This window comes from Stenotrophomonas sp. GD04145, from assembly GCF_029835135.1.
Taxonomy (GTDB): Bacteria; Pseudomonadota; Gammaproteobacteria; order Xanthomonadales; family Xanthomonadaceae; genus Stenotrophomonas; species Stenotrophomonas maltophilia_P.
The window spans coordinates 1-57,671 of record NZ_JAODZG010000021.1; the positions used below are offsets into that span (position 1 = coordinate 1).

43 protein-coding genes are annotated in these 57,671 nt (G+C 67.8%); 35 read left to right on the forward strand and 8 right to left on the reverse strand.

The window, feature by feature from the left end; genetic code table 11:
- Nucleotides 1-25: 25 nt before the first annotated feature.
- From N7367_RS11940 to N7367_RS11985, 10 genes are all read left to right on the forward strand, one after another.
- A complete protein-coding gene (locus tag N7367_RS11940) occupies nt 26-412 on the forward strand; it encodes a RidA family protein (RefSeq protein ID WP_053519454.1) in 387 nt (128 codons plus the stop codon).
- Nucleotides 413-419: 7 nt separating this feature from the next.
- Nucleotides 420-2,531, forward strand: coding sequence for an ATP-dependent DNA helicase RecG (recG, locus tag N7367_RS11945; RefSeq protein ID WP_279942455.1), 2,112 nt, complete (start codon nt 420-422; stop codon nt 2,529-2,531).
- A 415-nt stretch (nt 2,532-2,946) separates the two neighbouring features.
- Complete coding sequence (locus tag N7367_RS11950) at nt 2,947-3,885, forward strand: nucleoside hydrolase (RefSeq protein ID WP_053520044.1); 939 nt, start codon at nt 2,947-2,949, stop codon at nt 3,883-3,885.
- Between the two features lie 88 nt (nt 3,886-3,973).
- Complete coding sequence (locus N7367_RS11955) at nt 3,974-4,216, forward strand: type B 50S ribosomal protein L31 (RefSeq protein WP_005410871.1); 243 nt, start codon at nt 3,974-3,976, stop codon at nt 4,214-4,216.
- A gap of 296 nt (nt 4,217-4,512) precedes the next feature.
- Nucleotides 4,513-5,790, forward strand: coding sequence for a citrate synthase (locus N7367_RS11960; protein ID WP_053520043.1), 1,278 nt, complete (start codon nt 4,513-4,515; stop codon nt 5,788-5,790).
- 289 nt (nt 5,791-6,079) lie between these two features.
- A complete protein-coding gene (locus N7367_RS11965) occupies nt 6,080-6,598 on the forward strand; it encodes a CS1 type fimbrial major subunit (RefSeq protein WP_053520042.1) in 519 nt (172 codons plus the stop codon).
- A 52-nt stretch (nt 6,599-6,650) separates the two neighbouring features.
- Nucleotides 6,651-9,410 carry a TcfC E-set like domain-containing protein gene (locus tag N7367_RS11970; protein ID WP_279942456.1) on the forward strand — a complete coding sequence of 920 codons (2,760 nt, stop codon included), beginning with the start codon at nt 6,651-6,653 and terminating at the stop codon, nt 9,408-9,410.
- 254 nt (nt 9,411-9,664) lie between these two features.
- Nucleotides 9,665-10,537: a CfaE/CblD family pilus tip adhesin gene (locus N7367_RS11975; RefSeq protein ID WP_345781895.1), complete on the forward strand. Its 873-nt coding sequence runs from the start codon at nt 9,665-9,667 to the stop codon at nt 10,535-10,537.
- Between the two features lie 22 nt (nt 10,538-10,559).
- Nucleotides 10,560-11,267, forward strand: a complete 708-nt coding sequence (locus tag N7367_RS11980; protein WP_065175738.1) for a pilus assembly protein — start codon at nt 10,560-10,562, stop codon at nt 11,265-11,267.
- Between the two features lie 53 nt (nt 11,268-11,320).
- Nucleotides 11,321-17,524 carry an ESPR-type extended signal peptide-containing protein gene (locus N7367_RS11985; protein ID WP_279942457.1) on the forward strand — a complete coding sequence of 2,068 codons (6,204 nt, stop codon included), beginning with the start codon at nt 11,321-11,323 and terminating at the stop codon, nt 17,522-17,524.
- Nucleotides 17,525-17,608: 84 nt separating this feature from the next.
- Here the strand turns inward: N7367_RS11985 and N7367_RS11990 are convergent, their stop codons facing one another.
- Together N7367_RS11990 and N7367_RS11995 are read right to left on the reverse strand one after the other, a co-directional pair.
- On the reverse strand, nt 17,609-18,256 hold the full coding sequence (locus N7367_RS11990) for a hypothetical protein (protein WP_279942458.1): 648 nt from the start codon (nt 18,254-18,256) through the stop codon (nt 17,609-17,611).
- A gap of 155 nt (nt 18,257-18,411) precedes the next feature.
- Complete coding sequence (locus N7367_RS11995) at nt 18,412-20,832, reverse strand: penicillin-binding protein 1A (RefSeq protein WP_065181675.1); 2,421 nt, start codon at nt 20,830-20,832, stop codon at nt 18,412-18,414.
- 219 nt (nt 20,833-21,051) lie between these two features.
- Here N7367_RS11995 and N7367_RS12000 point away from each other — a divergent pair, with 219 nt between their 5' ends.
- From N7367_RS12000 to tkt, 13 genes are all read left to right on the forward strand, one after another.
- On the forward strand, nt 21,052-22,110 hold the full coding sequence (locus N7367_RS12000; protein ID WP_053518451.1) for a pilus assembly protein PilM: 1,059 nt from the start codon (nt 21,052-21,054) through the stop codon (nt 22,108-22,110).
- Nucleotides 22,110-22,940 carry a PilN domain-containing protein gene (locus N7367_RS12005; RefSeq protein WP_279942459.1) on the forward strand — a complete coding sequence of 277 codons (831 nt, stop codon included), beginning with the start codon at nt 22,110-22,112 and terminating at the stop codon, nt 22,938-22,940. Before N7367_RS12000 ends, N7367_RS12005 begins: the two co-directional genes overlap by 1 nt.
- Nucleotides 22,937-23,593, forward strand: a complete 657-nt coding sequence (pilO, locus tag N7367_RS12010; RefSeq protein WP_053518455.1) for a type 4a pilus biogenesis protein PilO — start codon at nt 22,937-22,939, stop codon at nt 23,591-23,593. The genes N7367_RS12005 and pilO overlap by 4 nt, the downstream gene beginning before the upstream one ends.
- Complete coding sequence (locus N7367_RS12015) at nt 23,593-24,126, forward strand: pilus assembly protein PilP (protein ID WP_053518457.1); 534 nt, start codon at nt 23,593-23,595, stop codon at nt 24,124-24,126. Before pilO ends, N7367_RS12015 begins: the two co-directional genes overlap by 1 nt.
- Nucleotides 24,127-24,147: 21 nt before the next feature.
- Entirely contained in the window at nt 24,148-26,118 is a 1,971-nt protein-coding gene (locus N7367_RS12020) for a type IV pilus secretin PilQ family protein (protein ID WP_053518459.1), read from the forward strand.
- Between the two features lie 172 nt (nt 26,119-26,290).
- Nucleotides 26,291-27,316 (forward strand): MoxR family ATPase, encoded by a 1,026-nt coding sequence (locus tag N7367_RS12025; RefSeq protein ID WP_180875905.1) that lies wholly within the window; start codon nt 26,291-26,293, stop codon nt 27,314-27,316.
- Nucleotides 27,317-27,324: 8 nt separating this feature from the next.
- Nucleotides 27,325-28,254, forward strand: coding sequence for a DUF58 domain-containing protein (locus tag N7367_RS12030; protein WP_279942460.1), 930 nt, complete (start codon nt 27,325-27,327; stop codon nt 28,252-28,254).
- Nucleotides 28,251-28,700, forward strand: coding sequence for a DUF4381 family protein (locus N7367_RS12035; protein ID WP_279942461.1), 450 nt, complete (start codon nt 28,251-28,253; stop codon nt 28,698-28,700). The genes N7367_RS12030 and N7367_RS12035 overlap by 4 nt, the downstream gene beginning before the upstream one ends.
- A complete protein-coding gene (locus N7367_RS12040; protein ID WP_053518465.1) occupies nt 28,697-29,701 on the forward strand; it encodes a VWA domain-containing protein in 1,005 nt (334 codons plus the stop codon). Before N7367_RS12035 ends, N7367_RS12040 begins: the two co-directional genes overlap by 4 nt.
- A complete protein-coding gene (locus N7367_RS12045; protein WP_279942462.1) occupies nt 29,698-31,506 on the forward strand; it encodes a VWA domain-containing protein in 1,809 nt (602 codons plus the stop codon). The genes N7367_RS12040 and N7367_RS12045 overlap by 4 nt, the downstream gene beginning before the upstream one ends.
- The gene (locus tag N7367_RS12050; protein WP_279942463.1) at nt 31,503-33,197 is read left to right on the forward strand and encodes a BatD family protein; all 1,695 of its coding nucleotides are present in this window, start codon (nt 31,503-31,505) and stop codon (nt 33,195-33,197) included. Before N7367_RS12045 ends, N7367_RS12050 begins: the two co-directional genes overlap by 4 nt.
- 57 nt (nt 33,198-33,254) lie before the next feature.
- Entirely contained in the window at nt 33,255-34,574 is a 1,320-nt protein-coding gene (locus N7367_RS12055) for a dicarboxylate/amino acid:cation symporter (RefSeq protein WP_128988489.1), read from the forward strand.
- Nucleotides 34,575-34,776: 202 nt separating this feature from the next.
- The gene (gene tkt, locus N7367_RS12060; RefSeq protein ID WP_279942464.1) at nt 34,777-36,774 is read left to right on the forward strand and encodes a transketolase; all 1,998 of its coding nucleotides are present in this window, start codon (nt 34,777-34,779) and stop codon (nt 36,772-36,774) included.
- Between the two features lie 118 nt (nt 36,775-36,892).
- Here tkt and N7367_RS12065 read toward each other — a convergent pair whose 3' ends face one another.
- Nucleotides 36,893-38,845: an acetyl-CoA hydrolase/transferase C-terminal domain-containing protein gene (locus tag N7367_RS12065; protein ID WP_279942467.1), complete on the reverse strand. Its 1,953-nt coding sequence runs from the start codon at nt 38,843-38,845 to the stop codon at nt 36,893-36,895.
- Nucleotides 38,846-38,878: 33 nt separating this feature from the next.
- Complete coding sequence (locus N7367_RS12070) at nt 38,879-39,436, reverse strand: flavin reductase family protein (protein ID WP_053518474.1); 558 nt, start codon at nt 39,434-39,436, stop codon at nt 38,879-38,881.
- A 121-nt stretch (nt 39,437-39,557) separates the two neighbouring features.
- On the opposite strand from N7367_RS12070, the gene N7367_RS12075 reads away from it, so the two are divergent.
- Genes N7367_RS12075 through N7367_RS12085 form a run of 3 tightly spaced genes read left to right on the forward strand, consistent with a single transcriptional unit; the run spans nt 39,558 to nt 41,726 of the window.
- Nucleotides 39,558-39,923 carry a BlaI/MecI/CopY family transcriptional regulator gene (locus N7367_RS12075; RefSeq protein WP_065175749.1) on the forward strand — a complete coding sequence of 122 codons (366 nt, stop codon included), beginning with the start codon at nt 39,558-39,560 and terminating at the stop codon, nt 39,921-39,923.
- A complete protein-coding gene (locus N7367_RS12080) occupies nt 39,916-41,169 on the forward strand; it encodes a TonB family protein (RefSeq protein WP_279942468.1) in 1,254 nt (417 codons plus the stop codon). The genes N7367_RS12075 and N7367_RS12080 overlap by 8 nt, the downstream gene beginning before the upstream one ends.
- Entirely contained in the window at nt 41,166-41,726 is a 561-nt protein-coding gene (locus N7367_RS12085; protein WP_065175751.1) for a hypothetical protein, read from the forward strand. Before N7367_RS12080 ends, N7367_RS12085 begins: the two co-directional genes overlap by 4 nt.
- Nucleotides 41,727-41,781: 55 nt before the next feature.
- Here N7367_RS12085 and N7367_RS12090 read toward each other — a convergent pair whose 3' ends face one another.
- Both N7367_RS12090 and N7367_RS12095 read right to left on the reverse strand, forming a co-directional pair.
- Nucleotides 41,782-42,582 carry an MBL fold metallo-hydrolase gene (locus N7367_RS12090; protein ID WP_279942469.1) on the reverse strand — a complete coding sequence of 267 codons (801 nt, stop codon included), beginning with the start codon at nt 42,580-42,582 and terminating at the stop codon, nt 41,782-41,784.
- Nucleotides 42,583-42,593: 11 nt separating this feature from the next.
- A complete protein-coding gene (locus N7367_RS12095) occupies nt 42,594-43,412 on the reverse strand; it encodes a S1/P1 nuclease (RefSeq protein ID WP_065175752.1) in 819 nt (272 codons plus the stop codon).
- A gap of 114 nt (nt 43,413-43,526) precedes the next feature.
- Here N7367_RS12095 and N7367_RS12100 point away from each other — a divergent pair, with 114 nt between their 5' ends.
- A complete protein-coding gene (locus N7367_RS12100; RefSeq protein WP_262219116.1) occupies nt 43,527-44,651 on the forward strand; it encodes a GGDEF domain-containing protein in 1,125 nt (374 codons plus the stop codon).
- Nucleotides 44,652-44,748: 97 nt separating this feature from the next.
- On the opposite strand, the gene N7367_RS12105 is transcribed toward N7367_RS12100, so the two are convergent.
- Nucleotides 44,749-45,378 carry an OmpW family outer membrane protein gene (locus N7367_RS12105; RefSeq protein ID WP_053518487.1) on the reverse strand — a complete coding sequence of 210 codons (630 nt, stop codon included), beginning with the start codon at nt 45,376-45,378 and terminating at the stop codon, nt 44,749-44,751.
- Nucleotides 45,379-45,570: 192 nt separating this feature from the next.
- Between N7367_RS12105 and gap the strand changes: the two genes are divergently transcribed.
- The 8 genes from gap (at nt 45,571) to N7367_RS12145 (ending at nt 56,792) form a co-directional block, all read left to right on the forward strand.
- The gene (gap, locus tag N7367_RS12110; protein WP_053518489.1) at nt 45,571-46,575 is read left to right on the forward strand and encodes a type I glyceraldehyde-3-phosphate dehydrogenase; all 1,005 of its coding nucleotides are present in this window, start codon (nt 45,571-45,573) and stop codon (nt 46,573-46,575) included.
- 127 nt (nt 46,576-46,702) lie between these two features.
- Nucleotides 46,703-49,360: a DUF2339 domain-containing protein gene (locus N7367_RS12115; RefSeq protein ID WP_279942470.1), complete on the forward strand. Its 2,658-nt coding sequence runs from the start codon at nt 46,703-46,705 to the stop codon at nt 49,358-49,360.
- Entirely contained in the window at nt 49,357-50,730 is a 1,374-nt protein-coding gene (locus N7367_RS12120) for a DUF3999 domain-containing protein (RefSeq protein ID WP_279942471.1), read from the forward strand. The genes N7367_RS12115 and N7367_RS12120 overlap by 4 nt, the downstream gene beginning before the upstream one ends.
- Before the next feature lie 123 nt (nt 50,731-50,853).
- Entirely contained in the window at nt 50,854-52,029 is a 1,176-nt protein-coding gene (locus N7367_RS12125) for a phosphoglycerate kinase (RefSeq protein ID WP_053518495.1), read from the forward strand.
- Complete coding sequence (locus N7367_RS12130; RefSeq protein WP_053518497.1) at nt 52,026-52,712, forward strand: HAD hydrolase-like protein; 687 nt, start codon at nt 52,026-52,028, stop codon at nt 52,710-52,712. The genes N7367_RS12125 and N7367_RS12130 overlap by 4 nt, the downstream gene beginning before the upstream one ends.
- A gap of 172 nt (nt 52,713-52,884) precedes the next feature.
- Nucleotides 52,885-54,351, forward strand: a complete 1,467-nt coding sequence (pyk, locus tag N7367_RS12135; protein ID WP_065175757.1) for a pyruvate kinase — start codon at nt 52,885-52,887, stop codon at nt 54,349-54,351.
- A gap of 166 nt (nt 54,352-54,517) precedes the next feature.
- Nucleotides 54,518-55,522 carry a class I fructose-bisphosphate aldolase gene (locus N7367_RS12140; RefSeq protein WP_053518502.1) on the forward strand — a complete coding sequence of 335 codons (1,005 nt, stop codon included), beginning with the start codon at nt 54,518-54,520 and terminating at the stop codon, nt 55,520-55,522.
- Nucleotides 55,523-55,652: 130 nt separating this feature from the next.
- Nucleotides 55,653-56,792: an ABC transporter substrate-binding protein gene (locus N7367_RS12145; protein WP_065175758.1), complete on the forward strand. Its 1,140-nt coding sequence runs from the start codon at nt 55,653-55,655 to the stop codon at nt 56,790-56,792.
- Nucleotides 56,793-56,866: 74 nt separating this feature from the next.
- On the opposite strand, the gene N7367_RS12150 is transcribed toward N7367_RS12145, so the two are convergent.
- Nucleotides 56,867-57,466: an O-acetyl-ADP-ribose deacetylase gene (locus N7367_RS12150; RefSeq protein ID WP_279942472.1), complete on the reverse strand. Its 600-nt coding sequence runs from the start codon at nt 57,464-57,466 to the stop codon at nt 56,867-56,869.
- Between the last annotated feature and the right edge of the window lie 205 nt (nt 57,467-57,671).

The following is a 57,671-nucleotide window of genomic DNA, read 5'->3' on the forward strand; positions in this document are numbered from 1 at the left end:
GTTTTCCAAATGCACCGGAGCGACCATGTCCCGCCAGATCATCAACACCGAAAAGGCGCCTGCCGCCATCGGCCCTTACTCGCAGGCCGTGCGCGCCGGCAACACCGTGTACTTCTCCGGCCAGATCCCGCTTGATCCGGCGACCGGCGACATCGTCGGTGCCGGTGATGTCGAAGCCCAGGCCCGCCGCGCGTTCGACAACCTCAAAGCCGTGGCCGAAGCTGCCGGCGGTTCGCTGGACCAGGTCGTGCGCCTTGGCCTGTACCTGACCGACCTGGGCGAGTTCGCCAAGGTCAACGCTGTCATGCAGGACTACTTCCAGGCTCCGTTCCCGGCCCGTTCCACCATCGAAGTCTCCGGCCTGCCGAAGGGCGCCAACTTCGAGGTCGACGCGGTGATGGTCATCGACTGACGCCCCCGTGGCACGCAAGGCGGCGGTCACTCCGGTCCTGTCACCGTCCGGCGAAGCATCCCTGGCGATGCTCGCCGGCGTGGGTCCGGCCGTGGCCGCCAAGCTGCAGGCGCGTGGCCTGGCCACCCTGCAGGATCTCTGGCTTCACCTGCCGCTGCGCTACGAGGACCGGACCCGGCTGACCCGCATCGAAGACCTGCGATCCGGCGTGCCGGCACAGGTGGAAGTGCGCGTCGTCGCGGTCGAGCGCGGCATGCGCTACCGGCCGATGCTGAAGGTGGCGGTCGAGGACGAGGGGCAGGGCACCCTGGTGCTGCGCTTCTTCCATTTCCGCCAGCAGCAGGTCGGCCAGTTCGCGGTCGGCAACCGCCTGCGCTGTTTCGGTACGCCCAAGCCGGGCCACCTTGGCCTGGAAATCGTTCATCCCAGCTACCAGGTGCTGGGGCGCAACGATGATCCTGAACTTGGCGACCGCCTCGATCCGGTGTATCCCACGGTGGAAGGTGTGGGCCCGATGACGATGCGCAGGCTGATCGGCCAGGCGCTGGATCGCCTGCCTGAAGAAGCCGCGCTGGAACTGCTGCCCGTCGGCTGGCTCGATGGCCTCGGCCTGCCGTCGCTGCGCAGTGCGCTGCTGACGGTGCACCGGCCGCCACCGGATGCCGACCTGGCCGCGCTGGCCGCCGGCACCCATCCGGCGCAGCGCCGGCTGGCGATGGAAGAACTGCTGGCACACCACCTCAGCCTGCGTCGCCAGCGCATCGCGCTGCAGGCGCATCATGCGCCGCCGCTGGCCGGCCCCGGTGCGCTGGCCAAGGCGCTGCTGAAGCAGCTGCCGTTCGCCCTCACCGGCGCGCAGGCGCGCGTATTCAAGCAGATCCGCGAAGACCTCGCGCGACCTCGTCCCATGCTGCGGCTGGTGCAGGGCGACGTGGGTTCCGGCAAGACCGTGGTGGCCGCGCTGGCGGCCATGCTGGCGGTAGAGCAGGGCAAGCAGGTCGCGCTGGCTGCGCCCACCGAACTGCTGGCCGAACAGCATCTCAACAATCTGCGCGGTTGGCTGGAGCCGCTGGGCGTACGTATTGCCTGGCTGGCCGGCAAGGTCACCGGCAAGGCGCGCGCGAAGGTGATGGAACAGGTCGCCAATGGCGAAGCGCAGGTGGTGGTCGGTACCCACGCGCTGATGCAGGAGGCGGTGGTGTTCCAGGACCTCGCCCTGGCTATCGTCGACGAACAGCACCGCTTCGGCGTGCACCAGCGCCTGGCGCTGCGCGACAAGGGCGCCGGTGGCAACAGCGTGCCACACCAGCTGGTGATGACCGCCACGCCGATTCCGCGCACGCTGGCGATGTCCGAGTACGCGGACCTGGACGTATCGGCCATCGACGAACTGCCGCCGGGCCGTACGCCGGTGCAGACCGTGGCCCTGAACAACGACCGCCGGCCGGAGCTGATCGAACGTATCGCCCTGGCCTGCGCGGAAGGACGGCAGGTGTACTGGGTGTGCACGCTGATCGAGGAAAGCGAAGAGCTGGACGCCACGCCCGCACAGGCCACCTTCGAATCGCTGCAGGCGCTGTTGCCGGGCGTGCGCGTGGGGCTGGTGCACGGGCGGATGAAGGCCGCCGAGAAACAGGCGACCATGGTCGCGTTCAAGGCCGGTGACATCGACCTGCTGGTGGCGACCACGGTGATCGAAGTGGGTGTGGACGTGCCCAATGCCTCGCTGATGGTGATCGAGAACGCCGAGCGTCTGGGCCTGGCCCAGCTGCACCAGCTGCGCGGTCGCGTCGGCCGCGGTTCGGCGGTGTCGCGCTGCGTGCTGCTGTACCAGGCGCCGCTTTCGCAGATGGCGCGCGAGCGTCTGCAGACCATGCGCGAAACCAACGATGGCTTCGTCATCGCCGAGAAGGACCTGGAACTGCGCGGGCCGGGCGAACTGCTTGGCACGCGGCAGACAGGCCTGGCCGGCTTCCGCATTGCCGATCTGGCACGCGACGCCGGCCTGCTGCCCGGCGTGCATGACCTGGCCGAGCGCCTGCTGGCCCAGCAGCCCGCACTGGCCGACCGCGTGGTCAACCGCTGGATCGGCACGGCCGTGCGCTACGCCTCGGCGTAAGCGGCCTCTGTGCGCTGCGCGCGGGAGTCGAGCATGGCTCGACTCTACAGACAGCGCTTTCGATCATTTCCATGTTCATCCACGCATTGCGTGGATGTGTCGACCAAGGTCGACACCTGGCAGAGCAAAATGCCGTTCCGACAGACCGCTGAAAACTGTCGAAGGCGGGGTGGGTCCGGTTGCGGGGGCGTGAGCGCCATGGATGGCGCGACCGAGCCTCCAGGGATGGATTCACGGCGTCCCCCGCAACCGGACCCACCCCGCCAACTCACGGAATGCCGGCTTTGATGTTGACGTGGCCGTTGCCGTTGCCGTTGATCCGGCGGGTGCAGGGCGCAGCCCTGCCGAGCTCACCCGGTCTTGCAACGGTCATCATCCCGGTCCACACTTCGTTGCCGATCTGAAGACGGCAACGATGACCCACAAGATCCCCCTGTTGATCGACACCGATCCCGGTGTGGACGACGCCCTGGCCCTGCTGATGGCCTTTGCCGATGAACGGCATGACGTGGTCGCCCTGACCATCGCCGCCGGCAATGTCGGCCTGCAGTACACCGTCCGTAACGCCCTCAAGCTCTGCGACATCGTCGGCCGTCCCGACGTGCCGGTGTTTGCCGGCAGCCCCGATCCGCTGCTGCATCCCTCCGTCGATGCCGCGCATGTGCACGGCCGTGATGGCTACGGCGATGTCGATCTGCCACCGCCGGGCCGACAGGCCGAAGCCGAGCATGCCGCGCTGGCGATCCTGCGCCTGTCGCACAAACATGCCGGCGAACTGATGCTGGTGATGCTCGGCCCGCTGACCAACCTGGCGCTGGCGCTGAAGCTGGACCCGACCCTGCCTCAGCGCATCAAGCGCATCGTGGTGATGGGCGGCGCGGTCACCTGCCACGGCAACATCACGCCGGCGGCGGAGTTCAACATCGCCTTCGATCCGGAAGCGGCGCACGTGGTGTTCACCGCATTCAAGCACCTGCTGGTGTCGGACTGGGAAGCCACCGTCGCCCACGGCCTGCCGCTGCAGGAGGCCGAGACGTGGCTGCAGGCCGATTCGGAGCGCGCCCGCTTCTATGAGCTGATCTCGCGCAAGACCCGTGGCTTGTCCGAAGACAGCAAGGGCGGACGCTGGTACACCGCCGATGCCCTGGCCATGGCCTGGGCGCTGAACCCGGAAGGGCAGCTGCGGGTGGAATCGCGGCCGCTGAACGTGGAACTGAACGGCACGTTCAGTCGCGGCGCGACCCTCGTCGACTGGAACCGCCAGACCGGCCAGCCGGACAACTGCGACCTGCTGATGGCCTACGACCAGGCCCGCTTCGAAAGCCTTGTGCGGCAGGCACTTGGCGCGGACTGAGCGCGGATCCACGCCACCGGTTGCTCCAAGGGGCGGCCGGTGCTTATAATGCCGCTCTTGACCACCAGCCCATTTACGGTGTGAGCCCATGAAGGCCGATATCCATCCGAACTACCGCGACGTCGTCTTCCATGACGTCACCTCCGATTTCAAGATCCTGACCCGCTCCACCATGGCGACGAAGGAAACCATCCAGTGGGAAGACGGCAACGAATACCCGCTGGTCAAGGTTGAAATTTCCTCGGCTTCGCATCCGTTCTACACGGGCAAGCACAAGGTCATCGACACCTCGGGCCGCATCGACAAGTTCCAGAAGCGCTACGCGCGCTGATCTGTCGATCCCGCTCCGAACCGACGGCCGCGCTCTGCGCGGCCGTTTGTTTTTCCCCGGCGCCTGCCCAACAGGCGTTTGGATGGACAGAACACTGCGTTCGCGTGACAACGCTTTTGCCGATCCGGGCCGCTTGCTGGCCGGGTTCCGGCCGCCTGCCGTCTACGACTTCCGTCTAGCACCGGGCAAATGCTGCTGTGCGATAATGGCGTGATCCACGACACAGGTCGTGGACGTCATTCACGTGCCTGACCAATGCGCTTGGGCAGGCGCCTTCCCATGAAGGAGCGCACACAGTGTCCGATCTTGATCAGGTCACGCTCAACGCCGGCGACACGTCGGTCGTTCTGCCCGTCATCAAACCCACCCTTGGCAACGACTGCGTCGACATCGCGAAGCTGACCAAGGAAACGGGGTACTTCACCTACGATTCCGGCTTCACCGCGACGGCCAGCTGCAAGTCCGCCATCACCTACATCGACGGCGACAAGGGCGTGCTGCTGTACCGCGGCTACCCGATCGAACAGCTGTCGGAAAAGTCGAGCTACGTCGAAGTGGCCTACCTGCTGATCAACGGCGAGCGTCCGAGCGCCGAGCAGCTGAAGGCCTTCACCGATGAGCTGGCTGCCGAGGCCAACGTCCCCGATTCGATCAACACCCTGATCGGCAGCTTCGCCAAGGATGCCCATCCGATGGCCATCCTGGCTGCCGCGATCGCGCAGCTGTCGGCCGTCTACCACGACGCGCTGGACCTGTCCGACGCCGAACAGCGCCGCCAGGCCGCCGTGCGCCTGATCGCCAAGGTGCCGACCCTCTCGGCGCTGATCTACCGTCACGGCAAGGGCCTGCCGGCCAACACGCCCGACACCTCGCTGGATTACGTCAGCCGCTTCCTGAAGCAGACCTTCGAGTCGGCCGACGGCCAGTACGAACTGAATCCGGACGTGGTCAAGGCGCTGGACCTGCTGTTCATCCTGCACGCCGACCACGAGCAGAACGCGTCCACCTCGACGGTGCGCCTGGTCGGCTCGACCGGTGCCAATCCGTATGCGTCCGTTGCCGCAGGCGTCACCGCGCTGTGGGGTCCGGCCCATGGCGGTGCCAACGAAGCCGTGCTGAAGATGCTGGAAGAAATCGGTTCGGCCGACAACGTGGAATCGGCCGTGCTCAAGGCCAAGGACAAGACTTCCGGCTTCCGCCTGATGGGCTTCGGCCACCGCGTCTACAAGAACTTCGATCCGCGCGCCAAGGTCATCGGCGAGATGACCAGCAAGGTGCTCAAGCAGCTGGGCGTGCAGGACCCGCTGCTGGACGTGGCCGTGAAGCTGGAGCAGGCCGCGCTGCAGGACGACTACTTCGTCGCCCGCAAGCTGTACCCGAACGTCGATTTCTACAGCGGCATCATCTACAAGGCGCTGCAGATTCCGACCGAGATGTTCACCGTCATGTTCGCCCTGGGCCGTACCTCCGGCTGGGTGTCGCATTGGCTGGAACAGCAGGTCGATCCGGAAATGAAGATCGGCCGTCCGCGCCAGGTCTACACCGGCAGCGACGTGCGCGACTACCAGGGCTGATCGCCCCGCAATCGCAACGTGGAAGAACGCCCCCGCAAGGGGGCGTTTTTTTTTGCCCCTGCCGTGGTCGTGCCCTGGCCGGAGCAATGCCGAAAGCGTCGCATTCTGCTGGTCACGGCACGCGCGATGCGTGTGTGATGTCGCAGAAGTACGCGTAATCGGCAATCAAGAAACGTTGCATGTACACCGCAGGAGCCGATCAATACCTTGACCGCGCTGCTGGCAGGGCAGGTCCGTGCCGGCAGTGCTTCCATCCAGGAGGCAACCCAATCCATCAGAGAGAGAAACCATGTCGCACATGTTCAAGAAGGCCGCCCTGGCCGTGGCGCTCGCCGGCGCTTCGCTGACCGCGCAGGCCGCCGTGGAAACCAACATCACCGTGTGGGCGAACGTCGATCCGACCCTGTCCCTGCTCAAGGCCGACGGCACCGCGCTGCCGGACGCGGTGCAGCTGGTCTACCGCGCCGGCGGTGCCGGCCTGTCGTCGTGGACCGAAGATGTGCGCATCTTCACCAATGACACCGAGAAGGACGTCAGCGTGCGCCTGGCGGCCGACGCCGTGCTGCGTCCCGACCTGGCCGCACCGGGTGCCATCAACGTGCCGCTGACGGTCAGCCTCAACGGCCGCGCCCTGGAGACCACCCCGATCGACTTCGCTGCAGACGACCTGTTCGACAGCGCGATTCCGGGTGCGTCGATCGCCATGCCGCTGCGCGTGCAGCAGACCGTGTCCGGCGAGATCAACTTCGCGGGCCTGTACAGCGGCACCGTTGCGCTGGTCGTGTCGCAGAACACCGCCGCGCCGTAATCCCCACCGCGCCGGCCCGTGCGCGGGCCGGCCGGCCATCGGTTGTCTCCCCATGTTGATACCTGCACCTGCCCACAGCCGGCTGGCGGTCGCGCTCGCCCTGACGTTGGTCATTCCGGCCCTCCCGGCTGTCCACGCACGGCCGGTACCGGCCGGTTTCGAAGACCTCGCCAGCGGCCAGACCGAGCGTGTCGAGGTACGCCTGTTCGGGCAGTCGGCCGGCCTGTGGTCCGCCTGGGTCACGCTGGATACGGTGCAGCTGGACCAGCCGGCGCAGGTTCTGGAAGCCCTGGGTCTCAGCGCCGATGCGCGCGACGCGCTGCAGGCGGCACTGGCTGCACCGCTGCCGCGCAACAGTCATCTGGCCTGTCCCTACGGCCAACCGGATCCCGGCTGCGGCTGGATCGACAGTCCGGACGATCCCGCGCAGGTGCACGCCATCTTCGATGAAAGCGACGGCGTATTGATGTTGTTTCCGGCACGCCGGTGGCTGCCACAGCAGAGCGCGCAGCGCTCGCCGTTCCACCAGGTGTCCGAGCAGGCACAGAACGCGCTGCTGCAGCAGCAGACCGTGAATTTCAGCGGGGGCGATGGCTATCAGGCGTTGAGCGTGCAGGGCAGCACGGTGCTTGGCGTGCTGCGCGATGGCCATGTCGCCAGCAGCTGGAACTACAGCCGCCAGGCGCGGCAGGGTTATCGCGCGCATGACCGCTTCCAGCTGGACGATCTCTACTATCGCCACGATCTTGCCCAGCGCCACTACGTGCAGCTGGGCCGCATGGACCGGCGCAATCTGTCCAGCCAGCAGGGCGGCACCTTCGGGTTCGGCATGCTGCCGCTGGATCGCTTCGAGGGGCTGCGCGTGGGTACCACGCAGGCCTACGTCGATACCGACGCGAACGTCACCTCCACCCCGTTGACCGTGCTGCTCGGCCGCGATGCACGCGTGGACGCCTTCGACGGTGATCGCCTGCTGCAGACCTTTTACCTGCAGGCCGGTGTCAACGATCTCGATACGCGCCGGTTTCCGCTCGGCAGCTACACCGTCACCCTGCGCATCTATGAGGATGGCCGCTTCGTGCGCAGCGAGGAGGCGCCCTTCAGCCGGGGCGGCGACTGGTCCGAGCGCAGCCTGCAGTGGTTCGTGCAGGGCGGGCGGCGTCGTGCGCATGCGACACGTGCAAGTGACATCGGCGATGCGTCCGACACGGCGGTACAGGCGGGGTTGCGCATCCCCCTTGCGCGCAACTACGGCATGACAGCGGGTATCGCCCGCGTCGCCGATACCGGTTACGGCGAACTGCGCCTGGAGGGACGCCAGCAGTTCGGGCGGCATGACCTGCAGGCGATGGTCGGCGTGCTGAACGGAGGCGACGGCAGCCACGGCCTGCAGCAGCAGCTGAGCTATCGCCACTACGCGTCCTGGAATGTCTATCGGCAACGCCTGCGTGGCGGTGCGTGCCAGAGCAGCACGCCGGTGCTGCATGACCGTTTCGGTTGTGTCGATGCGCTCAGTGCCTCGGTATCGGCGCCCCTGTTCGGCGGCAGCCTGTACCTGGGATACACGCGCCGGCGCAGCTTCACCCCGGAGTGGAGCCTGCCCGGCGAAGGCGACGATGCCTGGACAGGCCTGCCGCCGGGCCTGTTGCCGCCTCATGTGCCGGCGCTGCGTCCTGCGCAGACCTCGCGCAGCCTGCAGGCCAGTTACAGCCGTACCCGGCAGTGGCGTGGACTGAGCATCGGCAGCCGGCTGGGGGTGTGGCAGCAGGACACCGACACCGGCAGCGGGCGCGGGCCTGCCCGTGATCGCGGCCTCTACCTGAACATTGCAGTCTCGCGGCTGCAGCGGATCGACGACGGCAGCGTGCAGCAGCGCGTGGCGCTGGACATGCGCCAGCCCCAGCACAGCCGCCCGGATGCCCGCCTGGGCCTGTCGCATTCGTTGCGGCAGGAGCGCGACGGCGACGCGCGCGATCTCGGCGCCGAGCTGAGCGCGTACAACGACGACCGCTACAGCGCGCTGGCCAGCGCCCGTATCGACAACCGCTTCGGGCAGAGCGGTGCATCGGTGTCGTACTACCAGCACCACGGTGGGGGTGAACTGGCCTACAGCGGCAACCACACGTCGGGGCTGTCGCTGTCCGCACGCGGGCTGCACTGGGGCGGCGCCCATGGCGCCGATGCCGGGGTAGTGGTCAGCGTGGACGATGCGCGCGATCTGGAGCTGAGTGGCGCGGCTGCCGACATCCGCGCCGGCAGCAACCGGCGCCGCATCCTCGGCTTCGGCGAGCGCCGGCTGCTGCCGCTGGGCGGCTACCAGCGCCACCGCGTGGACGTGCAGGACGCCAGTGCGCACGACAGCGACGCCGCAGTGCGTGTCGCCCGCCTGGGCGCGGCGCAGCACGCCTTCCTGCTGCCGGGAAAGGTGATCGCGCTTCCGGTCACGCTGGACGTGACCTACACCTTCATCGGCAACGCACGCGACATCGCCGGTACCCCGCTGGAAGGCGCCCGCATCCTCAATGCACCGGTGCCCTCGCTGGGCCGCGACGGCGGCTTCATCGCCGAATTCCCGCAGCGCGAGCCGGTGCTCTACCTGCTGCGTGCAGGCGACCTGCTGCAGTGCCCGCTCACCGTGCGTGAGCGCCGCAGCGTGGTGCTGCTGGTCGGCCAGGTGCAGTGCGAACCGCTGGCGCTGGAGCAGTTGCCGGCACCGATCCGCCACCAGGCGCGGGTACAGCGCCTGTTGAACGAACTGGCCCCGGTGGCGGGGCGCAACGAACGCAACGTGATGAGTGGAGGTGCGCGATGAGGACCGCATGGAGGCTGCTGCTGGCCGCGGCCTGCCTGCTTGGCAGTGCACAGGCGCTGGCACAGCGCCCACCGGCAACGACGCCGGCCACCGGCGTGATCACCACCGACATCGTCCGCACCTTCGACCGCTCCGCGCCCGAAGCGCTGGAGCTGTGGGCGCCGCGGACGGTGCTCGGGTATGGGGAGGTGGAGCTGGGGTACGGGAAGATCCATCTGACGTGTGATCGAGACGTTGGACAAGGACGGTGTCCAATGCATGACACTCAGGAGGGGCCGCTCGCTGGCAAGGATTTCACTCTCAGCTTTCGAGAGCAACGAAGTGGACAAAGAATTGACCTTCGGACTGTCGGCTGGTTGGAGCGTGTGGAGTGGGAGCGAGATTGCAGTATCGATTATTGGGATCAAGCCAAATTTCCGCTTTGGACATCCGCCAGTAATGATTGCCAGGTTCCTCCTGGAGGCACAGCAGCAAGATTGGTAATAGAGGATCAGGACGTCGCAGATCTCGTCGCCGGCCGCTGGACTGCAGAACTCCGCCTCAACCTGCGCATCGATCCTGACGGCCCGATCATCGCCACCCACGTGTTCCGGTTCGATCTGACCATCACCGATCGCGACCGCACCATGATCTACCTGCCCGAGTTCGGCATGGCCGAGCCGCTGGTGGGCCTGCAGCTGGACTACCGGCCGATTCCCTCACCCGGCACGATCGGTGGCACCGCCGTGCTGGACATGTGCCTGTACGACGGCATGGGCTCGCAGAGCGAGTATCTGGCCATCACCGCGCGTGACATGGGCCCCGCCGCGCCGGGCCGTCCGCCATCGCAGTACTCGGTCTGGCACCGCGACGGTGGGCGCGAGGCGCAGGACCGCCTCGACTACCAGCTCACCCTGGACCACAGCGGCCAGAAGATCGCCCTGCGCAACAACGAGGAAGTGCTGCTGCGCGGCATCGATACCGCCGAGCTGCGGCTGGTGATGCTGCCCGACATGAACCAGTGGGTGTACTGCGTGCCCACGCCGCTGACCCTGGAAACCCCCCGTGTGCCGGCGTCCGAGAAACGCGAGGGCTACTACGACGGCCGCCTCAAGCTCGAAATGCGCCTGCCGACCGACCGCCTCTGACCTTCCCCTGGAACCCGATCCCATGAGCAAGATTCCCCTGGCCGGCGCGCTGCTGCTGGCCCTTCTGCCAGCGGCACCGGTGCTGGCCAATCTCAACGTCCACCCCATGCGCGTGCATGCCGAGGCCGGCAAGACCACGACCGTGCGCGTGCATTCGCAATCACCGCAGCCGCAGTACGTGCAGGCCACGGTGAAACGCATCCTGCATCCGGCCAGTGACCACGAGGAAGAAGTCGATGAGGCCGTCGGCACCGCCGCCGTCATGGCGGTCACGCCCGGACGCTTCGGTCTGGCAGGGGGCGGTACGCGCCTGATACGGATCATTCCGCTGCAACCGGTCGAGCAGGAAACCGCGTTCCGCATCTACTTCGAAGGCGTACGCGGTCCTGATGACAGCACGCCGGAGGTGCCGGTGCAGGGCGCCAGCGCCACGTTGGGCGTCAGCCTGGTCTGGGGCGTGCTGGTCAATGTGCTGCCCGCCGAGGGGCGCGTCGAGATGGCCCTGGACGGTGATCGCCTGTTGAACCGCGGCACGCTGCGGCTCGGCGTCAACCAGGTGCAGGACTGCGACGCGGACGGCCGCTGCACCACGCACGAGATCAAACGCAGCCTTTACCCCGGCGCGGCGATGACGCTGCCGTTCGCGCCGCGCGTCGGCGGGCGCGTGGAGATCGACTACCGGCTCAGCCACGCCGGCTTCCGTGAACACCGGCAGACGCTGCAGCCCTGACTGCCCCGCCTTGCGCGCCCTCAAGTTCCCGTTTCCCAACCACCGAGACATCGATGAATCGCATCTACCGTTTGATCTGGAATACCCGCCTGCGCTGCTGGGCCGTGGCCAGCGAGCACACCCGTTCGCGCGGCAAGCCGGCTTCGGCGGCACGCCCGCTTGCCGCCGCCCTGTGCGCGATGTTGGCCGCTCCCGCATTCGCGACCGAGCCTGCACCGGATCCGTTGAGCGCGCCCGACGCCATGGCCGCAGAGGCTGACGCAGCACCGGCAGAGTGGGACGCGTTGATGAGCGCGTTCATCGGCTCGCCTGCCACGTCGCGCAGTGTCGGCACTACCAGCTACCAGAACGTGCTGATCGGTGGGGGTTCCACGGTCAACAGCACCAAGGGCGTGGCCATCGGCGTGGGTTCGGTCACGGCGTTCGACGGCATCGGTATCGGCAACAATGCCAAGGGACTTGCCGGCGGCGTGGCCATCGGCATCAATGCGAACACGGGGTCCGGCGAAGGGGGGACTGCGATCGGCAAAAGCGCCACAGCGCTGGGAGTCGGGGCCGTCGCGATCGGCCTCAATAGCTACGTTGGTGCGCCTGGCAACAGTGCGGTTGCGGTCGGGCGCAATGCCCGGGCCGAGGGCAGCGATGCCACGGCGATGGGGCGGGGTGCCCAGGCGTCGGGGGCCAGATCGGTTGCGCTGGGCAACGACGCACAGGCACAGGCGCTGGGTTCCATCGTCATCGGCGACGGCAGCAAGCTTGCCAACGGCAACGCACACCACGCCATCGTGATCGGCAGCGGTGCGCGCTCCGGCGGCTACGATGCGGGCATCGCCATCGGCCAGAACGCCGTGACCGACGGCCACGGCAAGGCCGTGGCGCTGGGTGCCAGCGCCAATGCCGGGCAGAGCAATGCAGTGGCCCTGGGCGCCGGCTCGGTCACCAGTGCCAGCAACCAGGTCTCGGTGGGCAATGACACCCTGAAGCGCCGCATCGTCAATGTGGCCGATGGCACCCTGAGCACCACCAGCAGCGAAGCAGTGACCGGCAAGCAGCTGCACGCCACCAACCAGAGCATCGCCAGCGCAACGGGCACGGCGAACGCGGCGAAGACGGCCGCAGACCAGGCTGCGACGAAAGCCGGGCAGGCCTTGGCCAGGCTGGATGGCAGCCGCATCGCGATCGGGACCGGCGCCACTGCAACGGGCACCAACAGCACCGCCATCGGCAATGCTGCCGACGCGGCCGGTGGCTACAGCAACGCCCTGGGTTTCCAGGCGTCCAGTGCCGGCAGCAACGCCGTGGCGATGGGCACCCTGGCATCTGCGGACGGCAGCAGTGCAGTGGCACTGGGTAACCGCGCGCGGACCGAGGGGGGCGACAACGGCGTGGCCATCGGCAATGCGGCGTTGGCCTACAACAATGACGGTCTTGCACTGGGCAACAATGCCCGCAGCGGCGTCAATGCGGCCGGTGAGCGCGTTGCCGCGTCCAACGGCGGCGTGGCGCTTGGCACCGGCTCGCGCAGCGGCAATGGCGGCGTGGCATCGGGCCTGCGTGCATCGGCCACCGGCGACCGTGCCGTGGCCATCGGCAACGACGCCAAGGCCGACGTGATCCATGCCACCGCACTGGGCTATCAGGCGGCGGCCACCGCCAACCAGGCCACGGCGCTGGGCCGCGGCAGTGTGGCCAGCGCCCGCTTCGCTACATCCGTCGGCAATCTGTCCGAAGCGACGGCCGAGAGCAGTGCCGCCCTTGGCGACCGCGCGCTGGCCAACCACACCGGTTCGGTGGCGCTGGGCAGTTCCTCCACCACCTCCGGCAGCAACGAGGTCTCAGTCGGTAATGCCACGCTCAAGCGCCGCATCGTCAATGTGGCCGATGGCACGCTGAGCAGCAGCAGTACCGAAGCCGTGACAGGCAAGCAGCTGCATGCCACCAACCAGAATGTTGCCAGCGCCGCCCAGGTAGCTGCTGCAGCCAAGCAGCAGGCCGATGCTCTGGCAACGCGGCTGACCTCCACGTCCATCAGTGTCGGCGAAGAAGCCAGCGCGGGCGGCCAGACCGCCATTGCACTGGGACGCAAGGCCAATGCACCTGCAGCCGGAGCCATTGTCATCGGCGACGGGGCCGGACTGTCCAACGCAAATGCGCAGCATGCCGTCGTGTTGGGTACCGGCGCGCGGTCCGGAGGCTATGCGGAAGGAGTCGCCATCGGGCACGGTGCGTACACCGGCGGGCGCGGCGGCTCCGTGGCGCTTGGGGCGCAGGCCGAAGCCAGCCATGCCGGCTCGGTGGCACTGGGGCAGCACTCGAAGTCCGGCAGCGACAATGAAATCTCCGTGGGTAATGACGATCTCAAGCGCCGTATCGTCAATGTGGCCGATGGCACGCTGAGCAGCACCAGCACCGAGGCGGTCACCGGCAAGCAGCTGCATGCGACAAACCAGAATGTCACCGCAGTCACCCAGGCAGCTACTGCGGCCCAGGCCGATGCCACCCGCGCGCTGACGGCCCTGGCCAGCACCACCACCGCCGTCGGCCAAGGGGCGTCGGCCGGCAGCAATGCCGTGGCGGTGGGCCATTCGGCGAAAGCGGAGGGCTCCCACAGCAACGCCTTCGGTTACCAGGCCAGCGCGGCCGGCGCCAACGCGGTGGGCGCGGGCACCCTGGCGGGCGCCGCGGCCGACTCCTCGGTGGCGCTGGGCAATCGTGCCGCCGTGGATGCCACCTCCAGCGGCGCCATCGCACTGGGCACCAACGCCAAGGTCAATGCGCAGGCGGGCAACAGCGTTGCCCTGGGCGCGGGCTCGGTGGCGACCGGCGCCAACCAGGTCTCGGTGGGCAGTGCCACGGTGAAGCGGAACATCGTCAATGTGGCTGACGGAACGCTGAGCGCAACCAGCGCCGAGGCGGTGACCGGCAAGCAGCTGCATGCGACCAACCAGAACCTCGCCACGGTGAATGCACTGGCCAACACCGCACACAGCATCGCCAACGACGCGCAGACCAAGGCCAACGCACTGGGGGGGCTGCTCAGCCAGAGTGCCGGCAACAGCGACGTCCGCGTCGGTGCCAGCAATACAGGTGGCGCGGTGGACATGCGCAACCAGTCCAGCGCCAACCGTCGCGTCACCGGGGTGGCCGACGCGGCACTCAGCAGCACCAGTGCCGATGCGGTCAGTGGCCGGCAGCTGCATGCCACCAACCAGAACGTCACCCAGGTCACCGCCACCGCCGCCACGCTCAGTGGCCTGGTCGGGCAGGTAGCAGCCGGCGGCGATCTGCGGTTGGGCGCGCAGAACAGCGGCACCCTCCTCGACGTCCGCAACCTGGGCAATGCCAACCGTCGCATCACTGGCGTCGCCGATGCTGTGCTGAGTGCAGCCAGTACCGACGCGGTGAGTGGTCGCCAGCTCAACACCACCAACCAGAACGTGACCACGGCCACCACCCTGGCCAATACGGCGCACACCGTGGCCAACGCCGCCCAGTCCACCGCCAACGATGCACAGGGCAAGGCCAACGTGCTCGGTGGCCTGCTCAGCCAGACCTCGTCCACTGGCGACGTACGCCTGGGTGCCGCCAACAGCGGTGGCGTGCTGGATGTGCGCAACCAGGGCTACCAGGCGCGTCGCGTGCACGGCGTTGCCGCCGGTCAACTGTCGGCCACCAGCGACGATGCAGTCAGCGGCCGCCAGCTGTTCGACAGCAACGCGCAGATCGCCCGCAACCGTACGGACATCGACCGCCTGCGCGAGGACTTCGAGGGCTTCGATCCGGACCTGTCCGATGTGGTGCGTTTCGACGCAGGCGGCAATGTCGACCTTGAGGGGGGGCGCCTGCTCGCCGTGGGCGACGGACAACTCAGTGCCGACAGCCTCGAGGCGGTCAATGGCGCGCAGCTGTTCGCCACCAATACGAAGGTAACCGAGCAGGGCGCACAGATCGCATCCGCCCGGGAAGACCTGGACGCGTTGCGCGTGGACTTCGACAACTACACGCCTGACCTGGGCAGCGTCGTGCAGTTCGGCGAGGACGGCACCGTGGACCTGAAGGCTGCGCGTCTGGTCGCTCTGGCTGATGGCGAGATCGCGGCAGGCAGCCGTGAAGCGGTCACGGGCGGACAGCTGTTCGTGACCAATGAGCGGGTATCGGTGCTGGAGGACGCGCAGAAGTATGTGGTTGTCGGATATGACGATCTGAGCATGCCGGCGCAAGCTGCGATTCTGGCGACGGCATTGGGCAGTGATACCAAGGCTATGGCCGAGGGTGCCACGGCGATCGGCAGTTTTGCTCACGCGCGAGGTAAGAATTCCGTTGCGCTGGGGCGTGCTGCGTATGTGCTTGACGGGGCTGAGGACGGATTCGCTTTGGGCGCTCGCTCCCAGGTGCAGAGCAATAACGGTATTGCGTTGGGTGGTGCGGCCAAGGTTCTGGCAGAGGCACGTAACAGCGTTGCTTTGGGCTACGGATCGATAGCTACGGAGGAAAATGAGGTTTCCTTGGGTGGAGCTGGTGCCCGACGAAAGGTCACCAATGCGATGAACGGTATCCACGCTTATGACCTCACCACCGTCGACCAGCTTTCCGGCGTGGTGAACGCTCTCGGCGGCGGCGCGGGCTTTGCTGCGGACGGCAGCGTGATTGCTCCTTCCTACGGTGTGCAGGGCGCTGTACACGGCACGGTAGCCGATGCACTGGCCGCGCTGGATGCGGGCGTGGACAGCAATCGCGGCGGATTGGATGCGATGGGCGCGCGCCTCGATACGCTGGATCAGGCGCGGGCGATGGCGGATGCCAGTGCCGTGCGCTTCGGCGCCGACCGTTCCGCCGTCGATTTCGGTGGCGCGCGCCTCATCAACGTTGGCGAAGGCGATATCAGCCATGCGGGCAGCCGGGAGGTTGTCACGGGCGGGCAGCTTCATGCCAGCAACCAGCGGATCGCGGGCCTGGAGGAGAAGCACCTTTATGCGGTCGTGGGCTATGACGAGCTGAGCAAGCCTGCACAAGCAGGGCTGCTGGCCACGGCAATGGGAAGTGATACATTGGCTATGGCTGAGGGGGCCACTGCAATCGGCAGTTTTGCTCAAGCTCGGGGCAAAAATTCAGTTTCTCTGGGTCGTGCGGCATTGGTTCATGAGGGGGCGGAGAATGGCTTTGCGCTGGGTGCGCGCTCGCAAGTGCAAGTGCTCAATGGTGTCGCACTTGGTTCTTCCGCTGTAGTTCACTCTGGCGCCACTCAGAGTGTTGCACTTGGTTCATGGTCTGAAGCGCGAGGAGCCAATGAAGTTTCATTGGGGCATGCGACTCTCAAGCGCCGCGTAACCAACGCTGCCAACGGCCGCGATGCCAGCGACCTCACCACCGTCTCCCAGCTCCGCAGCGCATTTGCGGCCTTCGGCGGCGACATGCGCATGGATGCCGACGGCAACATCATCGCGCCGGAGTTCCACGTGCAGGGCCAGCGGCAGGCCACCGTCGGCGATGCGCTGAAGTCGCTCGACGGTGCGGTGGTCGACACGCGCCGGGATCTGGCCAGCATCGATGCGCGCTTCGAACGCCTGTTCGACGATGGCGGCGTCCGCAATGACGGTACCGGCCAGCTGCGCCTGGCCGGGGAACACGGCAGGGTGCTGGGCAACGTGGCCAACGGCATGATCGCGCCGGGCAGCCGCGATGCGGTCAATGGCGGTCAGCTGCATGCCGTGCAGCAGCAGCTCAACGGCCGCATCGACGGACTGCAGTCGCAGATCGACGGGTCGGCGACGGCCAGCCGCCAGGCAGCGGTGGACGAGGCGGCTGGCGAGTCGCCGGCGGACAGCCAGACCCCGGCCCCGCCGATCAAGGATGCGCCGTCGGTGGCCTCCACCGACACGCCGAAGTCGAAGCCGGAGGCCGACGATCCGTTGCCGCAGGTGGACTCGCGTGCCGTGGATCAGGCGGTGAACCAGGCGCAGGCCTATACCGACCAGGCGATGGCCAGCGTGGACCGCCGGCTGGACCGGATGGACAAGCGCCTGAACCGGATGGCGGCGATGGGCAGTGCGCAGGCGGCGATGGCGATGAACACCGCCGGCCTGCAGACCTACAACCGCCTCGGCGCGGGTGTGGGCCATGCCGAAGGCGAGTCGGCGCTGGCGGTGGGTTACCAGCGCGTGCTCAACGCGCGCGGCTCGGCCACCTTCAGCCTCAATGGTGCCTTCACCAACAGCGGTGAGCGCACCGTGGGTGTGGGCTTCGGCGTGGGCTGGTAACCGGCAGGGCGACGCGGTCCGGTCGCCCTGATGCATGACGACGCCCCACGCGGTCCGCCGCGTGGGGCGTCTGCGTTGTGGGGCTCAGATGCCGCCGAGATAGCTTTCGATCCGCTCCTGGCTGAGCAGTTCGCGCAGCTGGGCCTGCGAGGCGCGCCGCATCGGCTTTTCGTCGACCGGTGACAGCGGTGCCTGGCGCAGGGCGTCATACGGCAGCACGGCCAGGTCGAACGTCAGTTCCTCCGCACTGAACACCCAGACCGGCACGTCCAGGCTGCGCTCGCGGTCCAGGCGCAGCCGGCGCACGCGCGACTCGGCCGGAATGCCCTGTTCGTCCAGGAAGCGATGCACGGCTTCGGGGTCGTCGCTGTGCAGATGGACCTGCACGGGGCTGTTGGCGTCGGCGGTGCCGTCCAGCACCGGGCCGACCAGGCGCGGGGCGAAGGCATGCAGGAATTCCAGTGCGCGCAGCGCACCTTCGCGACGGCGCTGCAGCTCGTTGCCGTGCTGGGGACCAGCGAACAGGCGCTGGTATTCGCGCAGCGCGTCCTCGATCTCGACATTGCGGGGCAACGAGGCATCGTCATGGATGCCGAGCCGGCTGGCCGCCTTCAGTTTGGCCTGGTGGAAGTCGCGGATGCCGCCTTCGGCCATCAGGCGGGCGGCTTCGTGGGCGAGGCGGTGACGACGCTCACGGGTCTGGGTGGTGGCATGCTGGCGGGCGCGATGCATGCGGGAACTCCTGTTGCGACCTGGCTACAGACTAGCGCAACGGTGTGACATCTGCGTGGGCAATGGAGAAGGGATGCGGGGCCGGGCCCACGCTCGGCTGGGCGGGCCGTCGAGCCGGGCATGCGCTGGCTCGACGGTGACGCCCGCGGCGCGCGTCAGAAGATATCGAACGCAGCCGCGTCGGCCTGCGGGGTATTGAGGTTGAGGTCGTAGTCCGTCAGGCGATCCATGTCCTCCACCTTGACCCACTCGGTCGCGCCGTTGAGCGTGGTCTGCACCATGCCGCTGGGCGGGTCGTTCTGCGCGATCGGCGTGTCCTTCAGCGCGGTGCGCATGTACTCGATCCAGATCGGCAGCGCGGCCTTGCCACCGTATTCGCGGTAACCCAGCGAACGGAAGTCATCGCGGCCCACCCACACGGTGGTCACATACGGGCCGCCGAAGCCGGAGAACCAGGCATCGCGGTGGTCGTTGGTGGAGCCGGTCTTGCCGCCCACGTCCTCGCGGCCGAGCACCTTGGCCTGGGTGCCGGTACCGCGCTGGACCACATCGCGCATCATCGACACCAGCTGGTAGGCGGTGCGTGCATCGATCGCGCGCGGCGCGGTGCGCGCATCCGGGTTGACCGGTGCGGCAGCGGTTTCCGTGGTGGCCTGCGCCTTGGCGGCGGCCGGGTCCGGCGTGGGGGCCGGGGCACCGAAGTTGAAGCCGTCCACGACCTGGCTGACCGGCTGGTCGCTGCTGCCGGCACAGTCGCGGCAGGCCAGCGCCGGGTTCTCCTTGAACACCAGGTTGCCGTCGCGATCGTTCACCTGGTCGATCAGCCAGGTGTCCACGCGCGAGCCGCCGTTGGCGAACACGGCATAGCCACGGGCCACCGACAGCGGGGTCAGCGAGGCGGTGCCGAGCGACATCGACAGGTTCGGCGGCAGCTCCGATTCGGCGAAGCCGAACTCGCTGATGTACTTGCGGGCGTAGTCCACGCCCATGCCGTCGAGCAGGCGTACCGAGACCAGGTTGCGCGACTGCACCAGGGCTTCGCGCAGGCGCATCGGGCCGCGGAAGCCACCGCCATCGTTCTGCGGTGCCCAGGTTTTGCCGCGGCGGTCGCGGAACACGACCGGGGCATCAAGCACGATCGAAGCCGGGTTGTAACCCTTGTCGAACGCTGCGGCATAGACGAACGGCTTGAAGCTCGAACCGGGCTGGCGACGGGCCTGGGTGGCGCGGTTGAACTTGTTGCCGGAGAAGCTGAAACCGCCGACCAGCGCCTTCAGCGCACCGCTGTGGGCATCCAGCGAGACCAGCGCGGACTGGCCGCGCGGGATCTGGTCCAACAGCCACTCGCCCTCCTTGTCGCCGGCGCGCACACGCACGATGTCGCCGCGCTGCACCAGCTTGCCGGGGGTCTTGTTGGTCCACCGGGCGGCACCGGCCGGCAGCACGATCTCGCTGCGGTTGGCCAGCACCACCGTGGCGCTGCCATCGGCACCGGCGCTGGCAACGATCGCCGGCAGCAGGCCGGCCTGCGCCGGGATGCCGCGCAGATGTTCGGCCAGAGCTGCGGCATCGTCGCCGGCCCCCAGCTGCACCTGCTTCTCCACGCCGTGCCAGCCGTGGCGGTGGTCATACAGCAGCAGGCCGTCACGCACCGACAGGTTGGCCGCGGTCTGCAGGGTCGAATCGATGGTGGTGGTGACGTGGTATCCCTTGTTGACCACATCGCCGCCGAAGCGCGCGATCATCTCCTGGCGCACCAGTTCGGCCACGTAGGGCGCCTCGACCTGCACCGGCGGCTCATGCGCGGTGGCATGCATCGGCACGGCCTTGGCCGCATCGGCCTCGGCCTGGCTGACGAACTTCAGATCGGCCATGCGCTGCAGCACATAGTTGTCGCGGCGCTGGCGGGCGCGTTCCGGGTTGGAGATCGGGTTGCCGGAGGAGGGGAACTTCGGGATGCCGGCCAGCGAGGCCATCTCATCCAGGTCCAGCTCGGCCAGCTTCTTGCCGTAGTAGAACTCCGCTGCCGCGGCCACACCGTAGGCACGGTTGCCGAAGAAGCTCTTGTTCAGGTACAGCTCGAAGATCTCGTCCTTGCTCAGCTCGGACTCGATCTTGCGGGCCAGCAGGATCTCGGCCAGCTTGCGGGTGTAGCTGTACTCGGAACTGAGGAAGAACTGGCGGGCCACCTGCTGGGTGATGGTGGACCCGCCGGGCACGCGCTTGTCGTTGGTGGTGGCCAGCAGCCACACCGCGCGGGCGATGCCCTTGTAGTCCACGCCGCCATGCTCATAGAAGCGGGCGTCCTCGGTGGCCAGGAAAGCCTGCTTCAGCTTCTCCGGCACGTCCTTCATGGTGACCGGGGTGCGCCGGGTCTCGCCGAACACCGCCATCAGCTTGCCGTCGGCGGCATAGACGTACATCGGCTCCTGCATCTCCACGTCGCGCAGGGTCTGCACGTCGGGGAGCTTGGAGGACACAGCGTAGTAGAGACCGCCCACAGCGGCCGCACCGATCAGCGCCAGGACCAGGACAATCAGGAAGATCCAGCGCAGCCAGCGGCGGAGTCGAGTCATCGGGTTCAGATTCCGATTGCGAATTTCGTGGTCGCAGAGTATAGATTACGCAAGGTGGCGGCTGGGGTCGGCACCGGGGAGCGCAAGGGGAAACGCCAGGGGCTGCATCGTGAACCTGTGAGGGAATTCACAGCAGGGCGGTTGCCATTTGCTAAGAATACGTTATTAATGCGCGGTCGCAGTTCTTGCGTCCAAGTGCCCGTCGGCAGGGGAGAAACCGTGGGGCTCATCCCAAAAAGTCAGTCGCCGCTTATTGGCGTCGACATCAGTTCGACTGCGGTAAAGCTGTTGCAGCTTTCCCGCAGTGGCAATCGTTTCCGTGTGGAACATTACGCCGTGGAACCACTGCCGCCGAATGCGGTCGTGGAGAAGAACATCGTCGAGGTGGAGGCCGTGGGTGAGGCCATCCGCCGGGCGTTGAACCGTTCCGGCAGCAAGGCGAAGCAGGCCGCCGCCGCCGTGGCCGGCTCGGCCGTGATCACCAAGGTGATCCCGATGCCGGCCGAGCTCGACGAGAACGACATGGAAGCGCAGATCGAGCTGGAAGCGGTCAACTACATTCCCTATCCGATCGAGGAAGTGAACCTGGACTTCGAGGTGATCGGGGTGATCCCGAACAACCCGGAGATGGTCCAGGTGCTGCTGGCCGCGTCGCGGTCCGAGAATGTGGAACTGCGCCAGTCGGCGCTGGAACTCGGCGGCCTGCAGGCCAAGGTGATGGACGTGGAGGCCTTCGCGGTCGAGAACGCCTTCGCCCTGGTTGCCAGTGAGCTACCGGTGTCCACCGACGGCGTGGTCGCGCTGGTCGACATCGGCGCCACGATGACCACCCTGAACGTCCTGCGCGGCGGGCGCAGCCTGTACAGCCGCGAACAGGTGTTCGGCGGCAAGCAGCTGACCGACGAGATCATGCGCCGCTACGGCCTGAGCTACGAGGAAGCCGGCCTGGCCAAGCGCCAGGGCGGGCTGCCGGAAAGCTACGAGATGGAAGTGCTGGAGCCGTTCAAGGAAGCCACGGTCCAGCAGATCAGCCGCCTGTTGCAGTTCTTCTACGCCGGCAGCGAATTCAATCGTGTCGATCACATCGTGCTGGCCGGAGGCTGCGCGGTTCTTGGGGGCCTGCCGGAAATGGTCGAGGAGCAGCTGGGTGTGCCGACCGTGGTCGCCAATCCGCTGGCGCAGATGACGCTGGGACCGAAGGTGAACGCGCATGCGCTGGCCCAGGATGCTCCCGCGCTGATGATCGCGACCGGTCTGGCGCTGAGGAGCTTCGACTGATGGCACGCATCAACCTGTTGCCCTGGCGCGCCGAACGGCGCAAGCAACGCCAGCGCGAGTTCTACGCAATGCTGGGCATGGCCGCCGTGGGTGGCCTGCTGCTGTCGCTGATGATCTGGTTCTACTACGACCGCCAGGTCAGCGGCCAGATGGACCGCAATGCCTACCTGCAGGCCGAGATCGACAAGGTCAAGGAGCAGAACAAGGAGATCGACCGCCTCGACGCGCAGAAGGAGCGGCTGCTGGCGCGCAAGAAGGTGATCGAGGAACTGCAGGCCAAGCGCTCGCAGATGGTCCACCTGTTCGACGCGCTGGTGCGCACCATTCCCGATGGCGTCGTACTGACCGCCCTGAAGCAGGAAGGCGACACCCTCACCCTGGAAGGCCGCACCCAGTCCAACGCCCGCGTTTCGGCGTACATGCGCAACCTGGAGACGTCCGGCTGGATGGCCAGCCCGGAGCTGTCGATCATCGAGGCGCGTGAGCCGGACAAGGACAAGGACGGTCGCCCGGGCCCGGTATCGGACATCAAGGCGCTGCCGTATGTGTTCGTGGTCAAGGTGAAGCTGCCGGCGCAGAGCGAGGAGGCCACCGCGCCGCCGGGCCTGAATGCCGATGGCACCGTGGCACCGACCGCAGCCGCCGAACCGGTCGCACCGCTGTCGGCCGCGCCCGAAGCCGCCGCGCCCGCCGCACCCGCCACGGCACCCGCCACCACGCCGCCCCCGGCAACGGCCCCGCCGGCCGCCGCGCCGGCCAAGCCGGAGGGCAGCCGCCTGGCGCAGCCGCCGCAGGCCTTCCACGCCCCGTTGCAGGGGGACCGCGCATGAGCCAGAAGATCGACCTCAAGAACCTGGATTTCAACGACATCGGCAACTGGCCGCAGAAGGCCAAGATCGTCTTCTGCGCGCTGCTGGCGCTGGTCATCATGTTCGTGGCGTGGATGCTGCTGATCAGTGGCAAGCGCGAGGAACTGGAGGGCCTGGAGCGGCAGGAGACCGAGCTGCGCACCGAGTTCACCAAGCAGCAGGAACGTGCGGTGAACCTGGCGCCGCTGAAGCAGCAGCTGGCACAGATGGAGCAGGTGCTGCAGCAGATGCTGCGGCAGCTGCCGAGCAAGACCGAAATGCCGGACCTGATCATCGACATCTCGCAGACCGCGTTGTCCAGCGGCCTGTCCAACGAGCTGTTCGAACCCGAGTCCGAGCAGATCAAGGAGTTCTACGCCGAGAAGCCGATCAAGCTGCGGATGGTGGGCAGCTACCACCAGTTCGGTGCGTTCGTCAGCGGCGTGGCTTCGTTGCCGCGGGTGGTCATCCTGACCATGCACGACATCAACCTCAAGCCCAAGGACAAGACCAGCGGCAACGTCCGCGCAGGTGCGCTGGAGCTGTCCGGCACGGTCAAGACCTACCGGTATCTGGACGAAGCCGAAGTGCAGGCGCAGCAGAGCGCTGACGCCGGCAAGGAGGGCGGGAAGTGATGCGCGCACAGATCGTACGCGGGTCGATGGTGCTGGCGGTCCTGCTGCTGGCCGGCTGTGGCCGCGGCGTGACCAGCACGCCGGGCGATGCACCGAACCTGGAGAAGTGGGTGGAGGGCGAGCGTGCGCGACCGGCGCAGCCGCTGGAGCCGCTGCCGGTGATGCAGCAGTTCGAGACCTTCGAATACTCCGCGCAGGGCATGCGCGATCCGTTCACCGATGCCTGGACCAATCCGCAGCAGGGGAACGGCGGATTGCGACCGGACCCGAACCGGCGCAAGGAGCCCCTGGAGGGCTTCCCGCTGGACGCACTGGACATGGTCGGCACCATCGGCACCGGCGGCAGCACCGTCGCGCTGGTGATGGGGCCGGACAAGGTCACCTACCGGGTCCGCCCGGGCGGCTACCTGGGGCAGAGCGACGGGCGGGTCACCGCGGTCTTCGAGGACCGCGTTGAACTGATCGAACTGGTGCCGGATGGCGCGGGTGGTTGGCTGGAACGGCCAGCGACGCTCGCGCTGGAAGATCAATGATCGTTTACTGGGGATAGCACGATGACCTTTCACCAAGCCAAGGGGCTGCGTCCCATCCGGCGCTCTACCTTGAACCGTGTCAGCGCGCTGGGAGTCGCGCTGATGCTGGCCTGCGCTCCGGCGCTGGCCGCCGCACCGGCGGAGAAACCGGCCAGCACCGCGGTGGCCCCTTCGGCCCCGGCGACAACTGGCCTGTCGGTGTCCAAGATCGATTTCAAGCGCGGCGACGACGGCGTCGGTCGCCTGATCCTGCAGTTCGACGGCCAGGGCGCGATTCCCGACCTGCGCACGCAGGGCAGCAACGTCGTGGTCGATGTGGGCAACGCGCGCCTGCCGGCCAACCTGCAGAAGCCGATGAACGTGGTCGACTTCGCCACGCCCGTGCAGCGCATCGATGCCAAGCCATCGGGCGCCGGGACCCAGCTGGTGCTGAGCACGGCGGGCACGGTGGAATCTCTGGCCTACCAGAGCGGCAACGAATACGTGGTCGAGATCAGTCCGCGACAGGCGCCCGCCGCCGTCGGTGCGGTCAACGCCGGTACGGTCACCCAGGCGGCGAAGGCCGTCGGCCAGCGTGGCTACTCGGGCAAGCCGGTCACCTTCAACTTCCAGGACGTGCCGGTGCGCACGGTGCTGCAGTTGATCGCCGAAGAATCCAACCTCAATGTCGTGGCGTCCGATTCGGTGCAGGGCAACGTGACCCTGCGCCTGGTCAACGTTCCGTGGGACCAGGCGCTGGACATCGTGCTGCGCGCGAAGGGCCTGGACAAGCGTCGCGATGGCAGCGTGATCTGGGTCGCGCCGCAGGCCGAGCTGGCCAAGTTCGAGCAGGAGAAGGAAGACGCCCGCATCGCCATCGAGAACCGCGAAGACCTGGTGACCGATTACGTGCAGATCAACTACCACAGCGCCACGCAGATCTTCAAAGCGCTGACCGAGGCCAAGGGCATCGGCGGCGGTGGCGGTGGTGGAAGTGGCGGTTCCTCGTCGCAGGAGGAAAGCGGGTTCCTGTCCACGCGCGGCCGCATCGTTGCCGACGAGCGCACCAACACGCTGATGATCAGCGACATCCCCAAGAAGATCGCACGCATGCGCGAACTGATCGGGGTGATCGATCGTCCAGTGGACCAGGTGCTGATCGAAAGCCGCATCGTGATCGCCACCGACACCTTTGCCCGCGAACTGGGTGCGAAGTTCGGCATCAGCGGCAGCCGCGACAATGTCTACTTCAGCGGCAGCCTCGACGCCAACGCCAAGACCCGCAAATCGCAGGTCGATACCGCGCTGGAGAACGCCAAGGCCGTGCGTGAGTGGCAGGCCGGTGGCAGTGTCGGTCCGGCACCCGTGCCGACCGGCTCGACCATCGAGCGTGGCCTGAACTGGAACCTGCCGGTGGCCCTGGCCAACAACCCGGGTTCGCTGGCGCTGTCGATCCTCAACGCGGGCTACCTGCTGGATGTCGAGTTGTCGGCCATGCAGGAGGAATCGCGTGGCGAAGTGATCTCCAATCCGCGCGTGGTCACCACCAACCAGCGCGAGGCGATGATCAAGCAGGGCAAGGAGATCGGCTACGTCACCATCAGCGGTACCGGTGCCGCCGGCGGCGCGGGTTCGACGCCGAACGTGCAGTTCAAGGAAGTCGTGCTGGAGCTGCGGGTGACCCCGACGATCACCAATGACAACCGCGTGTTCCTGAACATGCAGGTCAAGAAGGATGAAGTCGATCGCCTGATCGAACTGCAGGGCTACGGTACGGTGCCGTCGATCAACCGCCGCGAAGTCAATACCGCGGTGCTGGTCGAGGACGGCCAGACCGTGGTGATCGGCGGTGTGTACGAGTTCACCGATCGCAACAGCATCAGCAAGGTGCCGTTCCTGGGCGATGTGCCGTTCCTGGGCAATCTGTTCAAGAAGCGCGGTCGCAACAAGGACAAGGCCGAGCTGCTGGTGTTCGTGACGCCGAAGGTGCTGCGCGTGGCCAAGCAGAACTGAGCCACCGCCTGCAGCAGGTGCGAAACGGGGCCGCCATGTGCGGCCCCGTCTGCGTTGCGGCCATGCATCCACGCAGGGCGTGGACGCTGTTCAGCGTCTCTTGATGCCATCGCCGGGGCACCCTGCGATGATGTCGGGAACCCGTGCCGTCCTGTGCCGGTCAAAGGCCCTCATGAACCTGCCCCCGCCGATGCCCGAATCTGCAATGCCGGCTGCCACGCCGGCCACGTCCCGCCTGCACGCGGCGTTCAACACGTTGCGCGAGGCGCTGTCGGCCGAGATCGTCGGCCAGGCCGCCCTGGTCGAGCGCCTGCTGATCGCGCTGCTGGCCGATGGCCATCTGCTCGTGGAGGGCGCGCCCGGGTTGGCCAAGACCACCGCAATCCGCGCCCTGGCAGCGCGCCTGGAGGCCGATTTCGCGCGCGTGCAGTTCACCCCGGACCTGTTGCCTGCCGATCTGACCGGTACCGAGATCTGGCGCCCGCAGGAAGGCCGTTTCGAATTCGTGCCGGGCCCGATCTTCCATCCGATCCTGCTGGCCGATGAAATCAATCGTGCACCGGCCAAGGTGCAGTCGGCGCTGCTGGAAGCCATGGGCGAACGCCAGGTCACCGTGGGTCGCCACACCTATGCGTTGCCCTCGTTGTTCCTGGTGATGGCCACGCAGAACCCGATCGAGCAGGAGGGCACGTTCCCGTTGCCCGAAGCGCAGCTGGACCGCTTCCTGATGCATGTGCGCATCGGGTATCCGGACCAGACGGCTGAGGCGGAAATCCTGCGGCTGGCGCGCGAACGCGCGCGCGGCGCGCTGGGTGAAGCCCCGGCGGCGCCGGAGAAAATGCCGATGCAGGATGTCTTCCAGGCGCGTCGCCAGGTACTGGACCTGCACATGGCACCGGCCCTGGAACGCTACCTGGTGGAGCTGGTGCTGGCCTCCCGCGATCCGGCCCGCTACGACCCCGCGCTGGGCCGTCGCATCGCGTGGGGCGCAAGCCCGCGCGGTTCGATCGCGCTGGAGCGTTGCGCGCGTGCGCGCGCATGGTTGGCCGGCCGTGACTTCGTCACCCCTGATGATGTGCGTGCGGTGGCTGCGGACGTGCTGCGCCATCGCGTGCTGCCGAGCTACGAGGCGACCGCCGAAGGCTGGGATGGCGAACGGCTGGTGCAGGAACTGCTGGCCCGGGTGCCGGCACCCTGAGCCTGCGCATGACCGATACATCCCAGGAGCATGGTGTGTCCGCCAGCGAAGGCGATGGACTGCGCCCGCAGCTGGCCGAGCTGGTGGCGCTGCGCCGTCTGGCCCAGCGTCCGCCGCCGCCCCGTCGCGGCCGCGCCGGCAATGCGGGGCAGGCACCGTCGCCGCTGCGCGGGCGCGGCATGGAGTACGCGGAATCGCGCGAGTACGTCGCCGGTGACGATGCCCGTCATATCGACTGGCGCGTGACCGCGCGCACCGGTCGTGCCCATACCAAGCTGTTCCAGGCCGAACGCGAACGGGTCAGTCTGATCGTGGCCGATACCTCGCCTGCGCTGTATTTCGGCACCCGCGTGCGCTTCAAGTCGGTGCAGGCCGCGCGTGCCGGTGCAGTCGCCGCCTGGTCGGCGCAGCGCCGCGGCGACCGGATCGGCGCGCTGCGCGGCAGTGACCGCGAAGCGCCGGTGGCGCCGGCCGGTGGACCACGTGGCGTGCTGCGTGTGCTCGACGCGCTGACGCGCTGGTATGCGCAACCTCCGGCCGATGATCTGGGTCTGGAGCGCGCGCTGGACCACGCGGCGCGCGTACTGCGTCCGGGTGCACGGCTGCTGGTGCTGGCCGACCCGCAGCAGGCCATCCGCATTGCGTCGGCGCGATGGGGAGCGCTGGCCCAGCATCACGACCTCAGCCTGGTGCTGCTGGTCGATCCGCTGGAGCTGCAGCCGCCGTCGGCGCCCCTGCAGTTCCTTGCCGCCCAGCAGCGCATCGGACTGGACCTGCGCCGCAGCGACGTGCAGGCGCAGTGGCATGCGCATTTCGTTGAACCGCTGCAGGAACTGCAGCGCCAGCTGGGGGCACGCCGCATCGATGTGCAGGTACTGAGCAGTGACGCGGCCAGCGATGCCTGGCTGGCGCCGGCGCCTACCGAGGTACCCGCATGAGCGCAGCCCTGCCCCTGCGCGATGTGCAGCTGCCACCGGCACCGTCGTGGTGGCCACCGGCCCCCGGCTATCTGATGATCGGGGCGGTTCTGCTGCTGGCGCTGCTGATCCTCGCCCTGCTGTGGTGGCGTCGCCGTCGGCGTCAGCAGCGCTGGTTGCAGGCGTTTGATCGCGAGCTGGCGGGCGCGACCGATGCCGCCGCCGAGGTGGCGGCCATTGCGGGCCTGCTGCGCCGGGCCGCGCGTCAGGCACGGCCGGGCAGCGAAGCGTTGCATGACCACGCCTGGTGGCAGCGGGTGGATCCGCAGGCGACGTTGCCGGCGGCGCAGCGCGATCTGCTTGCCGAGGGCGCGTACCGGCCGCAGGTGGATGCGGCCGATGTCGCAGTGCTGCGCCGCTGGGCACGCGGACGTTACCTGGCGATGCTGCAGGAGTGGCGCCGATGAGTGCGCTGGCGAGTTACTGGCCCTGGCCGGACCTGCAGCTGGCCTGGCCATTGGCGTTGTTGGCGGTGCCGTTGCCGTTGCTGATGCTGGCCTGGAAGCGCCGTGCCGCCCCCGGCGCTGCGCTGCGCGTGCCCTATGCCGCGACCGAACTGGAGGCCCTGGCCGGAGCAGGCCGTATCGATGCGCGCAGGTGGCGCGCGCTGCTGCTGTGGCTGGGCTGGATCGCGCTGTGCGTGGCGCTGGCGCGGCCGCAGCAGTTGGGCGAGGCGATCACACCGCCGCAGCAGGGGCGCCAGATGATGCTGGCGATGGACGTGTCCGGCAGCATGGGCGAGGCCGACATGGTGCTCGGCGGCCAGGCCGTCGATCGGCTGACCGCCGCCAAGGCCGTGCTGGCCGACTTTCTTGACCGTCGTGCAGGCGATCGCATCGGCCTGCTGATCTTTGGTGATCGGGCCTATACGCTGACCCCGCTCACTGCCGACCTGGCCAGCGTCCGCGACCAGCTGCGCGACAGCGTGGTCGGCCTGGCCGGGCGCGAGACCGCCATCGGCGATGCCATCGGCCTTGCAGTCAAGCGCCTGCGCAGCCAGCCCGAGGGCCAGCGTGTGCTGATCCTGCTCACCGATGGCGTCAGCAATGCAGGCGTGCTGGAACCGCTGCGTGCGGCGGAGGTAGCGCGAGCCGAGGGCGTGCGCATCCACACCGTCGCCTTTGGCGGTGATGGCAGCATGCGCTTTCTCGGAATTCCGATTTCCGCGGACCAGGACCCGGTGGATGAGGCGACGCTCAGGCAGATCGCCCGGATGACCGGCGGCCAGTTCTTCCGTGCCCGCGACACTGCCGAGCTTGCAGGCATCTATGCCGAGCTGGACCGGCTGGAGCCCATCGCGGAGAAGGGACCGGCCCTGCGCCCGCGCGATGAGCGTTATCCCTGGCCGCTGGGCGTGGCGCTGCTGCTCGGTGCGCTTGCGTGGGCATGGCCGGAGCGTCGTCGATGATCGCCCTGGCATCCCATCTGCCGGACTGGAGCGCGCTGCATTTCCTGCGGCCTGACTGGCTGTGGGCGTTGGCCGCGCTGCCGTTGATCGTGGCCGTAGCGGTGTATCGACAGCGCCGCAGCGATGCATGGCGGCAGGCGGTCGATGCCCATCTGCTGCCCCATCTGCTGGCGTCGGGGCCGCGCCGTCGCATGCGCCTGCCGTGGGCGCAACTGCTGGGCTGGACGCTGGCGTGCCTGGCCCTGGCCGGGCCCAGCTGGCGACAGCAGGCGCAGCCGATGTTCCAGGCCAGCGCACCGTTGCTGGTGGTGCTGGACCTGTCCAGCCGGATCACCGCCACCGACCTGCCGCCGTCGCGCCTGCTGCAGGCGCGGGCCAAGATCGGCACCTTGCTGCGCGCCCGCGAGGGCGGCCAGGTTGGGCTGATCGTCTATGCGGACGATGCCTATACCGTCGCTCCGTTGACCGAGGATGCCGGCAATGTCGCGCTCTATCTGGACGCGCTGTCGCCGGATGTCATGCCGCGCGACGGCCAGCGTGCCGATCGTGGCATCGACTGGGCGACACGGCTGATGCGGCAGACCGGCGCGCCCCAAGGGCAGATCCTGGTGGTCACCGACCAGGCTGACGATGAGGCCGAACTCGCTGCTTCGCAGGCCCGCAGCCTGGGGCTGCAGGTGTCGGTGCTGGGTCTGGGAACTCCGGGCGGTGCCGCGTACCGCGACAGCAGCGGCCAGATCCGCCAGGCCGCGCTGGACGAAGGCCGCCTGCGCGCCGTGGCGACGGCCGGCGGCGGCCGCTATGTGCGGATCGCCGCCGATGACCGCGACCTGCGCGCGCTGGGTGTGCTCGATGCCCGTGAGGGCACAGCGCTGCAGCGGCCGGGTACCGGTCACCAATGGCGCGACGAAGGCTTCTGGTTGCTGCCGCCGTTGATGCTGCTTGCGTTGCTGGCGTTCCGACGGCGTGCGCTGCTGGCTGCCGTGCTGGCGGTCGGCCTGTTGCCGTGGACGGACGGCGCGCAGGCGCAGGCGCAGGCACAGACGCGGCCGGTGCAGGGCACGCTGTGGAAGCGGGCGGACCAGGTGCAGCATCAGCGTCTGGCCGAAGGCGTACAGGCCTACCGCCAGGGTGACTTCGCACGTGCCCGGCAGCAGTTCGAAGGGCTCGACACCGCGGCCGGCTGGTACAACCTCGGCAATGTGCTGGCCCGCCAGGGCCAGTACGACGATGCCATAGCGGCCTACGATCGCGCACTGGCCCTGCACCCGGGCATGGCCGACGCGGTGGCCAACCGGGCTGTTGTGGATGCTGCACGCAAGCGCAAGCCGCCGGGTGGCCAGCGGCAGAACCCGGGACAGCAGAATCCGCCCCGGAAGCCGTCCTCGACGCCGCAGGATCAGCAGGGCCAGCCACAGCAGGGCCAGCCGTCGGGGCAGGGACAGCCGCAGGCGCCCTCGCAGCGCCCCCCGCCCTCAGACTCCGGCGCCCAGCCGCAACCGCGGCCCGGCGAGCGTGGTGATCAGGGACCGCCGTCACCGCCCCAGGCCGAGGACGCCCATGCGCAGGCCGAGGCCGACGCGCAGCAGCGACAGCGCATGCAGCAGGCCATCGAACAGGGGCGCGAGGGCCGGGAGGGCAAGGATGATCCGGCCGTTGCGGGCGACGACGGTCGCACGCCGCGCCAGCGCGAGGAACAACAGGCGGTGGAGGCCTGGATGCGGCGCGTGCCGGATGATCCCGGAGCGTTGCTGCGGGCCAAGTTCCAGCTGGAAAACGAGCGCAGGAAGAGGGAAGGGCGATGAACATGCACGGCCTACGCCGGTGTGCGGCAATGCTGCTGCTGTGGCTGCCATTGATGGCCTGGGCACAGCCGCGGGCATGGCTGGACCGCGATCGCATCGCGATGGGCGATACGGTCACCCTCAACGTGCAGAGTGATGCCGGTGCGCCCGACTTCGCGCCGCTGCGCGGTGACTTCGATCTCAGTGGGCAGACCAGCAGCCGCCAGGTGGAGTGGAGCAACGGCAGCATGCAGCAACGCAGTCTGTATGGCGTGGCACTGACGCCGCGACGCAGTGGCACGCTGACGATCCCGGCCCTGCAGGTGGGCACTGCGCAGACCGCACCGCTGACGTTGCAGGTGGATGCCGCCGCCCCGGTCACCGCTGCCAACGGTGCGGCCATGGCGTTCATCCAGACCGATGTCGACGATGACACGCCCTATGTGCAGCAGAGCGTTGGCGTGGTCGTGCGCCTGTTCTTCGCCTCGCAGCTGGCCTCCGGCGAGCTCATCGTGGATACGCCCGCCGGTGCCTCGCTGCAGCGGGTGGGCGACGACCGCACCGACGTGAGGCAGGTCAATGGACGCCGCTACAACGTGGTCGAGCGCCGCTTCCTGCTGATTCCCGAGCGCAGCGGGACACTGCGCCTGGCCGGCGCGCGCTTCAACGGCCGCAGCGCGGGCGGCTTCTTCGATGACTTTTTCGGAGGGGGCGATGGCCGCATGAACGCCACCGGCGCCGACCGCACGCTGCAGGTGCAGGCACAGCCGCTGCAGGCGCCGCAGCCGTGGCTGCCGTTGCAGGGCCTGCAGTTGCGCTATACCAGCGCGCCGAGTACTGCGCGTACCGGCGAGGCGGCCACCATCGTGGTCGAAGCGATCGCCGAAGGTGCCACCCGTGCCCAGTTCACCGACCTTCCGGTTCCGGACCTCGGCACGGCGGCGCAGGTGTTCGCCGAACCGGCACAGTACGAAGAGACCTTCAACGGCAGCACCCCGCGGTTGAAGATCACCCGTCGTTACTCCGTCGTGCCCCGCGAGCCGGGTCCGCTGCAGGTGCCGGGGCCGAGGGTGTCATGGTGGAACGTGCGCGACGGCAGCGCGCAGCAGGCACGACTGCCGGACCTGGCACTGACGGTCAGCGCCGGTACGGGCACTGCCGCGCCCGCCCCGCCGCCGCCGATCGACACCGATGCAGCGCTGCCCGACGACGACACGCGCATTGCGGCCACCGATCCGATCGCCTCGGGGACGCCGAGCCAGCCCTGGCCCTGGATTGCCGCGGTGATCGGCCTGGCGCTGCTGTGGCTGCTGACCCTGCTGTGGGGCTGGCAGCGCGGACGCGGCGGGCCGTCCATGCGCGGTGCCACTCGCCCGCCGGGGCCGCCGTCCGGGCCGGAAGCCAGCGAAGGACGCGGCAGCGTCGCCGAACTGCGCCGGGTGCTGGACGGCGAGGGCTTCGACCAGGTCGAAGCGCAGCTGTGCGCGATGGCAGGTGTACCGCGGCTGGAGCAGGTCATCGCCAGGCTGGGTGATCCGATCCAGCGCCGAGTGCTGCAGGACCTCCAGCAGGTGCGATGGGGCGGGCAGGGAGAGCCGGCACCGCTGCGTGTGCGGTTGCGCGAGGCCTTCCGTGACGGACCACACTGGTCGGGGACCGCCCGCGGCACCGACACTGGGCTGGCGCCGCTGTATCCGCAGCGCCGAACCTGAACCGGCGCCGCTTGCGCGCTTTGTTAGAGTGCATTCATTTTTCGAGGAAACCTGCGTATGACAGCAGCTGCCGCCGGCAAGAAGACGTTGCCCCTGCACTGGAAGATGGGCATCGGCTTCGCGATCGGCCTGATCCTGGGACTGACCGTGCACGCCCTGGGTGGCAGCGTCGATGGTCTGCAGAGCGGTGCCAAGTGGGTCATGGACTACATCACCACGCCTGCATCGGGACTGTTCCTCAATCTGATCTTCATGCTGATCGTGCCGTTGATCTTCTCGGCGCTGATCATGGGCGTGTCGGAGATGGGCGACATCCGCGCCCTCGGCCGCATCGGCTGGAAGACGCTGGCCTATACCGTGCTGCTGTCCGGCATCGCCGTGGCCATCGGCCTGGTGCTGGTCAACCTGCTCAAGCCCGGCGTCGGCGTCGATCCGCAGACCGCCGCGCTGATGCTCTCGGAGAACGCCGAACGCAGCAAGGAGATCGTCGCCGGCATCCATGGCACGCCGAAGGGCATGGACATGCTGCTGTCGATCGTGCCGAGCAACGTGCTGCAGGCGGCCTCCGACAACGGCGCCATCCTCTCGCTGATGTTCTTCGCGCTGATGTTCGGCATCGGCATGGTGCTGACCGATGACGAGAAGGTCGCCCCGCTGCGCCGCGCCATCGAAGGCGTGTTCGAAATCTCGATGACCCTGATCAACCTGGTCATCCGCCTGGCACCGTATGCGGTGGCCTGCTTCATGTTCAACCTGGCCGCGCTGTTCGGTTTCGAGCTGATCATCCGCCTGGGCGCCTACGTGGGCGTGGTGGTGCTGGCACTGGGCCTGCACATGGTGGTGACCTACGGCGCCGCCGTGTGGCTGTCGGGCCGTTCGCCGCTGTCGTTCTTCCGCGATACCCAGGAAGCGACGGTGATGGCCTTCTCCACCGCCTCCAGCAACGCCACCCTGCCGACCGCGCTGCGCGTGGCCGACCAGATGGGCCTGCCGCAGCGCGTGTCCCGCTTCGTGCTGACCGTGGGCGCCACCGCCAACCAGAACGGCACCGCGCTGTTCGAGGGCGTGACGGTGATCTTCCTGGCCCAGTTCTTCGGCGTGGACCTGAGCATCGGCCAGCAGATCATGGTGATGGCGGTGTGCATCCTGGGGGGCATCGGTACCGCGGGCGTGCCGTCGGGTTCGCTGCCGGTGGTGGCGATGATCTGCGCCATGGTGGGGGTCAACCCGCTGGGGATCGGCCTGATCCTGGGCGTGAACCATTTCCTGGACATGTGCCGCACGGCGCTGAACGTGACCGGCGATCTGGCGCTGACCACCCTGGTGGCCAAGGGCGAGGGCCACGACGGCCCGGCGCTGGTTCCCGACCGCGACTGAGTCCTGGCGACCTGATCGGGGTCGGATTCCTTTCCGCACGGAAAGGGCTCCGACCCCTTTTCACATGCGGAATCCGGCGGAGATCACGACGTTGCCGGCCAGCGCCCGCACGACCGGGCAAGTGGAACTGACCCCCACCCGGTGACTATGGGACAATAGGCCGCCCGCACGTCCGCGGCCGCCTCCCGATTCCGACAGAACCATGACGCAGCCTACCCGTCGCCAGTTGGCCAACGCCATCCGCTTCCTTGCCGCCGATGCGGTTGAAACCGCAAAGTCCGGCCACCCCGGCATGCCCATGGGCATGGCCGACATCGCCGAAGTGCTCTGGAACGACTACCTTCGCCACAACCCGAGCAATCCGTACTGGTTCAACCGCGACCGTTTCGTGCTGTCCAACGGCCACGGCTCGATGCTGCAGTACGCGCTGCTGCACCTGAGCGGTTACGACCTGCCGATCGAGCAGCTCAAGCTGTTCCGCCAGCTTGGCAGCCACACCGCCGGTCACCCGGAGCGCCATGAAACCCCCGGCGTGGAAACCACCACCGGCCCGCTGGGCCAGGGTTTCGCCAATGCCGTGGGCTTCGCCCTGGCCGAGAAGCTGCTGGCGCAGCGCTTCAACCGTCCGGAACTGGAAGTCGTCGACCATCGCACCTGGGTGTTCATGGGCGATGGCTGCCTGATGGAAGGCGTCTCGCATGAAGCCGCTTCGCTGGCCGGCACCTGGGGCCTGCACAAGCTGGTCTGCTTCTGGGACAACAACCACATCTCCATCGATGGCAACGTCGAAGGCTGGTTCACCGACAACACGCCGGAGCGTTTCGAGGCCTATGGCTGGAACGTGGTCCGCGATGTCGATGGTCACGACCCGGAGAGCATCAAGGCCGGCATCGAGGCCGCGCTGTCGCAGAGCGACAAGCCGACCCTGATCTGCTGCCGCACCACGATCGGCTTTGGTTCGCCGAACAAGGCCGGCAAGGAATCCAGCCACGGTGCTCCGCTGGGCAAGGACGAGCTGGAAGCCACCCGCAAGCAGCTGGGCTGGGAGTACGGCCCGTTTGAAATCCCGCAGGCCATCTACGATGGCTGGCGCGCCAACGGTGCCGGCACCCTGCGCCAGGCCGAATGGGAACAGCTGTTCGACAAGTATGCGGCCCAGTATCCGGCCGAAGCCGCTGAACTGACCCGTCGTTCGCACGGCGAACTGCCGGCCGACTTCGTTGCCCAGGCCGACGCGTACATCGCCAAGGTCGCGGCTGAAGGCCCGACGATCGCCTCGCGCAAGGCCTCGCAGCTGGCCATCGAGGCCTTCGCGCCGCTGCTGCCGGAAATCGTCGGCGGCTCGGCCGACCTGGCGCACTCCAACCTGACCCTGTGGAAGGGCAGCACCTCGGTCGCCAGCGACGACGCCAACGCCAACTACGTGTACTACGGCGTGCGCGAGTTCGGCATGACCGCGATCGCCAACGGCCTGGCGCTGCATGGCGGCTTCATTCCGTTCGATGCCACCTTCCTGGTGTTCAGCGATTACGCCCGCAACGGCGTTCGCATGAGCGCGCTGATCCCGGCCCATGCCATCCACGTCTACACCCACGATTCGATCGGCCTGGGCGAAGACGGTCCGACCCACCAGCCGGTGGAGCATCTGGCCTCGCTGCGCTACATCCCGAACAACGACGTGTGGCGCCCGTGCGATGCCGTCGAGTCGGCGGTGAGCTGGAAGGCGGCGATCACCCGCCAGGACGGCCCGAGCTGCCTGGTGTTCAGCCGTCAGAACCTGCCGCACCAGCCACGGAGCGCCGAGCAGATCGCGCAGATCGAGCGTGGCGGCTACGTGCTGGCCGACGCCGCCGGTACCCCGGACGTGATCCTGATCGCCACCGGTTCGGAAGTCTCGCTGGCCACGGAAGCGAAAGCCCAGCTGGACGCGGCCGGCCTCAAGACCCGCGTGGTCTCGATGCCGTCCACCGATGTGTTCCTGCGCCAGGATGCGGCATATCGTGAATCGGTGCTGCCGAACGCCGTGCGCAAGCGCGTGGCGGTGGAAGCCGGCGTCACTGGTTTCTGGCGCCAGTTCGTCGGCCTGGACGGTGCGGTGATCGGTATCGACACCTTCGGTGCCTCGGCCCCGGCCGATGCGCTGTACAAGCACTTCGGCATCACCGCCGCGCACGTGGTGGACGCCGCCAAGGCGCTGTAAGCAGCATCGCGATGTGATGCAGGGAAGGCCGGCGCAAGCCGGCCTTTCCTTTTGGGCTGGCGCCGGGCCATGCCCGGCGGATCGGCTGCTCGCCGGGCATGGCCCGGCGCTACCGGCTTCAGGCCGTGCGTGCCAGCGCCAGCCGCAGCAGGCGCGCGTCCAGCCGCTCGTGGAAGTCCTTCGGTGACTGCAGGCCCATGCGCTGCAGGTACACCGCATCGCCATCGCCGGCCGGTTGCCGCAGCGCTGCCCAGACGGTACGCAGCTTGTCGCCGCGGGTCTGCGTGTTGGCCTTCAACCAGCCCAGCGCCTTGACCAGTACCTGCTCGATCTCATTGAAGTCGCTGCCCAGCGGGTAGTCGGGCAGGGTGCCGTCGGAGCGGAAGGGGGCCAGCGCTGCGGCCAGGGCCTGCGGTGTATTGCGCTGCAGCCGCTGCGGATCGGGCTGCGTCGTGGCCAGCAGCTTGCGCGCGGCCTGTGCCTGCTGCAGCAGGCCCTGCTGGAACGGCGCCTCGGTGATCGCCGCCATCGCCTGCACGCAGTCCTCGTCGGTCAACCCGCGCAGGTCGGCGATGCCGTACTCGTCCAGGTAGATATCACGCAGATGGCGGGGAATGGTGGTGTGGCCATAGTTCCAGCGCACGTTCGATTCGCGATGGCCCTTGTCATCGCGCGCGGCGCGGAACATCAGCACGCTGCGTGCTTCCGGCAGGGCATGGGCCATCGCCACGAAGTTGTACTGGCCGCCGACGCCGGACACCACGCGGCCATCGTCCAGGGCATCGGAGACCGCCGCACCCAGCGCAGTGGCCATCATGCAGGAGTTGAAGAAGCGTGCATGGCGGCGCTGCAGGCGCTCCAGCGTCTCGTTGCCGCCGTAAAGCTGGTTGATCTCACTGATGCGGCGCATGCCGATGGCGCGACGTTCATCCGCCGGCAACTCGCGCAGCCACTGGTAGAACTCCGGCGAGCCCAGGTAGAACGCGCCATGCAGGTATTCGCCTTCGGCGGCCAGCGTGGCATGGTCGATGGACAGCGTGCTGCCGTTCTCGATGCGCTGCATCAGCGCCAGGTCGTCATGCACCTTGCGCTTGATCACGCCGGTCTGGACCAGCCGCCGGAAGCCCTCGTTGAGCATCTCGCTGCAGCCGTACAGGCCGATCTCGAACGGCTCCAGGCCGCCGATTTCCTGTACCAGCGGATGTCGCGCAAGCTGCGGGTCCAGCGCGTGCAGCACGCGCCGGTAGCGCGCGTTGTCGGTATGCCGCAGCACCAGTGCATGGCTGAGTGCATCGGCCAGCGTGCCGATGCCGATCTGCAGCGTGCCGCCATCGCGCACCAGGGTGCTGGCATACAGGCCGATCGCATAGTCGGCGTCGGCGACCGGCTGCCGCGGCAGGCCGAACAGCGCCGGATACGGCGGCGGCGGGGTGATGACCAGGTCGAAGAAGGACACATCGACCGTGGCGGTGCCGCCCAGATAAGGCAGCTGCGGATCGATCTCGGCCACCATCAGCGGACGCGGCAGGCTGCGTGCGGCGATTGCATCGAGCGTGTCCTGGGTGATGTCGTTGTTGCAGGACAACGAGAGGCGGCGATCGTCCGGGCGCATCGCCACCTTCTGCACGATCACCTGCGGCGCGCGCTGGGCCACTGCATCAGCGGCATGGGTGTAGTTGAGGCTGGTGTAGCTGGACTGCGCCTGCCGGGAACCGAGCAGGGCGCCGGACTGCATGTAGAACTCCTCCACCTGCACATGGGCGGGCAGTGCGTCACGGGCGATCGCGTCGGCATAGGCCAGGCGGGGGAAATCCTCCCCGAAATGGCGCTGCGCGAAGGGGCCCAGGAAGCGGGCCTCCAGGCCGCTGCCCCGCACCTTCGGCGGATTCAACGACAGGGCAGTGTAGAGCTGGAGGGGGTGCGAGGGATCGTTCTCGACCCGTGCATACAGTGCATTGAGCAACCGGTGTGGCTTGCCCAGCGCCAGCGGTGCTCCGATCCGCAGCGGCCCTTCCACGCGCGCGAACAGCCAATCGACGGCGGCGTCCAGGTCGGTGAGGTGTTCGGTCATCCGGGGCAATCCTGCGTAAGGGGAGTTCCGGCATTACAGCATGTCGGGCTTGAACCGCCGTCGACGCGAGACTTCCGCACCGGCCACCATGAAGCGGCCATCGCCACGGTAGTGCACGGTGCGCGGCAGTTTCGGCCGTGGCGCGACGTGGGCACGCACGATCTCCCAGATGAAAAGGTTGCTGGTCTCGATCTGGCTGTCGTCGTACAGGCGGCACTCGAAGCACGAATGGCACTGGCCGACCAGCGGCGCGCCGACCTCGCGGGCGGGCAGGGCATCCAGGCCGAAGTGCGCGAACTTGTCGACCTCCCGCCCGCTGCAGTTGCCGATGTCCACTACGGTATCGAGCAGCTCCACGCCCGGCACATTGATCACGCATTCGCCGCTGCCCCGCGCCAGCGCGAAGCTGTGGTTCTCGTTCCACAGATAGGTCGCCACCAGTGATGGCGAGAAGCCCATCACCATGTGCCAGCCCATCGTCATCAGGTTGCGCTGGCCGCGCCATGCGGTGCTGACCAGCACGATCGGGCCGGGTTCGAGGAAGCGGCGGGCCTGTTCGACGGGGAAATCCTTCTTGGGCAGCGGTTTCATGCGCACTCCGGGGCCGGGACGGCCGATGCTGGGCCAGGGCGCATGAAGTGCAGGTCGATGGAGGGCTTGACAGCAGGTTTGATTACGTGCGTAATCGAATTGTCGATTACGGGCGTAAACAATGAATCCGATCAGTGAAGCCGAAGCCGTCGTGATGGAAGTGCTGTGGCAGCAGGCGCCCCGCGGCGCCGATGAGGTGGTTGCCGCACTGGCCCACCGGGACTGGGCCGAACCGACCATCAAGACGCTGCTCAACCGCCTGCTGACCAAGGGCGCGATCGCTGCCGAACGCGACGGCCGCCGCTATCTGTATCGGCCGCTGCTGCAGCGCGAGGCCTGGGTGGCGGCGCAGAGCCAGGACTTTCTGGGCCGGGTGTTCGAAGGACGGGTGGCGCCACTGGTTGCCCATTTCAGTGAGCGCGGCCAGCTCAGCGCGCAGGACATCGCCGAACTGAAGAAGCTGATCCAGGAGCTGGACCATGAGTGAGGTGCTCGACAGCGTGTGGCGGGCCAGCGTGTGGCTGGCGCTGGCGGTGATCCTGCTGGCGGCGATGCGGCCGCTGCTGCTGCGGCTGGGAGGGCCCTCGCTGGCCTATCGCAGCTGGTGGTTGTTGCCCCTGCTGCTGGCAGGCCTGTTGCTGCCGTTGCCTGCGCTGCCCCTGCTGCAGCATGTGCCGACCCTGCCCCTGAACGTGATGCCTGTCGCGCCGGAGGGCGAGCCGACCCAGGTCCTGCGCTGGCCGCAGTGGCTGCTGCTGGCCTGGATGCTTGGCGTGGCGATCAGTCTGCTGCGAAGCCTGCGTGCGCAGCAGCGCTTCGAACGTGTCCTGGGCCGTCTGCAGGCGCGTGCCGACGGCAGCTGGCAGGCCAGTGCCGATCCCGGTCTGCCGGCCCTGGTCGGCCTGTGGCAGCCGCGCATCGTGGTCGGCCCCGATTTCGACCAGCAGTTCGATGCACGCGAGCAGGGGTTGATCCTGGCACATGAACGCAGCCATCGCCGCAATGGCGATCACTGGGCGAACGGCGCGTTGCTGCTGGCACGCGCAGCGTTCTGGTTCCATCCGCTGATGCCGTGGGCAACACGCAGGTTCCTGCGCGACCAGGAACTGGCCTGCGATGCCCGCACCATTGCCACGCAGCCTGCGCTGCGCGGACTTTACGCCAGTACGCTGCTGAAGGCGCAGCTGGTTCACCCGGTTGCGCCGGCAGTGTGTCACTGGCGCAGCCAACCCGTGTTGAAGGAGCGAATCGCCATGTTGAAGCAGTCCAAGCGGAAGGCATTGCCGTGGGTGTCCGGGCAGGTGCTGGTGGTCGGGGTGTGCGCGGGCCTGGCCACGGTGGCGTGGGCAAGCCAGCTCGGGATGGCCGGCGTGTCGTCGATCGGCGTCGAGCCCGCCGAGTACGCGCAGGCCGATGCCGCTGTGGCCGGCCTGCAGCGTTCTGCACAGGTCGAGAGGATGGCACCGCCGAAGTATCCGGAGTCTGCGTTCCAGCAGGGCCTGACCGGCGTCGTCACCTTGAAGGTCGAGATCGACGCAGAGGGCAGGCCGACCGACGTACAGGTGCTCAGTGCCACCAATCCCGGTGTGTTCGATGCGGTGTCGATCACGGCCGCCAAGGGCTGGACCTTCCGGCCGGCCCTGAAGGATGGGCGTCCGGTGGCTTCCGCCGTGCGGATTCCACTGACGTTCTCCATGAGTGAGGACGAGAGGGAAGCGGAGCGCGCGCGGTGAGGCAGGCCGCGCTGCTGTTGGCCACGCTGCTGGCCGGCTGTGCCACCCAGGAGCGACTGGGCACGGTTGACACCCGCAGCGAGAGTGTCGGCCATCAGCGGTTGCAGCCCACAGCGGCGGGCGGCAGCGGTCAGGTGCAGGCCTATGCGCTGGCAGCGGGCGAAGGCTATCGGATGCCGCAGCTGTATGCGGCGCCTGATCCGAAGGTGGGCGACCGCGATCCGCGTACCGAACTGGCGCCCACCACCATCTGCCTGCAGGTGGTGGTCGATGCGGAAGGCATGGTCGAGCGCAGCCTGCCGCTGACCGACCGCCCCGAGTGCGCCGCCGGCGCTGCAGCGGAGAACGCGCCGCTGCTGCAGGCGGCGCAGGAGGCGGTTGCGATGTGGAAGTACAGCGCTGCCGCGGTCTGCCACTACCCGGTCGGCAAGGTCCCAGCCGACCGCGGCGACTGCGGGAGCGCCGAGCGCATCGAGCCGGTGCCGGTCAGCCTGCTGTACGCCTTCACCTTCGAGATCGTGAAGGGCCGGCAGACGGTCCGTACGCAGGGAAAATGATCGCGCGTGATGCCGGGTAGCGCCGGGCCATGTCCGGCCGGTACAGCGGCGTCGATCAGGCGCCGCCCTGGATGTTGGCCTTCACCGCCGGTTGCATCAGCGCCGGTTCGGCCAGCGTGGCGTCGCGGGCCTGGCGCACGCTGACGAAGTCGGCTTCGGCCACGCCGTCATGCACGTGGATGTTGCGCGCGCGCTGCTCGCCGATGGTGGTCTCGTTGGCGATGTCGCGGCCGCCCGGGCCATAGTCGTGGCAGACGAACACGCGGGTGGACTCGGGCAGCGCCAACAGGCGCTGGATCGAGCGGTACAGCTGCGCCGCATCGCCGCCGGGGAAATCGCAGCGGGCGGTACCGCCGTCGGGCATGAACAGCGAATCGCCCGTGAACAGTGCGTCGCCGATCAGGTAGGCGATGCTGTCGCTGGTGTGGCCGGGCACGGCGATGACCTGGCCGCGCACTTCGCCCAGCGTGAAGGTCTCGCCATCGGCGAACAGGTGGTCGAAGATGTCGTCCGCGGCAGGAAGCTGCAGGCCGAACCGCGGCGCAAAGGTCGCCTGCACGGCGCGGATGCCTTCACCGATGGCCAGCGTGGCGTGAGGGAAACGCTGCTTGAGCCGCCGCCCGGCCGACACATGGTCGGCGTGGGCGTGGGTCTCCAGCAGCCACCTCAGCCGCAGCCCCTGCTGCTCGATCGCGTGCAGCAGGGGCTGGACCGGCGACTCGCTGCTGGCATCGGTGTCCGGGTCGTAGTCCAGGACCGGATCGATCAGCGCAGCCTCACCGCTGGCCGGGTCGCTGACCAGGTAGCTGAAGGTATTGCTGTCACGATGGAAGAACGACTGGACCTGGACCGGCATCGGCAACCTCCTCAGCGTGCGGCGAGCACGCGGTTCAGCAGCTGCGCCAGATTCTCGCCGGCCAGCCGCAGCTGCGCTTCCGCCACCGGGCGGTAGCGCGCGGTGTATTCATCGCCGATCTTACGCGAGGCTGGATAAACGCCGGCTTGCATCGAAATGCGGCAGCTGGCTTCAGCCCACGCCTGCGGATCGCGCTGCGGATTGGACTGGCGCGCCAGTTTCGGCGCCGGCAGCGACCGCAGCACCGGCAGATAGCCGTTGTCGTCCAGCTTGCGGGTGTTGAGCATGCCGCTGTCCCACAGCGAATGGAGGTTGGTGCCGCGGTTGCCGTACTGCAGCTGGAAGTCGTTGCCGCCCTTGTCGTGACCGTAGCCGGCATGCATTGGCTGGTGGATGTCGCCGACCAGATGCACCACGAACTTCAGGGCCTGCAGCCGCTCGCCGTCGGTCAGGCTGCGATCGCCGAGGATCGCGCTCTGTGCCTTCAGCGCTTCGACGATGCAGTTGCCGTTGGTGCAGTGCCTGGGCGCTTCGTAGTGGCAGCCGTCTTCGGCGATGTTGACGTAATGCCAGCCGGCGGAACGGCGGCCGAGGCCCGGGTCCTTGGCACGCAGCTGGTCGGCCCAGGGCGCCACGCTGGCGAGGGTGGCACCGGGTTCGGTGGCCAGCAGGCGGTCGACTTCGGCGCGTGCAGCGGGCGAGAGGCGGGAATCCGCTACCTCAGCGACAAGGCGATGACCTTGCGCGCCCCAGGCATGGGCAGGGGCGGAGGCGGACAGCAGAGCCGGCGCGATCGCGGCGGCGAGGAACAGGGAATGCAGGGCTTTCATGCCGGCATTCTAGCGGGGCGGCGGCCGGACGCGTTTGATCCAGCATGGCCGCTCGCCACGCGCCCTTGATGCGCGGACCGTTACGGTGGCGCGGCCACGGGCGGGGACATCGCGATGAGCATCACGGACCGGCGCATCACGGCAGTACATGCGGACGACGGCTTTGCCCGCGCGTTCGATGAACAGGTGGTCTGGCGGATGCGCTGGGCCTGTGCCGTTGCCGGCATCTTTTCAATCGGCTTTGCCGTGCTGGACCATTTCTGGCTTCCGCCGGATGTGCATGCACAGGTGCTGCGCTGGCGGCTCGGGCTGCTGCTGCCGGTACTGCTGGTGGCGGTAGCACTCACCTTCGTCCCGGCGTTCCGCCGCCATCTGCAGTGGCTGGGGGGCGGTGCTGTGCTGATCAGCGGGCTGGCGCTGGTGACGATGATCTGGACGGCGCATCGCGCCGGCGTGGATTATCCCTATGAAGGCGTCAGCCTGTTCCTGCTGCTGAACTACTTCCTGTGTGGCCTGCGCTTCGGCGTCGCCACGCTGACCGGAACCCTGATCGCATCGGCGTTCGTGCTGGCGGAGCTGCAGGTCGGCCGGCACTGGGCGCAGATGCTGCAGAGCGTGACGTTCGTGCTGGCCAGCAACCTGGCTGGCATCTTCGGTAGTTACATCCTGGAAAGGCAGGCGCGTGCAACCTGGCGCGCCGAGCAGCGGCTGGATGCACTGGCCAACCACGACGGATTGACCGGATTGCTCAACCGGCGCGCATTCGATCGTCGTGCCAACCAGATCTTCCAGCGTTATCTCCGCCGGCCGCACGCGCGTGGCGCCTTGCGCATCGCGATGATCGATATCGACTACTTCAAGCGCTACAACGACCATCATGGTCACCCGGCGGGCGACGCGGTCCTGCATGCGGTGGCGGTGACGCTGGCCGCGCAGCTTCGCGGCGCTGACTCGGTGGTGGCGCGGTACGGCGGCGAGGAGTTCGTGGCGCTGGGGCAGTGGTCGCCAGGCGAGCCGGAAACCGCGCCGTTCGAGCGGATGCGTCAGCAGGTCCAGGCGCTGGCGATCGCCCATGCCGATTCGGACGCCGCGCCGGTGGTGAGCGTCAGTATCGGTGTGGCGCGGTGGCATGACGATGGCGCCGATTCGCTGGAGCAGGCACTGGCGCGTGCGGATGCCGCGCTGTATCGGGCCAAGGCGTCCGGGCGCAACCGGGTGGAGGTGGCCACCGATGGGTAAGCCGAAAAAAGCCCCGGCGATCACCGGGGCAACATGCTGCGGAGGGTTCAGCGGTTGGCCGGAGGGCGGGGCAGGCCCGCCACGCCGGAGGCAGCGCTCAGAACTTGAAGACGTAGGAGGCGCCGTAGACCAGCGGATCGATGTTGACCGTACCGATCTTCTGGCCGTCCAGCTTCACCTTGCTGTCGATGTCGATCCAGCGCATGTCCACGCGCAGCGCGCCCTTCTCGCCGATCGCGAAGTCCACGCCGGCGTGTGCGGCCAGACCCCAGGAGTCCTGCAGCTTCAGCCGGCTGTCCTTGAGCGCGCCCGTGGTGTCTTCGCTGAAGAAGGTCGTGTAGTTCACGCCCGCACCGATGAACGGCGACACCTTGCCCTTGCTGTTGAAGTGGTACTGCACGGTCACCACCGGCGGCAGCTGCTTGGTGCTGCCGACACGGCCGAGGCCGTTGATGTTGATGTCGTGCTTGAACGGCAGTGCCGCCAGCACTTCGATGCCCAGGTTGTCAGCGATGAAATACTCACCGGTGATGGTCGGCTTGACGTCGTTGTCGACGTCGACCTTCAGCGTGCCACCGGCCAGCCAGCCGTTGTTCGACTTCGGTGCCACCTGGTGCACGCCGGCCGAAAGGGTCCAGTCGCCCTTGGACTGGGCCATCGCCGGGGCGGCGGCGAGGGACAGGGCGGCGGCCAGGCTGGCCACGATCAGGGGAGAGGTCTTGCGCATGGGGGTGTTCTCGTTGCGGGGTGGATGGGGCCAGTCTCGGCCTCACGCCGCGCTAACGCTTTGATCCGGATCAAATCCGGCCAGCCCGCCCGCCACCGGCCCGGCCTGGCCGGCGGTGGCCAGGCCGGGCCTGCTAGACTTGTGGGCCCTATCCACCCCGCCGCACCCGTCGCGGCTGCAGGAGCTTGAGAAATGGCAATCAAGGTTGGTATCAACGGTTTCGGTCGCATCGGGCGTAACGTCCTGCGCTCGGCGGTGCTGAACTTCGGCGACGACATCGAAATCGTGGCCATCAACGATCTGCTGGAGCCGGATTACCTGGCCTACATGCTCAAGTACGACTCCGTGCACGGTCGCTTCAAGGCTGACGTGTCGGTGCAGGGCAACGACCTGCTGGTCAACGGCAAGAAGATCCGCCTGACCCAGGAACGCGATCCGGCCAACCTGAAGTGGGACGAAGTGGGCGTGGACGTGGTCATCGAGTCCACCGGTCTGTTCCTGACCAAGGAAACCGCGCAGAAGCACATCGATGCCGGCGCCAAGAAGGTCATCCTGTCCGCCCCGTCCAAGGACGATACGCCGATGTTCGTGTTCGGCGTGAATGACAAGACCTACGCCGGCCAGGCGATCATCTCCAACGCCTCGTGCACCACCAACTGCCTGGCCCCGCTGGCCAAGGTCATCAATGACAAGTGGGGCATCAAGCGTGGCCTGATGACCACCGTGCACGCCGCCACGGCCACCCAGAAGACCGTCGACGGCCCGTCCAACAAGGACTGGCGCGGCGGCCGCGGCATCCTGGAGAACATCATTCCGTCCTCCACCGGTGCGGCCAAGGCGGTCGGCGTGGTCATTCCGGAACTGAACAAGAAGCTCACCGGCATGAGCTTCCGCGTGCCGACCTCGGACGTGTCGGTGGTCGACCTGACCGTCGAGCTGGAAAAGGAAGCCACCTACGCCGAGATCTGCGCCGAAGTGAAGGCGCAGAGCGAAGGCGCGCTGAAGGGCATCCTCGGCTACACCGAAGACAAGGTCGTGGCCACCGACTTCCGCGGTGAGACCCACACCTCGGTGTTCGATGCCGAAGCCGGCATCGCCCTGGACGGCACCTTCGTCAAGCTCGTGTCGTGGTACGACAACGAGTGGGGCTACTCCAACAAGTGCCTGGAAATGGCCAGGGTCGTCGCCGCCAAGTAAGGCCGGCGAAGATCGCGCACGAACCCCGGCCTGGCCGGGGTTCGTCGTTTGAGGGACCGGCCCTGTCGTAGCATGGGGCGGTCCGACCGCCGCCGCAGGGGCGCGGGATCGCATGGGAAGGCACGCAATGGAAGCACTGATAGCCCTGGTCGTATTGATACTGCTGGCGATTCCGCTGCTGCTGGTGGTCGCGCTGGTGATGATCGCCGGCCTGCGGCGCCGGGTCACCGCGCTGGAGAGCGCACTGGCCGATGTGTCGCAATCGCCGCGCGCTGCCGCGCCACCGCCCGGGCCCGCCCCCGTTCCGGCAACGGACGCGCCCGCCATGGAGCGACCGCGGGCTGCGGCAGCACCTTCTCCCGTGGCGGCCCATGCGCCGGAATCGTCCGTGCCGGCGCCGCCGCGGCAGGCAGCGCCGCCACCACCACCGCTGCCGGCCACGCCGCCCCCGCCCGCGCCGCCGGTCGAGCCGGCCGGGCCGGGCTTCTTCGAGCGTGGCATCGGCGCCGTCAAACGCTGGTTCACCGAGGGCAACGTGCCGGTCAAGATCGGCATGCTGGTGCTGCTGGCCGGTGTTGCCGCGCTGCTGAAGTACGTCAGTGACCAGGGCTGGCTGGTGCTCCCGGTCGAACTCCGGCTGGCGGCCGTCACCGCTGGTGCGCTGGGCCTGCTGGCCTTCGGCTGGCATCAGCGCGAACGCCGGCGCCTGTTCGCGCTGGCCCTGCAGGGCGGCGCCATCGGTGTGCTGCTGCTGACCATCTTCGCGGCATTCAAGCGTTTTGAACTGCTTGCGCCGGGGTTTGCGTTCGCCAGTTCGATCGCGCTGGTCGCCGGCCTGTGCGTGCTGGCAGTGCTGCAGAACTCGCGCACCCTGGCGGTGCTGGGCATCCTGGCGGGCTTCATGGCCCCGCTGTGGCTGTCGACCGGCAGTGGCAACCATGTCGGCCTCTTCAGCTACTACGCAGTGCTCAACGCCGGCATCTTCGCCATCGCCTGGTTCCGTCCGTGGCGCGCGCTGAACCTGCTGGGCTTCGCGTTCACCTTCGGTATCGGCACGTTCTGGGGCGTGCTTCAGTACAGGGCCGAGAAGTTCTCCAGCACTGAACCGTTCCTGCTGCTGTTCTTCGCCTTCTATCTGCTGATTCCCCTGCTGTACGCGCGCAGGCAGCCTGCCGGTCGCCGCGATCTGGTCGATGGCAGCCTGGTGTTCGGCACGCCGTTGATCGCCTTCTCGCTGCAGGCGGCGATGCTGCACGAACAGCCGATGACACTGGCACTGTGCGCGCTGGGCCTGGCGGTGATCTACGCGGTGCTGGCGCGTGCCTTGATCGCCCGGGCCTCGTATACGGTGCTGGCGCAGTCGCACGCGGTGCTGGCGGTGGGTTTCGCCACGCTGGCCGTGCCGCTGGCCTTGTCCGCCCGTGCCACCGGTGCGGTGTTCGCGCTGGAAGGTGCCGGGCTGGCCTGGCTCGGTCTGCGCCAGAGGCGCTGGCTGCCACAGGTGTCCGCTGCGCTGCTGCAGATGGCGGCGGCATTCGCCTTCGTGGCAGGTGGCAACCACTGGCACGAGGACGCGCGCCTGCTGCTCAATCCCACCGCGATCGGTGCGCTGCTGCTGGCCGTGGCGGGGTTGGCGTCGGCGTGGAGCTACCAGCGCCGGGCACGTCATGAGATCGCCCTGGTCTACTACCTGTGGGGCCTGCTGTGGTGGCTCGGCGGCTGGGTGCACGAGATCGGTCGTTTCCTCGCGCATGCCTCGCAGGCCGATGCACTGCTGGTGCTGGCGGCGGCGACCGCCTGGCTGGCAGCCGAGGTGCAGCGCCGGCAACCGGCACGTGCGCTGGGGATGACCGCACTGGCGATGCTGGCGATGGCGTTCCCATTGGCATTGGCGCAAAGCCATGCACACCAGCAACCGTTCGCGGGCCACGGCGCCCTGGCATGGGCGCTGTTCGCCGTGCTGGGGGTGCGCACGTTGCTGTGCCTGCGCCAGGGCGGCGACACGGTGGCGCGCATCGCCCAGTTCCTGTGGTGGCTGCTGTGGCCATCGCTGCTTTCGCTGCTGGCCCTGTGGGGAGGCGGCGAGGCTGGCCTGGCACAGGGCTGGACGTTGTTGCTGGTGACGCTGCCCTGGTTGCTGCTGGCCGCCCTGTCACTGTGGCGCTGGGGTTGGCTGCGCTGGCCGCTGGGCCCGGCATTCGATGCCGCACGCGTGCCGCTGCAGTGCGTGCTGTTCGCGCTGCTGGCGACCGGATGGCTGCTGGGCCAGCTGCTGCCGGGCACTGCGGCACCGCTGCCGTGGCTGCCGGTGCTGAACCCGGCCGAGATGGGGCAGTGGCTGAGCCTGTTGCTGCTGGCGCGCTGGCTATACAGCGATGTGGCACCGCCCGCGCTGCGCAGGCTGCGCCTGCCGGTGCTGGCACTGGCGGGCTTCATCGCCCTGACCAGCCTGGTCCTGCATGGCGTGCACCACTGGGGGGGACTGGCCTGGAGTACGTCGATGGCGCGCTACAGCTTGGCCCAGACCAGCCTGACCGTGCTGTGGAGCGTGCTCGGCGTGATCGCCTGGGTGTGGGGCTCGCGTCGTGGCCAGCGTGTGTTGTGGATGGTCGGTGCGGTGCTGATGGGCGTGGTCCTGGCCAAGCTGGTCCTCATCGATCGCCAGCACCTGGGCAACCTGCTCGGGATCGCATCGTTCATCGCCTATGGCCTGCTGTGTACGGTCGTCGGCTATCTGGCACCGGCGCCACCGGGCGCGGTGCCATCCGTGGAGGAGAACCAATGAGAATGTGGAGCAGGATGGTGGTGCCGGCGATGCTGGGCCTGTTCGCCACCATGGCCGTACACGCGGCCGACTACCGCACGCAGTACGCCGAGCAGTGGCCGCTGACGCTGTCCAGTGCGCAGTCCGGCGCCTATCGGGTGGTGCTGGAACCGGCGATCTACCGCCGTGCAGGCGCAGCAGACCTGGGTGACCTGCAGGTGTTCAACGCGGCCGGACAGGCCCTGCCGTCGGCATTGCTGGCACCCGACGCGCCGCTGGCACAGCCGCCGGTGCAGCGCGAGCTGCCCTGGTTCGCACTGCCGCCGCTGGCCGATTCACAACGCAACGACCTGCAGTTGCTGACCGAGCGCGATACCGACGGCCGTGTGCGCCGGGTCGAAGCGCGTGTCGGCGCCGGAACGGTGAACGGGCAGGGCGGCTGGCTGATCGATGCCAGCGTGCTCGGCCAGCAGCCGCTGGCGGCGCTGGTGCTGGATTGGGCCGACAGTGGCCAGCCGCTGCAGGCGCAGGTGCAGCTTGATGCCAGCGATGACCTGCAGCATTGGCGCTCCATCGGTCGGGACATTCCGCTGGTGGACCTGCAGCGCGCCGGCAAACGATTGCTGCAGCGACGCCTGCAGGTTGACGGCAATGCGCGCTATCTGCGCGTGCTGCCGCAGGGCGACGCGCGACTGCCTGCCCTGCATGGCGTGCTCGCCGAGCTTCCGCCGGCACCGGCGACGTTGCCGTGGGAATGGCTGTCACTGACGCCGATAGCGCAGGGCAAGGGCGAATACACATTTGAACTGGACGGCCGTTTCCCGATCGCGCGCGCCGATGTCGCCAGTACCGACAACAGCCTGGTGCAGTGGACGCTGTTCAGCCGCGACGATGAAGGCGCGCAGTGGCAACGACGCAGTGCACCGTGGATCGCCTATCAGCTGCAGCAGGGAACGCAGGGCCCGCGTCAGCAGTCGGCGGCGCAGGTGCTGGGCGATGTGCACCGCGACCGCTACTGGAAGCTGGTGGCAAGCCCGGCGGAGATCGCCGGCGCCCCCACCCTGCGCCTGGGCTACCAGCCGGAAGTGATGGTGTTCCTGAGCCAGGGCGCTGCGCCCTATGCACTGGCGGTGGGCAGCGCGACGGCGCGCCGCGCGGAGGCGCCGATCGGGGTGCTGATCGAGGAACTTCGCCAGCGCAACGATCCGGCCTGGCAGCCGACGCTGGCACGCCTGGAGGGCCGTCCCGAGCCGCTGGCCGGAGACGCAGCGCTGGAACCGCAGCGGGACTGGAAGGCCTGGCTGCTGTGGGCGCTGCTGGGCGTGGGGGTCCTGGTCGTGGGCGGTCTGGCGGTCAGCCTGCTCAGGCAGAAGCCTTCGCCTTCGGCGTAGATCCCGACGAATCCCGGCCGCGCATGGAGCGGCGCTGCGGCCGGCGCCATCCGTTCTGCCGCAGCCGATACAATGACGGTCTGCCGAACGCCGGCACCCCGTCCCTGAGCCCAAGAGTTGCCCATGTCCATCGTCCGCATGACCGACCTCGACCTCTCCGGCAAGCGCGTGCTGATCCGCCAGGATCTGAACGTGCCGATCGAGAATGGCCGCATCACTTCCGAACAGCGCATCACCGCTTCGCTGCCGACGCTCAAGCGCGCACTGGAGCAGGGCGCGGCGGTGATGGTCACCTCGCACCTGGGCCGGCCGAAGGAAGGCGTGTGGAGCGAAGCCGATTCGCTGGCACCGGTTGCCGCACGCCTGTCCGAACTGCTGGGTCGCGAGGTGCCGCTGGTGCGCGACTGGATCGACGGCGTCGAGGTGCAGCCGGGGCAGCTGGTGCTGCTGGAAAACTGCCGGATGAACGTCGGCGAGGGCAAGGATGACGAAGCCCTGTCGAAGAAGTACGCCGCGCTGTGCGATGTGTTCGTGATGGATGCCTTCGGTACCGCGCACCGCGCGCAGGCGTCCACCCATGGCGTGATCCGTTTCGCCCCGGTCGCCGCGGGTGGCCCGCTGCTGATGGCCGAGCTGGATGCCCTGGCGCAGGCGCTGGACGCACCGGCCAAGCCGCTGCTGGCCATCGTGGCCGGCAGCAAGGTCAGCACCAAGCTGGAACTGCTGGCCAACCTGGTGGGCAAGGTCGACCAGCTGATCGTGGGGGGCGGCATCGCCAACACCTTCATCGCGGCTGCCGGCTACAAGGTCGGCAAGTCGCTGTACGAGCCGGACCTGCTGGACACCGCCCGGAAGATCGTTGCCGACGCCAAGGCGCGCGGGGCCGAGATTCCGCTTCCGGTGGACGTGGTCACGGCCAAGCAGTTCCTGCCCGACGCCATTGCCGAAGTGAAGGCCGTGGATGCGGTCGCCGAAGATGATCTGATCCTGGACATCGGTCCGCAGACCGCTGCCCAGTACGCGCAGCTGATTGCGAATGCCGGCACCGTGGTCTGGAACGGCCCTGTCGGCGTGTTCGAGTTTGAAGCCTTCAGCAAGGGAACCGAAGCGCTGGCGCGTGCCATCGCCACGTCCCCGGCATTCTCCATCGCCGGCGGTGGCGACACCCTGGCAGCGGTCGACAAGTTCGACATCGCCAAGGACGTGAGCTACATCTCCACCGGTGGCGGCGCGTTCCTGGAATTCCTGGAAGGCAAGACCCTGCCGGCCGTGGCCGCGCTCGCCGCGCGCGGCGCATGAACCCGGACGGCACCCAGGCCGGTTCTGCCCACCCGGCACCGGAAGAACGCGCGACGCTCTTCTTCGACCTGGACGGTACGTTGATCGATTCGCAGGTGGGCATCACCACCTGCATCGCTTATGCGCTGCAGAAGATGGAGCATCCGGTGCCGGCGCGGGAAACCCTGCTGGGCTGGATCGGGCCTTCGCTGCGCACCACGTTCGCGCCGCTGTTCATCGAACCGGCGCGGGTGGAGCAGGCCGTCGGGTACTACCGCGAGCGCTTCGATGCCGAGGGCTGGCGCGAGCACACGGTGTACCCCCAGGTGGAGGACGCCCTGCGCACCTTGCATGCGCGTGGCCACCGCCTGGCGGTGGTCACCGCCAAGAACGAGCCGCACGCGCGCCGGATCCTGGCCCATCTGCCCTTCGGCGGATTGTTCGAGGACATCATCGGCTCGACCCTGGATGGTTCGCGCAGCCACAAGCCCGAGCTGGTCGGCGAAGCGCTGCGCCGGCTGCAGGTGTCGCCCACGCAGTGCTGGATGATCGGCGACCGTCGCATGGATATCGAGGGCGCGCGTCACCACGGCCTGCGAAGCATCGGCGTGCTGTGGGGGTTTGGTGGCGAAGCGGAACTCACTGAAGCCGGTGCGGGCCAGCTGGCACGCGAACCGGTCCAGCTGACGACACTGTTGGCCTGATGCCTCTTTGACCGGGCATGGCCCGACGCTACCGGGCACCCTGCGCCGGCGTATGTCCGGGCGATGTCCGTTACATGTCCCGCAGAGTCAGGCAGCACAAGGTTGTAACCGCATACATGGGGCGTGAAGGATGTGCTAATTTCCGTGCTTTAACGGGAGAGGCCCATTCACCATGTTCGAGCGTCAGCGTCGCACCAAGATCCTAGCCACCCTCGGTCCGGCCACCGATCCGCCGGGCGTGCTGGAGGATCTGTTCCGCGCCGGCGTCAACGTGGTGCGCCTGAACTTCAGCCACGGTGACCCGTCCGGCCAGGCCAAGCGTGCCGCCGACGTGCGCGCTGCCGCACAGCGGGTGGGCGTGGAAGTGGGCATCCTGGCCGACCTGCCGGGCCCGAAGATCCGCATCGAGCGCTTTGCCGAAGGCAAGATCCATCTCAAGGCGGGCGACCGTTTCGATCTGGTCGCCTCGCCCAACGCACCGGCCGGCGATGCCACGCAGGTGGGCGTGAGCTACCTCGGCCTGCCGCAGGACGTCGGCCCCGGTGATGTCCTGCTCCTCGATGACGGCCTGATGCAGCTGCAGGTCGTCGAGGTGCAGGGTGAGCGGATCATCAGCACCGTGCTCAACGACGGGGTGCTGTCTGATCGCAAGGGCTTGAACAAGCAGGGCGGTGGCCTGTCGCTGGGCGCGTTGACCGAGCGCGACAAGGAGCTGATCGGGATCGTCGCCAAGATCGGTGTCGACTTCATCGCCGTTTCCTTCTGCCGCAATGCGCAGGACATGAACGATGCCCGCGCGATCGCCGAATCGCACGGCTGCTACGCCGCGCTGGTGTCCAAGATCGAGCGCACCGAAGCGATCGAGAACCTGGAGGAGATCGTCGAGGCCAGTGACGTGGTGATGGTGGCGCGCGGCGACCTCGGCGTGGAAATCGGCGATGCCGAACTGCCGGGCCTGCAGAAGAAGATCATCAAGGCTTCGCTGGCGCAGAACAAGGTGGTGATCACTGCCACCCAGATGCTGCAGTCGATGGTGGAAAGCCCGATCCCGACCCGCGCGGAAGTGCTGGACGTGGCCAACTCGGTGATCGACGGCACCGATGCGGTGATGCTGTCGGCCGAAACCGCTGCCGGTGCGTATCCGGTCAAGGCCGTGGAGGCGATGGCGCGCATCTGCCTGGGCGCCGAGCGCCAGTTCCAGACCGAGACCGACTTCAATGCGTCGCCGCGCAACCTGGAGCGCGCCGACCAGGCCATCGCGATGGCGACCATGTTCCTGTCCCAGCACGTGGGCGTGCGTGCCATCGTGGCCATGACCGAGTCCGGCGGTACCGCGCGCTACCTGTCGCGCTTCCGCGCCAAGGCACCGGTGTTCGCGGTGACCCGCCATGACGGCGCACGCCGGCAGATGGCGCTGATGCGCGATGTGTTTCCGATCAATTTCGACAGCCGTGGCCTGACCCCGCGCGAAGCCGCACGTGGCAGCATCCGCCTGCTGGTCGAATCGGATCTGCTGCAGGCCGGCGATCGGGTGGTGTTCACCAGCGGTGAGCACATGGAAACCCACGGTGCGACCAACACCCTGCGCCTGCTCGAGGTGGGCGAAGACGGTCGCGCCAGCGGTCTGGGCGATCTGTAACCGCTGCGGAACCGGGTCGGAGCCCCACCGGGGCTCTGACCGGAACGGCGCAGGACAGCGCCTGTCCTGAACGGACATTGGAATCGTTTCCAGTCTGGCCTCCACGTCGAGGCCACGGGCTGCGGGGCTATACTTACGTTTTTCCCGCACCCGCCACAGGAAGTACATGAGCATCGAACAGCTGGCTGAAACCGCCCAGGCCATGGTTGCCCCGGGCAAGGGCATCATCGCGATCGACGAATCCACCGGTACCATCGCCAAGCGCTTCGCCGGCGTGGGCATCGAGAACACCGAGGAGAACCGTCGCGCCTATCGCGAACTGCTGCTGACCACGCCGAAGCTCAACGAGCACATTTCCGGCGCCATCCTGTACGACGAAACCATCCGCCAGTCGACCAAGGACGGCGTGCCGTTCGCCAAGTACATGGCCGACCACGGCATGATTCCGGGCATCAAGGTGGACAAGGGTGCGCATCCGCTGGCCGGCTGCCCGGGCGAGCTGGTGACCGAAGGCCTGGACGGCCTGCGCGAGCGCCTGCAGGAGTATTACAAGCTGGGTGCGCGCTTTGCCAAGTGGCGCGCGGTCATCAACATCGGCGAGAGCATTCCGTCGGGCACCTGCATCGAATCCAACGCCCATGCGCTGGCCCGCTACGCCGCGCTGTGCCAGGAATGCGGCCTGGTGCCGATGGTCGAGCCGGAAGTGATCATGGACGGCGACCACGACATCGAGACCTGCTACGAAGTCACCGAAGCCACCCTGCGTTCGCTGTTCGACGCCCTGTACCAGCAGAACGTGCTGCTGGAAGGCACCATCCTGAAGGCTTCGATGGTCATCTCGGGCAAGGACTGCGAAGAGCAGGCCGACGTCGAGGAAGTGGCCGAGTCCACCGTGATGTGCCTGAAGAGCACCGTGCCGGCGATCCTGCCGGGCGTGGTGTTCCTGTCCGGCGGCCAGAGCGATGAACAGTCCACCGCCCACCTCAATGCGATGAACCAGCTGGGCAACCTGCCGTGGCCGCTGAGCTTCTCCTACGGCCGTGCCATGCAGCAGGCGGCACTGAAGCTGTGGGCCAAGGACATGAAGGGCAACTACGCCGCCGCGCAGAAGACCGTGTTCGAGCGCGCCAAGGAAAACGGCCTGGCTGCACTGGGCAAGTGGAACGGTTGATCGGTTCCATCGCAGGATGAACAGGGCAACGCCGGCCTCACGCCGGCGTTTGCTTTTGCGGGTATCTTTTCCGCCTCCCGCGGGCCCGGCCGGCCCGGGGGACACACATGGAAGGCCAAGGAGAAAAAACATGCGTTTGGCAGCAATCACGCTGGCCGTTGCTACGGTCCTCGCCGCAGGCGGTTGCAACCGCTCCGGCAGCAATGCGGATGTGGGCAAGGCCCCGTCGCTCGAGTTCGACAAGCCCGTTTCCGGCGAGATCACCTCGCGCAGCGGCATCAATTTCAATGACGGCAGCCACCACCAGCTGTACCAGATCACGCTGGAGGACAAGCAGCTGGTGGGCATGAAGCTGACCGGTGCCCTCAGTGGCTCGATTGCCGTGTTCAACAATGGCAGCCTGGTCGCCAGCAGCCGCACCGGCTATGAGCGCAGCGGGGATGTATCGCTGGCGTTCCGCGCCAACGGCGCCGGCACCTACCAGGTGGCGGTCAACGCCGACAGCCCGACCGCCTACGGCCCGTATCGCCTGCGGGTGGAGAAGCTGGTGCCCTACGACGGCAAGCCCATCGCAGGCAGTGGCGAAGTCGTCGACATGCTGGTATCCGGATCGCAGGACTACACCCTGCAGGTGGACAAGGCCGGCCTCTATGAAGTCAACCTGTCGTCCGATGCGTTCGATACCGTGCTGAAGCTGAAGGGCGGCGAGATCGACGCGGAGAACGACGATGGCGGTGACAGCACCAATTCGCGCCTCTCGCTGCCGTTGCAGCCCGGCAAGTACACGCTGGGCGTGCGCGGGCTGGACGACGATGCGTCCGGCACCTTCAAGCTGACCGTTGCCCGCACCGAGCTGCCGGGCAACATCGTCGAGCGCGATGGTACCCAACTGCCGCAGTCGGGCAGCGTGTTCACCATGCTCGACAGCGAAGGTCGCCGTCGCTTCCTGCTGACACTGGAGCGTCCGGGCGACGTTCGCCTGGATGCGATCTCCGGTCAGGTGGACACCGTGCTGCGTGTGGTCGGCGGTGACGTCGAGCTGGTCGACGACGACGGCGGCAACGGCACCAACGCGCGTCTGCAGGAATCGTTGCCGGCCGGTCATTACACCGTCGATGTTTCCAGCCTCAGCGACGAGCAGGGCCTGGTCGAGGTGCGCGTGCAGATCGATGGCGCCAGCGCTGCCGGCGCCGCGGCGTCGGCGGCCCGCGCAGCGGCGGATGCGGCGGCCGTGCCGGATGACGCCGCAGTCGACGCGGCCAGCCGCTGACGCGTCCAGGGGCACTGCCGCAATGAAAAGGCCGGGCATTGCCCGGCCTTTTCTTCAGTGCCGCCGCCCCGTGTTCAATGCGCGGCAGCGAAGCCGGTATCGCCCAGTGGCGGCAGCAGCGTGCCGCGCACTTCGTTTTCCGCGTTCTGCCCGGCACTGGCCAGGGCCTGCTGATACGCCTTGGCCGTGGCGGTATTGAAAGCAACCAGCACGATCCGCATCGGCTGTGCATGGCTGCGTTGCCACGCCAGGGTTTCCGTCACGGCGATCTGCGCGGCCTGGTACAGCGGATAGCCGTACACGCCACAACTGATGGCCGGGAACGCGATCGACTGCACCCCGAGCGATTCGGCCAGCTGCAGCGACTTCCAGTAGCAGTTGGCCAGCAGCGCGGGTTCATCGCGCAGGCCGTCGTGCCAGACCGGGCCCACCGTGTGCAGCACGTGCCGCGCCGGCAATGCATGGGCGCCGGTGGCGCGCACTTCACCGGTCGGGCAGCGCACGCCTGGGCGCAGTTCCGGCAGTTGCCGGCATTCGGCCAGCAGGCCGGGGCCGGCGGCACGGTGGATCGCACCGTCCACTCCGCCGCCGCCCAGCAGCGATTCATTGGCCGCGTTGACGATCGCATCCACCGCCAGGGTCGTGATGTCGCCCTGCCACACTTCGATCTTCATGCGTCCGTCTCCTGCCTGTCGGATGTTCCGCGCAGTACCTGCGGCGGCTGTACCCAGCGTAGGGGACAGGCCATCGATGCTGCGTCATGACCGTCTCACGCGCTGCGATCCGACGGTCTTCACGCACGATGGCGGTCGCCACCTTCACGCAGGCTGAAGCAGAAAGGGGTCAGATCCTTTTCCGTATGGAAAAGGCTCTGACCCC

Coding starts and splice junctions, on each gene's coding strand:
- N7367_RS12025 (WP_180875905.1), top strand. CDS start 26,291: ATGAACCTGCCCCCGCCGATGCCCGAATCTGCAATGCCGGCTGCCACG.
- N7367_RS12065 (WP_279942467.1), bottom strand. CDS start 38,845: ATGACCGAACACCTCACCGACCTGGACGCCGCCGTCGATTGGCTGTTC.
- N7367_RS11990 (WP_279942458.1), bottom strand. CDS start 18,256: ATGCATCGCGCCCGCCAGCATGCCACCACCCAGACCCGTGAGCGTCGT.
- N7367_RS12130 (WP_053518497.1), top strand. CDS start 52,026: ATGAACCCGGACGGCACCCAGGCCGGTTCTGCCCACCCGGCACCGGAA.
- N7367_RS12070 (WP_053518474.1), bottom strand. CDS start 39,436: ATGAAACCGCTGCCCAAGAAGGATTTCCCCGTCGAACAGGCCCGCCGC.
- N7367_RS12045 (WP_279942462.1), top strand. CDS start 29,698: ATGATCGCCCTGGCATCCCATCTGCCGGACTGGAGCGCGCTGCATTTC.
- gap (WP_053518489.1), top strand. CDS start 45,571: ATGGCAATCAAGGTTGGTATCAACGGTTTCGGTCGCATCGGGCGTAAC.
- N7367_RS11965 (WP_053520042.1), top strand. CDS start 6,080: ATGTCGCACATGTTCAAGAAGGCCGCCCTGGCCGTGGCGCTCGCCGGC.
- N7367_RS12035 (WP_279942461.1), top strand. CDS start 28,251: ATGAGCGCAGCCCTGCCCCTGCGCGATGTGCAGCTGCCACCGGCACCG.
- N7367_RS12080 (WP_279942468.1), top strand. CDS start 39,916: ATGAGTGAGGTGCTCGACAGCGTGTGGCGGGCCAGCGTGTGGCTGGCG.
- N7367_RS12055 (WP_128988489.1), top strand. CDS start 33,255: ATGACAGCAGCTGCCGCCGGCAAGAAGACGTTGCCCCTGCACTGGAAG.
- N7367_RS11980 (WP_065175738.1), top strand. CDS start 10,560: ATGAGCAAGATTCCCCTGGCCGGCGCGCTGCTGCTGGCCCTTCTGCCA.
- N7367_RS12120 (WP_279942471.1), top strand. CDS start 49,357: ATGAGAATGTGGAGCAGGATGGTGGTGCCGGCGATGCTGGGCCTGTTC.
- N7367_RS12030 (WP_279942460.1), top strand. CDS start 27,325: ATGACCGATACATCCCAGGAGCATGGTGTGTCCGCCAGCGAAGGCGAT.
- N7367_RS12105 (WP_053518487.1), bottom strand. CDS start 45,378: ATGCGCAAGACCTCTCCCCTGATCGTGGCCAGCCTGGCCGCCGCCCTG.
- N7367_RS11995 (WP_065181675.1), bottom strand. CDS start 20,832: ATGACTCGACTCCGCCGCTGGCTGCGCTGGATCTTCCTGATTGTCCTG.
- N7367_RS11955 (WP_005410871.1), top strand. CDS start 3,974: ATGAAGGCCGATATCCATCCGAACTACCGCGACGTCGTCTTCCATGAC.
- N7367_RS12145 (WP_065175758.1), top strand. CDS start 55,653: ATGCGTTTGGCAGCAATCACGCTGGCCGTTGCTACGGTCCTCGCCGCA.
- N7367_RS12090 (WP_279942469.1), bottom strand. CDS start 42,582: ATGCCGGTCCAGGTCCAGTCGTTCTTCCATCGTGACAGCAATACCTTC.
- N7367_RS12150 (WP_279942472.1), bottom strand. CDS start 57,466: ATGAAGATCGAAGTGTGGCAGGGCGACATCACGACCCTGGCGGTGGAT.
- N7367_RS11970 (WP_279942456.1), top strand. CDS start 6,651: ATGTTGATACCTGCACCTGCCCACAGCCGGCTGGCGGTCGCGCTCGCC.
- N7367_RS12095 (WP_065175752.1), bottom strand. CDS start 43,412: ATGAAAGCCCTGCATTCCCTGTTCCTCGCCGCCGCGATCGCGCCGGCT.
- N7367_RS12125 (WP_053518495.1), top strand. CDS start 50,854: ATGTCCATCGTCCGCATGACCGACCTCGACCTCTCCGGCAAGCGCGTG.
- N7367_RS11950 (WP_053520044.1), top strand. CDS start 2,947: ATGACCCACAAGATCCCCCTGTTGATCGACACCGATCCCGGTGTGGAC.
- N7367_RS12005 (WP_279942459.1), top strand. CDS start 22,110: ATGGCACGCATCAACCTGTTGCCCTGGCGCGCCGAACGGCGCAAGCAA.
- N7367_RS12075 (WP_065175749.1), top strand. CDS start 39,558: ATGAATCCGATCAGTGAAGCCGAAGCCGTCGTGATGGAAGTGCTGTGG.
- N7367_RS11975 (WP_345781895.1), top strand. CDS start 9,665: ATGCATGACACTCAGGAGGGGCCGCTCGCTGGCAAGGATTTCACTCTC.
- N7367_RS11940 (WP_053519454.1), top strand. CDS start 26: ATGTCCCGCCAGATCATCAACACCGAAAAGGCGCCTGCCGCCATCGGC.
- tkt (WP_279942464.1), top strand. CDS start 34,777: ATGACGCAGCCTACCCGTCGCCAGTTGGCCAACGCCATCCGCTTCCTT.
- N7367_RS12020 (WP_053518459.1), top strand. CDS start 24,148: ATGACCTTTCACCAAGCCAAGGGGCTGCGTCCCATCCGGCGCTCTACC.
- N7367_RS12050 (WP_279942463.1), top strand. CDS start 31,503: ATGAACATGCACGGCCTACGCCGGTGTGCGGCAATGCTGCTGCTGTGG.
- N7367_RS12040 (WP_053518465.1), top strand. CDS start 28,697: ATGAGTGCGCTGGCGAGTTACTGGCCCTGGCCGGACCTGCAGCTGGCC.
- pyk (WP_065175757.1), top strand. CDS start 52,885: ATGTTCGAGCGTCAGCGTCGCACCAAGATCCTAGCCACCCTCGGTCCG.
- N7367_RS12100 (WP_262219116.1), top strand. CDS start 43,527: ATGAGCATCACGGACCGGCGCATCACGGCAGTACATGCGGACGACGGC.
- N7367_RS12140 (WP_053518502.1), top strand. CDS start 54,518: ATGAGCATCGAACAGCTGGCTGAAACCGCCCAGGCCATGGTTGCCCCG.
- N7367_RS12115 (WP_279942470.1), top strand. CDS start 46,703: ATGGAAGCACTGATAGCCCTGGTCGTATTGATACTGCTGGCGATTCCG.
- N7367_RS11985 (WP_279942457.1), top strand. CDS start 11,321: ATGAATCGCATCTACCGTTTGATCTGGAATACCCGCCTGCGCTGCTGG.
- N7367_RS12015 (WP_053518457.1), top strand. CDS start 23,593: ATGCGCGCACAGATCGTACGCGGGTCGATGGTGCTGGCGGTCCTGCTG.
- pilO (WP_053518455.1), top strand. CDS start 22,937: ATGAGCCAGAAGATCGACCTCAAGAACCTGGATTTCAACGACATCGGC.